Consider the following 57671-nt stretch of genomic DNA (forward strand, 5'->3'; position numbering starts at 1 on the left):
TAGGGGAGCGTTGTATGTAGGTTGAAGGTGTACCGTAAGGAGCGCTGGACAGCATACAAGTGAGAATGCCGGTATGAGTAACGAAAAGATCAGTGAGAATCTGATCCGCCGAAAGCCCAAGGTTTCCTGAGGAAGGTTCGTCCGCTCAGGGTAAGTCGGGACCTAAGGTGAGGCCGAAAGGCGTAATCGAAGGACAACAGGTTGAAATTCCTGTACCACCGTAAACCGTTATGAACGATGGGGTGACGCAGGAGGGTAGTGACGCGGACTGATGGATGTCCGTCCAAGCAGTGAGGCTGATGTGTAGGCAAATCCGCACATCGTTAAGGCTGGGCTGTGATGGGGAGTGAAAATTATAGTAGCGAAGGTCATGATCTCACACTGCCAAGAAAAGCCTCTAGTCAGGTGAAGGTGCCCGTACCGCAAACCGACACAGGTAGGCGAGAAGAGAATTCTAAGGCGCGCGGAAGAACTCTCGTTAAGGAACTCGGCAAAATGACCCCGTAACTTCGGGAGAAGGGGTGCCCCGGTAGTGTGAATAGCACGAGGGGGCCGCAGTGAAAAGGCCCAAGCGACTGTTTAACAAAAACACAGGTCTGTGCGAAGCCGTAAGGCGAAGTATACGGGCTGACGCCTGCCCGGTGCTGGAAGGTTAAGGGGAGTGGTTAGGAGCAATCCGAAGCTATGAACCGAAGCCCCAGTAAACGGCGGCCGTAACTATAACGGTCCTAAGGTAGCGAAATTCCTTGTCAGGTAAATTCTGACCCGCACGAATGGCGTAACGATTTGGGCGCTGTCTCAACGAGAGATCCGGTGAAATTTTAATACCTGTGAAGATGCAGGTTACCCGCGACAAGACGGAAAGACCCCATGGAGCTTTACTGCAGCTTGATATTGGATTTGGGTACGATCTGTACAGGATAGGTGGGAGCCTAAGAAACAGGAGCGCAAGCTTCTGTGGAGGCGCCGTTGGGATACCACCCTGATCGTATCTAGGTTCTAACCTAGTACCGTGAACCGGTGCGGGGACAGTGTCTGGTGGGCAGTTTGACTGGGGCGGTCGCCTCCTAAAGAGTAACGGAGGCGCCCCAAGGTTCCCTCAGAATGGTTGGAAATCATTCGAAGAGTGCAAAGGCATAAGGGAGCTTGACTGCGAGACCTACAAGTCGAGCAGGGACGAAAGTCGGGCTTAGTGATCCGGTGGTACCGCATGGAAGGGCCATCGCTCAACGGATAAAAGCTACCCTGGGGATAACAGGCTTATCTCCCCCAAGAGTCCACATCGACGGGGAGGTTTGGCACCTCGATGTCGGCTCATCGCATCCTGGGGCTGAAGTAGGTCCCAAGGGTTGGGCTGTTCGCCCATTAAAGCGGTACGCGAGCTGGGTTCAGAACGTCGTGAGACAGTTCGGTCCCTATCTGTCGTGGGCGTAGGAAATTTGAGAGGAGCTGTCCTTAGTACGAGAGGACCGGGATGGACATACCGCTGGTGCACCAGTTGTTCCGCCAGGAGCATGGCTGGGTAGCTACGTATGGACGGGATAAGCGCTGAAAGCATCTAAGCGTGAAGCCCCCCTCAAGATGAGATTTCCCAGTATGTAAGACCCCTTGAAGACGACGAGGTAGATAGGTTGGAGGTGGAAGTGCAGCAATGCATGGAGCTGACCAATACTAATCGGTCGAGGGCTTATCCTACAAGCTTCACGCTGTGAAGCTCGCATCGAAAGCATCTGCTTTGGTCCGGTGTGAGTTACGGTGAAGCACTAATCGCAAATTCAAGTTTCGTATCTAGTTTTCAGGGAGTCAATCTCTGTAACTTGCATAAGGTTATGATGGAGAGATACCCAAGTGGCTATAAGGGGACCCTCTGCTAAGGGGTTAGACTGCGTAAGCGGTGCGAGGGTTCGAATCCCTCTCTCTCCGCCATTTATATAACCTGAATGTAATCCTGTATTGATATGGCGGTGTAGCTCAGCTGGCTAGAGCGTACGGTTCATACCCGTGAGGTCGGGGGTTCGATCCCCTCCGCCGCTACCATACATACCTGGAGGCTTAGCTCAGCTGGGAGAGCATCTGCCTTACAAGCAGAGGGTCGGGGGTTCGAACCCCTCAGCCTCCACCATTGAATTTTTAATTGAATACGCCGGTGTAGCTCAACTGGTAGAGCAACTGACTTGTAATCAGTAGGTTGGGGGTTCAAGTCCTCTCGCCGGCACCAGTTATTTTAAATGCGGAACTGTGGTGTAGAGGCCTAACATGCCTGCCTGTCACGCAGGAGATCGCGGGTTCGAATCCCGTCAGTTCCGCCATTTATTATATTAAATGGCTGGGTAAATGTGCGAAGTTAAATCGCTTCACACTATTTTTTTATTAAACTAAATATGGCTCGGTAGCTCAGTCGGTAGAGCAGAGGACTGAAAATCCTCGTGTCGGCGGTTCGATTCCGTCCCGAGCCACCTTTTAATCCTGGAGGATTAGCGAAGTGGCCAAACGCATCAGACTGTAAATCTGCTCCCTTACGGGTTCGGTGGTTCGAATCCATCATCCTCCACCAGTTTTATGAGCCATTAGCTCAGTTGGTAGAGCACCTGACTTTTAATCAGGGTGTCGAAGGTTCGAGTCCTTCATGGCTCATCACAGAAGTCGTCAACTATGTTGACGGCTTTTTTGTATATATTTCAGTTGACTGCTATAGATATGCTAAAATAATAAGAAAAAGACAAAGTGGTGGAGTCATCAATGACGGAGATAGAGCAAATACTGCAGAGTTTGAAGAGCACGCTGGGTATTCCTATGACACTTAAATCGTTGAATGAGCAAGAGTCTGAATTGCTGCTCGAATCTATAACAATCCCCAGTCTTCATAGTCAGACAACAAGTGATATTGGACCTTTTAATGAAATGAACATAAAGATACCAATGATAGAACAGTCGGAAGCAGGAATCTCTTATCATCTAGAGCAGGGTGAAGTGTGGTTTTCAATTCCTGTGAAGAATAATGTACCTATTATAATTTCAGTCCCGTCTGATAAGGTGACCGAGACTGAGGTGAAGCTAATTGGACTTTTATTATCTAATCTTGTTTATAACGATCCATCTACTAAGCTCCAACGGTATAGTAGTAAGGCAGAAGAAGAACATTACGCGCTTAAACTGGGAGAATGGCTAAACGAGCGCATAAAAGCTGATGAGTTATACGCTACTCTACCAGATGAGCTAGCTAATAGAATATCTCTATCGGAAGAAGTAATTCCTTTTTTACTTGTGAATGAAAGTGAGCATCCCACCGATACAACCTTCAAATCGCTTCAGAGGTTGCTTCGTAGTTATTTTGATGGGGAAGTTGTATTAGTACCTCTTCAGGAGAAGGCATGGCTTGTTCTTGCTGATCCGCAGCTTTTGGATGGTTTGGTAGATGAGAAGGAAGAGATTCCAGGCGAAGGAGATCAGGACTTACTGACACTCTTTTGTATGGGTCTATATGAGCTGGTATCGAATGAGTGGGTGGGTGACTTCCATATTGCCGCAATCCCAGCCATTAAGGTAGCCGAAGGTTTACCTTGCATGCTTAGACAACTTCGCGAAACGATGGTTATCGGACGAACTTTTCAAGTGAAAGAACATATTCATTTATCGACCGGGCTTCATCTGGAACGTTTGTTATTTAGTATTCCTGAAGTGCAGCGAAACCGCTTCCTAGAGGAGTACGGGAGCCACCATACAGATGTGTTTGAAGATGCCGAAACACTGTCTACGCTCGAAAGTTTTTTTGAATTAGATTGTAATGTTAGTGAAACGGCAAAGCGTTTGTATATTCACCGTAATACTCTTTTATACCGTTTAGATAAGATAAAACAAGAGACTGGACTTGATGTTCGGAGCTTCGGAGATGCTGTTTTGGTTAAAATTACTCTTCTATTGTATAAAGTGACGAAAAGAAAATAAGATTTTTGTGCAGATTGTGTATAGTCAGTCAGAAGTCTATAGGTTAATATTAAGACTATAAAATGTATTCGATTTCATAACACTTAATATGAGGGGGCAACAAGCATGGCAGGCGTACGTTTAGAGCACATTTATAAGAAATATGCAGGATCCGATAAGGCAACAGTAATCGATGTTAACCTCGATATTAAAGATAAAGAGTTTCTGGTATTGGTAGGACCTTCCGGTTGCGGTAAATCCACAACTTTGCGGATGATCGCTGGACTTGAAGAAATTTCTGAAGGTAAACTCTACATTGGTGACCGCGTTGTTAACGATGTAGCTCCTAAAGACCGTGATATCGCGATGGTATTCCAATCCTATGCCTTGTATCCGCATATGAATGTGTACCAGAACATGGCCTTCGGCTTGAAACTTCGTAAAGTGAAGAAGGACGAAATCGACAAACGTGTACGTGAAGCAGCAAGAATCTTGGATATCGAACATTTGCTAGAGCGTAAACCGAAAGCTCTTTCCGGTGGTCAGCGTCAGCGTGTTGCCTTGGGCCGTGCGATTGTCCGTGATCCACAAGTCTTCTTGATGGATGAGCCTCTTTCCAACTTGGATGCAAAACTTCGTGGTCAGATGCGTGCCGAAATTACAAAGCTGGTTAAGCGTCTTGAAACCACTTGTATCTATGTAACGCATGACCAAACAGAAGCTATGACGATGGGTGACCGTATCGTTGTTATGCAGGATGGTATCATCCAGCAGGCTGATTCTCCAGAACAGCTTTACAACAGCCCAAGCAACTTGTTCGTTGCAGGCTTTATTGGTTCCCCTACTATGAACTTTATCAACGGTAAATTGTCCGAGCAAAACGGAGGCGTATTCTTTACAGCTGAAGGTTTGAACGTTCAAGTACCAGGTGGTAAAGCACAACTTTTGAAGAACAAATCCCTGATTGGTAAAGAAGTTATCATGGGACTTCGTCCAGAAGATATTCATGAAGAGCCAGTGTTCTTGGAAGCATCTCCAAACACGATCTTCACTGCAAAAGTTGACGTTACTGAGAACCTCGGTCACGAAATGCTCTTGTATCTGAGTGGTTTGGGTGCAGAGACTGTTATTGGCCGTGTAGACGGACGTTCTACAACTCGTGAAGGTGATAACGTTAAATTGGCAATTGACATGAACAAAGTTCATATCTTCGATAAAGAGACCGAACTGAACGTTTTGTTGGGAGACTAATTCTCCGACAGTCGGGTTCCGAGAAAAACCGCCCTGTGAGGCGGTTTTTTTTGTTATTTCTATAGATGGACCTCAAAGTAGATTAGAAGATTTGTAGACGATAACAACAAGTATCTGATGATCACGAATTAAGTTTGAAGTTATGTCGAAGAAGGTTTTTAAATCGTAGCTGAGTACAATCTACAGAGAATATAAAAGTTACGATGATATGTGTTTGGATATATCAAACCTTACTAGAAAAACCTGGCAACATTGCATTTAGTGCTATTTTCCTTTAAGATATCAGGAAGTAAGGCTTACATAATTGATCTAAGGATAAGCATTTACATGAGGATGAAATGAAGTGTGTTATGCGGATTATGGCGGGTACATTAACTCCATCGGATTAAATATTTAGGTGGGGAGCTAGTCTGTATACTCCATTACTAACGATACATGTGTGAGCGGATCAACAGTTGGTTCGCGATATGATTTCTAACAACATACGGACGAAAAGGGGTATAACCATGGCCAAAAAAGTGAAAGTGTCTGAACTGGTACAGCAGTTCCAAATGGAGGTCATCTCCGGAGATGAAGGCTTGAAACGCCAAATAACAACAGACGATCTTAACCGACCCGGTCTGGAAATGGCGGGGTATTTTGAGTATCATCCACGTGAGCGTGTTCAGCTATTGGGACGGACGGAATTAGCTTTTTTTGCAATGTTAAAGCCAGAGGAGCGCAGAGATCGTATGCGGAGTCTCTGTACAGATGAGACGCCTTGTATTATTATTACTCGCTCGTTGGATGTTCCTGAAGAGCTAGTTGAGGTTAGTAATGAAACGGGTCTACCGGTATTGAGAAGCAGTATGGCGACAACGATTTTGACAAGCCGGATTACTGGATTTTTAGAGCGGAAACTTGCACCGACTACTACGATTCATGGGGTTCTATGTGATGTCTATGGTGTAGGCATGCTGATTACAGGTACAAGCGGTATTGGTAAAAGTGAAACAGCGCTCGAGCTTGTGAAAAGGGGTCACCGTCTTATTGCGGACGATGCGGTTGAAATCCGTCAGACGTCTGACTTCCAGTTACACGGTACAGCTCCGGAGTTAATCCGTCATTTGTTAGAGATCCGTGGTGTAGGTATCATTAACGTAATGACACTGTTTGGTGCGGGTGCCGTGCGAAACAATAAAAGGATTACTTTGGTTGTTCGTCTCGAAGCTTGGCAGCAGGATAAACAGTATGATCGTTTGGGTTTGGATGAAGAAAAGACACGTATTATTGATACCGATGTTCCTCTCGTTACCATCCCAGTTCGTCCGGGGCGGAACTTGGCTGTTATTATTGAGGTTGCGGCCATGAACTACCGTTTGAAACAAATGGGCTTGAATGCAGCATTGCAGTTTACGAACAAACTAACAGCTACAATTGCTGATGATATGGATGATCTGGACTAGGGGGGAATTGAATGTCTACATTGCTGATCGATCCGATCGCTTTCTCGATCGGATCGCTGCGCGTCCATTGGTATGGAATTATTCTAGGGTTGGGAGCTTTGGCAGGTCTTCTGCTTGTAATCCGTGAAGGAAAACGTTTTGGCATTCCACAAGAGTTCTTCATGGACCTCTTGCTCTTGGGTGTTCCTTCGGCCATTATAGGCGCGAGAATATATTATGTGGCTTTTAAATGGGAAGATTATAAAGATAACTTCCTTGATGTATTCAAGATTTGGAATGGTGGTATTGCCATTTATGGAGCACTAATCGGTGCTATCATATGTGCAATCATCTATGTGCGCTATAAGGGATATAATTTTTGGAGGATTGCAGATTTATGTGCACCTTCGCTATTGTTAGGTCAACTTATTGGCCGCTGGGGTAACTTTGTCAATCAAGAAGCATATGGTGGGCCTGTAGAAGAATCATTCTTACGCAATAGTCTGCACCTTCCTGACTTCATTGTAAACCAGATGAATGTTGATGGTGTGTTCCATCATCCAACCTTTTTATATGAATCCGTGTGGAACCTTGTTGGACTAGTATTATTGCTTGTACTTCGAAGACAAAAGTTTCTGCGTGTAGGTGAGCTATTCATTGGATATTTCATTTGGTATTCGATCGGTCGTTTCTATATCGAGGCTGTACGTACGGATAGCTTGGCATTCCAAGGTTCTTCGTTCCTTGAATCCATTATTAATAGTTTGTGGGCTCCAATGACCTGGATGGGATTTGAGCAAGGCTACTTAGATCCTGCATATGGAAACATTCGGATTTCTCAGCTATTGCCGATACTTATCGTAATTGTGGGAGTTATATGGATTGTTGTAAGACGGGTAACGGGAAGAGCGAATGAACGTTACTTAGACCCGATTGTATGTACTAAACCAGGATCGGGTCCAACACCAGAGGCAACACTTGATCGGAAACCACAGCAAGGAAACAAACCGCAGGCAAATCAGTCAACACCTTCTAACCCTGGTCCTGTGCATGATAAGAGTGCATCAGACTTGGTGGAAACTGCGGAATCTGAAAGATCCTCTAAGCATGACACTTCGATCAATAAAGATGCGGAAGACAAAAAGGAGTAGGGCAACGTGATTGAAACCGTACTATTTGATCTGGATGGCACCATTATTGATACGAATGATCTGATTATTGCCTCATTTATGCATGTCTTTGAAAAGGGACCTAATGGTCCCCTGACGAGGGAAGGTATTATTCCTCATATGGGAACGACACTGGAGTACCAGCTCCAGAAGTTCTCTGGTATGGAGGACGTTACATCTCTGGTTCCCCTTTATCGGGCTTATAGTCAGGAACATCACGATAACATGGTTAAGCCATTTCCTTATGTAAATGAAGTTGTGGAGTGGCTACATGCTCAAGGGATTTCTATGGGTATTGTAACCACTAAGATACGTCCGGGTACACTGATGACCTTAGAGAAGTTCAATCTGGATAAGTATATGTCTGCGGTTGTAACGGTTAATGATGTGGAGAATCCGAAACCGCATCCTGAGCCGGTGCTGAAGGCGATAGAAGCCATTGGATGTAATCCGGAAACGACCTTAATGGTGGGTGACAGTGCTGTAGATATCCAGTCAGCAAAGGCTGCTGGCGTTCAAGCTGCTGGCGTCGCTTGGTCGCTGAAAGGTGAGCAGGTGCTACGGGATTACGGAGCTGATTATATTTTGAAGGATATGCGGGACATTTATTCAATCGTAGGACAGAAACAGATACAGGAATAGGAGCCAAGGTGCAATGGCCAGAAAGGTAACTCGCCACCCTGTGGAAGGGCATAACGCGCTGTGGCATATATACAGCACAGTGAGTCCGTTCAAGGGTGTTAAGAACTTTATATTTGTGCAATTGGCCCGTTACTGTCCTGTCCTCCCGATGAAGAACTGGATCTACCGGAATATGCTCGGGATGAAGGTTGGCAAGCATACCGCTTTTGGATTAATGGTTATGGTGGACGTCTTCTACCCTGAGAAGATAACCGTGGGGGAGAACTCGGTCATAGGCTATAACACAACAATTCTGGCGCATGAATACCTTATACGGGAATATCGGCTTGGGGAAGTTATCATCGGTGAGAATGTATTGATCGGTGCGAACACGACTATTTTGCCGGGTGTGACGATAGGTGATGGTGCAGTAGTTGCGGCCGGCGCTGTCGTACATAAGGATGTGGCACCGGGTGCATTTGTGGGTGGCAATCCGCTTCGGGAGCTCAAACGGGTGACACCGGAAGATGAGTCAATTTGAGACAATGTGTCGTCACAGGTTCCAAAATAGCTTGTTTTATTGTAAAATGAGTAGGGCAAATAACGTAAAAAATAATTAATGGTCCCCTAGGTAACTGCCTTGTGGGGCCTTTTCGTTGGTAGGAACGTGTGAAATCACACACTGCCCGTATTGTTATGATAAAAAAACATGCTATTGTCTTCACGCTCTGTTGTCACTATCGTCAAGCTGAGCGTTTTTTTATATTATTACTTGCTGGGTCTGTTTCTACTCAATTTCACTAAAGGGGAAATTTAAAATATGGGAGCTACTCAAATTAGAAAGGAACGGCTACCGCAGCTTGATATTTATCGGGCACTGGCCATTCTGGGCGTACTGCATGTGCATGCGACCTCATTTGCAACGGTGGATGCGATTGATTCTCGCTTCTATTATATTATTAATTTTTTGAACATATTTTTTAAGTACGGGACACCTTCATTTATTTTTCTGAGCAGCTTTGTTCTGTTCTACAATTATTATGATCGTCCTTTGACGAGAAGCTTGATTACTAACTTCTACAAGAGACGGCTTTTGTATATTTTGCTACCTTATCTACTCATTTCGATCGTATACTTTTTCGTAAGACTTGATCAAAATGGATTGCTTAACAGTTCGATCGATTGGAGTGCACAAATACCTACATTCTTTGAGCGTCTGTCCAAGGGTCAGAACTATACGCATCTATACTTTGTGTTCATTAGCTTACAGTTCTATATTCTATTCCCGTTATTCCTGAAGCTATTGAAGTCTTCTAAATTCCTTGTGCGCTGGGCAGTCCCGATCGGGTTCTTGCTGCAATGGGGCTTTATCGTCTGGAATAAATACGAGCTGCATTATGCTACCAAAGGAAGCTTGGCGATTTCTTATCTAGCTTACTACTTGCTGGGTGCTTACCTAGCCATTAATTATGATAAATATAAAGTATGGTTAACCTCAGGCTGGAAGAAACAAACACGCCGTCAAAAGTCTGCTACGATTGCGCTGTGGGCTGGCTGGCTGATACTGGCTCTGACACATGTACAGATCTGGTATAACACACGTCTGCATGGAGCGAAGTATGACTCATTAGTATATGAATTCCTGTGGAATATACACACCGTCTTCTCCGCTATCGTATTAATGCAGGCTGCGAACTGGCTGTATAACAGTGGATGGAAAAAGATCGTTGCCCTTTTAACGCGGATTGGTGAGCTTTCCTTTGCGATTTACTTGATGCATCCGTTGTGGCTTAACTTTTATCGTGAGCATAAATTCGGTCTGAATCCAGTGACAGATGATTACTTGATTTGGGTTTACGGTGGTATGGTGACGGCTCTCATTGTGACTGCATTATTTGTACAATTAATAATGAAATATATTCCGGGTTCATGGGTGCTGCTCGGCAGTGTACCACGTTCCTTGAAGCCAAAAGATCCAGCCAAACAGGATTCGGGAAAGAAATCGGTTGGTATGTAGTTTTAAATAAATCATTGCACTTATATAATTCATAAAATGCTGGCATTGAGCCAGCATGAAGCCGTCCGGTTATTGGACGGCTTTTTTATTTATACTCTACTTGTTAGATAGGAGTAGGTTATAATAACAGGAGCAACCTGGTTTATTTTACCTTGGGGATAAGAGGCTAATTATTTGAAATAAGGACAAGTCATAAACGGATTGACGATGCAACTAAATGTATGGTAACATATGCAATATTCTTTACTTTGGTAGCATATTAGCACTTTAATGTGATAAAGAACAATATAGATTCGAGGTGTAACGTCATGTCTAAACCTAAAGGCTTTGAAAAACCGGCTGGCGTCCGTGATTATTTACCTCACGCGGTAGTGAGACTGCGTCAGATTGAGCACCAAGTCCTTGCCTGTATGGACCGGTGGGGATATCAACAGATTATGACGCCAACGATGGAGTATTACGATACGGTTGGAGTCGCAAGTTCAACGTCTGATCAGAAACTGTTCAAACTGCTCAACAATCGGGGAACGACGATGGTTCTACGTTCGGATATTACAGCTCCGATTGCCAGAGTTGTATCGTCTTTGCTGAAAGAGGAGCCACTTCCTATCCGTCTCTCTTACCATGCCAATGTGTTTCGTGCGATTGAAGAAGAAGCTGGGCGGGAAGCTGAGTTTTTCCAGACGGGTGTGGAACTTGTAGGTGACGACTCACCTGAGGCAGATGCTGAGGTTGTAGCTCTGGCAATTGAATCACTACAGGCCGCTGGGGTGGAGAAATTCCGAATCGCTCTAGGTCATGTAGGCTTCCTAAATGGGTTACTGGAAGAGGTATTGCCTGACAGGATTGAAGATCAGGAGAATCTAAAGCATGACTTGTTAGATCGAGATTATGTGGGGTACCGGAATACGATATCTGGGCTGGATCTGACGGATGTCCAAACCGATAAGCTAGAGGGCATCCTTAGACTTCGAGGCGGTCGGGAGATATGTGAGCAAGCGCTGGAGCTAAGCAGTGATCCATTGGCCCGTGCATCCATAGAACATTTATGCAAGGTGTGGGAAGTGATTGAAGCTTACAATGTCTCGGAACATGTGCTAATCGATCTGACGATGATCGGAGACTTCTCTTATTATACGGGAATGACTTTTGAAGGTTATGCTGCTGAGATTGGCTCACCTGTTGCAAGTGGTGGACGTTACGATAAGCTGTTACAGCAATTTGGACGGAATGTGCCGGCAACTGGGTTTGCCTTAAAGACAAATCGAATCCTGGATGGTGTTCAGGTCAAGGAAGCTTCGGAACAGCTTCCGGTATTAGTTCAGTATACAGCAGAGCAGCGTAAGGAAGGATTGACGCAGGCAGCTTTATTACGCAGCGAAGGAAGAGTGGTTGTTACTGCACTGATAAGCGGAGAAGATGAGGGATACTTGGCTAGGCAGGAAGATGCTTCTGAGCATGGATTACTTCATAAAGGCTATGCAGAGATTCTCACATTCTCATAAATGTAGACCTAAAGAAAGGAGGTGCGGTTCATGGCAGAAATTTTAAAAGTAGCTATGCCTAAAGGACGAATCTATAAAAAAGCATCTGAGTTATTTCGATCCGCAGGACTTCCTATTCCGATGGATGTGGATGATACGCGTAAGCTAGTTATTTCTTTGCCGGAGGCAGGAATGGAATTTATTCTGGCCAAGCCGGTCGACGTGCCAACCTATGTGGAATACGGGGTAGCAGATATCGGTATCGTAGGTAAGGATGTCTTGCTGGAAGAGAACAAGGATGTATATGAGCTGTTAGACCTCGGTATTGCGAGATGCCGGATGTCAGTTATCGGATTGCCAGACTGGACACCAGGGATTCAGCAGCGTGTTGCAACTAAATATCCGAATGTAGCATCACAGTATTTCCGTGAACAGGGTCAGCAGGTTGAGGTTGTGAAGCTGAATGGATCAATCGAGCTTGCACCACTGATTGGGCTTGCTGATCGGATTGTAGATATGGTAGAGACAGGACAGACGCTTAAGGAGAATGGACTTGTGGAGATGAACAGTCTGTTCGAAATTACAAGCCGGTTGATCGCAAACCGCGTGAGCTATCGGATGAAGAATGGCGAGATTCAAGCGCTGTGTGATCGTCTGCAAAAAGTGATTCTCACTGAAAAAAGCGTATAGAGACATGTAGGGCTGTATGAGCAGGAAGAGGAGAGGTAAGGGGGAATCTACGATGAAAGTTGTATCGGCACGTGATTTCAAGCTGCAACGGGAGAGCGATTACGGAACCCCAGCGCAGAATGAAACGGTGAAAAAGGTGGTTCAAGCGGTACGTGCAGAAGGAGATGCCGCGCTGCTGCGTTATACTGAAGAATTCGACAAAATGAAGCTTAAAGCGCATGAACTTCGTGTGCCAGAAGCTGAACTGAAGGCAGCTTATGATCATGTTGAGCCATCTTTTGTGACTGCTATACAGGCTGCGGCAGACAATATCCGAGCTTTCCACATGAAGCAGAAGCGTAATTCCTGGATGGATCTTCAGCCCGATGGCAGCATTCTTGGGCAGATCATCCGGCCTTTGAAGCGAGTCGGTGTCTACGTTCCTGGTGGAAAAGCTGCTTATCCCTCCTCTGTGCTCATGAATGTAATTCCGGCACAAGTAGCGGGAGTACCCGAGATTGTGATGGTTACACCACCAGCAACTCGGGGGATCGAGGGGATTGATCCTTACATTCTCGTTGCTGCAGCTGAAGCGGGTGTAACAGAGATTTACCGTGTGGGGGGAGCTCAGGCCATTGCCGCACTGGCTTATGGTACGGATTCGATTGCGCCAGTAGATAAAATCTGCGGTCCAGGAAATATTTATGTCGCTTTGGCTAAACGGGAAGTATACGGTGTGGTCAACATAGACAGTATGGCAGGACCTAGCGAAATTATAGTGCTGGCTGATGATACAGCTCAGCCGTCATTTGTTGCTGCAGATCTTCTGTCTCAAGCGGAGCATGATGAGATGGCATCGGCCGTACTTGTAACGCCGTCACAGGCACTTGCTGAAGCCGTATCCGCTGAGGTCGAGCGTCAACTTGAGTTGTTGCCACGTAGGGACATCGCTCGTGCCTCTGTGGACAGCTATGGGGCAATTATCGTAACAGATTCCCTGAAGGAAGGGATTGAACTGGTTAATCGGTTGGCACCGGAGCATTTGGAGATTATGACCGAAGAGCCGATGGCGATTGTGGGTCAGATTGAAAATGCGGGCGCTATCTTCCTTGGAGCATACAGCTCGGAGCCTGTTGGCGATTATTTTGCAGGCCCGAACCACATTATTCCGACGAATGGAACAGCTAGATTCTCCTCACCCGTCGATCTGGATGATTTTATTAAGAAATCGAGCATGATTTATTACAGCAAAGAGGCACTGCTTCGTGATGGTGAGACCATTATGGAGCTAGCTCGGCGCGAGGGACTAGAAGGCCACGCACGGGCAATCGCTGTTCGGCTGGAGCAAGAGTCAAATACAGGGGGGCAATCATCGTGAGCAGTTTTGAAGCAAAAGGGCGGACATCGAGTGTCAGCCGTAAAACAAACGAAACAGACATTTCCTTGAAGTTTAACGTAGATGGAACCGGTGTATCTGAGCTGGAGACGGACGTTCCTTTTCTAAACCATATGCTCGATCTATTCACGAAGCACGGTCAATTCGATCTTAATGTAAAAGCGAACGGGGATATCGAGATTGATGATCATCATACGGTAGAAGATATCGGCATTTGTCTGGGTCAAGTATTTCGTGAAGCGCTTGGTGACAAAAAAGGGATTAAGCGCTATGCAAGCGTATTTGTACCCATGGATGAGGCATTGGCTCAAGTCGTGATCGATATTAGCAACCGTCCGCATTTTGAATACCGAGCTGAGTACCCATCCCAGCAGGTTGGATCATTCCACACGGAACTGGTGCATGAGTTTTTGTGGAAGTTCGCACTGGAGGCGAGAGTCACACTACATGTTATCGTGCACTATGGTCACAACACTCACCACATGATTGAGGCGATATTTAAAGCGCTTGGTCGTGCGCTTGATGAAGCAACAAGCATTGATCCTCGTGTAACAGGTGTGCCATCCACGAAGGGAGTACTGTAACCCATGGCAATCGCAATTGTGGATTATGGTATGGGCAACCTGCACAGTGTAAGTAAAGCAGTGGAGCGGCTCGGATATGAGCCGCTTGTTACCGGAGATCGCGAAGAAATTTTGGCGGCGGATGGTATTATTTTGCCTGGTGTTGGAGCATTTGGAGATGCTATGGAACACTTACGTGAGACAGGGCTTGATGAGGTGATGAAGGAGGCTGCAGCTGGTACGAAACCACTGCTTGGTATATGTCTCGGCATGCAGTTGTTATTCACACAAAGTGAGGAGCATGGACGTCATGAAGGGCTCAACATTTTGCCTGGATCCGTTGTCCGGTTTACGGGTGGTGAGTACAAGGTGCCTCATATGGGTTGGAACCGTCTGCAGTTCAAGAACCCTGATCATCCGCTGTTTGCGGGGCTTGAGGAAGGGCATGTGTATTTCGTGCATTCATATCATGTCCTTCCTGAGGCAAAGGCCCATTTGCTTGCAGTAACGGATTATGGGAAGGATGTAACGGCAATCGTGGGAGATGGCAGTGTCTACGGTATGCAATTTCACCCGGAGAAGAGCGGAGAGCTTGGCATGAGTCTGCTGCGTAATTTTTTGGCGCTAACAGAATCGAAGGGGTTATAAAAAAAGAGGAAGCGGGGATGAACATGTCATCATTTATCATATATCCAGCAATTGATATTCTTGGAGGCAAGTGTGTCAGACTTGTGCAAGGTGACTATAACCAAGAGACCATTTACAACGATAGTCCACTGAAAGTTGCGCGTTCATGGGAAGAACAGGGTGGCAAGTTTATTCACTTGGTAGATCTGGATGGTGCAAAAGCAGGACATCCCGTTAATGATGCGATTATCGGTGAAATTGCTGCAAAAATGAATGTGCCGGTACAAGTTGGCGGCGGACTCCGCACCCTTGCTGATGTTGAGCGTCTGCTCTCTCTTGGCGTAAGCCGGGTGATTATCGGAACCGCAGCGATTGAAGATCGCGCTTTTACAGAGGAAGTACTGGGGAAATACGGGGACAAGGTCGCAATCGGGATTGATGCACGAAACGGCTTTGTTGCTACACGCGGCTGGCTGGAGACTTCTGAAGTTCAGGCTGAAGTGCTTGCCAAGGAGCTGGCTTCAAAAGGCGCAGAGACGTTTATTTTTACGGATATTTCTCGCGATGGCATGATGCAGGGACCAAATGTGGAAGCTATTGTATCTCTGGCAAAAGCAAGTGGTCGTACGGTAATCGCTTCTGGCGGCGTAACGAAGCTGGATGATCTTAAAGCGCTTAGTCAGCACCGTTCAGATGGTGTTGGTGGTGCGATTGTAGGTAAGGCACTTTATACAGGCAGCATTGATCTGAACGAAGCTGTAAACGTGATTGGATAGAGATCCATCGCTTTTTAGCTTTTTGAGTGATGTTATTTAAGATATTAGTCAATGGAGTGAAGATCTAGGGAAGAGGGCGAGAGAATGCTGGCTAAGCGGATTATTCCATGTCTGGACGTAAAGGACGGACGGGTTGTAAAAGGAGTTAACTTTGTCAATCTCCGTGATGCGGGAGATCCTGTGGAACTTGCTGCACTGTATGATCGGGAAGGCGCTGATGAGCTAGTCTTTCTGGACATCTCGGCATCTGTTGAAGGTCGTGCCACCATGGAAGAGGTTGTTCGAAGAACAGCAGGAGAAATCGCGATTCCGTTCACAGTCGGAGGCGGCATATCCTCAGTAGAAGATATGAAGCGGATCCTGCGTGCAGGTGCGGATAAAATAGGCATCAATACAGCGGCTGTGCGTCAGCCTGAGCTGATCTCGGCGGGTGCACGTCGCTTTGGCTCCCAGTGTATTGTTGTGGCTGTAGACGCGAAATACAATGAGGCATGGGGCGAGTGGGAAGTGTACACGCACGGCGGACGGACTCCATCCGGTATGAAGGCGCTGGAGTGGGTGAAGCAGGCAGAGTCACTTGGTGCGGGAGAGATATTATTAACGAGTATGGATGCCGATGGTACAAAAGACGGCTTTGACATTGCACTGACGTCTGCTGTATCCAGCTCCGTTGGAATCCCTGTTATTGCTTCGGGCGGAGCCGGAACTGAAGATCATTTCTATGATGTATTTACATCAGGCAAAGCCGATGCGGGTCTGGCGGCGACGATTTTTCACTATAAAGAAATTGCTATACCGGATCTCAAACACCAGTTAAAGCTAAAAGGAGTGGACATACGATGAGTGACGATATGAAACAGGATCTATCGTTGGAACAGATGATTGAGCATATTCGCTGGGACGAAGCAGGACTTGTGCCTGCAATTATTCAAGACGCTAAGAATAAACAGGTTCTGATGATGGCATATATGAATCGGGAGTCCATGAAGCTCACGCTGGAAAGTGGAGAAACGTGGTTCTGGAGCCGTTCGCGTCAAGAATTATGGCACAAAGGAGCAACATCCGGCAATATTCAATCCGTAGTGTCGATGGCATATGACTGTGATGGAGACACCCTTCTTATACAAGTAACGCCAAAAGGTCCTGCTTGTCATACGGGAGAGGTGAGCTGCTTCTTTAATGAGATTACGGTAGCTGGGGAACCGAGTCTTTCGGGTGTTGTAGATACACCAGCATTAAGTGATCGCTTTGAGGTGCTTGCGGAACTTGAGGAGATCATTGCGAAGCGTGAGATCGAGCGCCCAGAGGGAGCTTATACAACGTACTTATTCGATAAAGGCGTTGATAAAATCCTGAAAAAAGTCGGTGAAGAAGCGTCCGAGACGATTATTGCGGCTAAAAACCGTGATAACGATGAGCTGCGTCTGGAAGTTAGTGATCTCATTTACCATCTGTTAGTTCTATTGCAGGAGCGTAAGCTACCGCTTGATGATATATTGGATGAGCTGAGCCGCCGCCATGAACGGCCTCGCCGGGACTAGGGAGGCTTAGATTGGATGTATATTGACTACCATACGCATCATGCGCGCTGTGGCCATGCTGTTGGTGAGCTGGAAGAGTACGTAAAGCGGGGCATTGAGATGGGCCTACATCAGATTGGATTATCCGATCATATGCCTCTCATCCATGTAAAACCGGAAGATTATTATCCTGAGATGGCTATGCCTATGGAGGAGCTTCCTCGTTATGTGGAAGAGTGCATGACGCTGAAGGAGCGCTATAAAGGCCAGATTGAAGTTCGGGTTGGTCTCGAAGGAGATTATATCGAAGGCTATGAGCGGCACATCGAGAAGATCATTCAGGATTATCCTTGGGATTATGTCATCGGCTCTGTCCACTTTCTAGGGGAATGGGATATTACAGATTTTCGTCAAACCCATGGCTGGGAAGGAAAAGACCCTTTAGATGTATATCGCAAGTATTATGATGCGGTCCAAAAAGCAGCTGCGACTGGTCTTTATGATATCATGGGCCATCTGGATGTCATTAAGCGATTCGGCTTTAGTCCTGGCGTGGAACATACCGATGAAGTGATCGCTTTGGAACAAGCTGCGCTTGCTGCCGTCAGTCGAAGTGGAAAAGCTATGGAACTGAATGCATCGGGCTTATCGAAAGCCTGTGAGGAGATGTTCCCGAGTCGTAGAATGCTTGAAGAAGCAATCAGACTTGGCATTCCGTTAACGCTTGGTTCAGATGCACATCAACCGCAGAAGCTGGGAGAGCATTTGGACACAGCACGCGAACTTCTCGAAGAGCTTGGGGTTGAGAAGATCGCAACCTTTCAAAATCGGGTCAGGAAAATGGTTCTTTTGAAAGAATAGGACAAACCAATGTATAATAGGAATAAGTGTACAAGCAAATGTGGCTGTTTTCGTTACTATCGCATCCTCTGTATAGAGTTTGGTGCAGGTGCGGAGACGGCCTGCTTTGGTGATAGCCCCCTTTAGGAATAGACATCAAGCATGCATTAAGAATCGTACCTAACCACTTTCGGTATCCAGGAGGACCCAATGTATCATAAACTTCGATTATTCGCTGGCTCATCTAATCCACAGCTTGCAGCGAGCATTTGTGAAAAACTAGGTGCCCCATTGGGCAAAATGAAAATTTCTCGCTTTCAGAGCGGTGAAATTTATGTTCACTACGAGGAAAGCATTCGGAACTGTGATGTATTTCTGGTTCAGTCATTCTCGCATCCCATTAATGAAATGTTCGTAGAACTGCTTGTTATGATTGATGCAGCGAAGCGGGCCTCGGCTCGGACTGTGAATATTATTGTTCCCTACTACGGATATGCTCGTCAGGAGCGCAAATCGGCACCACGTGAACCGATCTCGGCCAAAATGGTAGCAGATGTTCTAACAACAGCCGGTGCGAATCGTGTGATTACAATTGATCTGCATGCACCAGCGATCCAAGGCTTTTTCAATATTCCTGTCGATCATCTTACAGCGCTTGATCTTATCACGAATTATTTGAAAAGCAAGCAGATCGAGAATCCGGTCATCGTCTCCCCAGATGCTGGACGTGCCACGACTGCTGAAAAGCTTGCTAGTCGCCTAGGGTCACCCTTCGCTATTATGATCAAGCAGCGTCCAGCGCATAATGAGTCTATCATTACGCATGTTATTGGGGATGTGAAAGACCGGACACCTATTATTATCGAAGATTTGATTGATACAGGTTCGACGATTGTTCATGTAGTTGAAGGCTTGAAGGAGCGCGGTGCAAGAGATGCTATTGTGTGTGCAACGCACGGGGTATTTTCAGGCCAAGCGCTTGATCGTCTTGACCATGCTCATATCGAAGAGCTTGTCGTTACGGACTCCATTGCACTACCTGATCAACATAAGGAATTTGTAAAAGTGTTATCCGTCGCTCCGATGTTGGCACAGGCTACAAATATCATTACTGAAGGTGGATCTATAGCAACATTATTTAAAGATGCCGGGGTGTAAAAACCGGCGTCTTTTTATCTGCAAATAGACGGTGTAACGTGTTATACTGTTGTGGATAGAGGAGCAAGTTAAAGGAGGTGTCTTGCTTCCGTGAATAGATATCAAGCCGGGTCAGATGACCCTCACAATATTATACCTATCGAAATGAATGCTAACTTTTTCTTTGATCGTGCGGTGAAGTCGCTTGATCGTTTCCAATATGACAAGGCACTGAAATATTTTCGCAAAGCTGTTGAATATGAACCGGAAAATCCGGTGAATCATTGCAATATGGCGGGTATATTATCAGAGACGGGCGATTATGAAGGCTCGAATAAGGTGCTACAGCATATTTTGGATAAAGTCGATTCTTCCATGACGGAATGTTATTTCTATATGGCGAACAATTACGCCAATATGGAGCTTTTCGAAGAGGCGGAAAAGGCATTGGTTACGTATCTGGAGGAAGACTCCAGCGGACAGTTTATGGACGAGTCAGAAGAGCTGATGGAGCTTCTTCATTACGAGCTCAACCGTCCTGCGAAGCTCAGCCGTATCAAGAGCCGCGAAGGCATGGTGGAGCATGAGCGTGCCCGTGAGCTGCTTGAAGAAGGGAAGTTCGCACAGGCTGTGAAAATGCTCGAAGAGATCGTGGCCGATTGTCCTGATTTCCTAGCAGCACGAAACAACCTGGCGCTTGCCTATTATTATATGGGGCGGTTCGCCAAGGCGAAGCAAACCATTGAAGAAGTGCTGGATCAAGAGCCTGGGAATCTGCATGGATTGTGTAACCTGGCGATTTTCTTTCAGCATGAGGGAAATACAGAGCAGCGTAACCGCTTAGTGGAAATGCTGGCCGCGACGATTCCTTTTCATCAGGAGCATGTATTCAAGCTGGCAACAACGATGGGCATCTTGGGTAAACACGAAGAGGCATACAATCATTTCAAGCGGTTATTAAAGGATGAGGAGTTCAGTAGCGATCCGAGTCTTTATCATTATACGGCGGTTGCAGCGTGCAACAGCGGACATTATGAGGTGGCAGCGAAATATTGGCGTCATGCTAAGAAGCTGGATCCGGAGTCCGTCATTCCGGATTTTTATCTCGCTCAATTGCAACAGCGGAAAGCGACTGGAACAGAAGTGATGAAGGTAAGTTATCATTACCACCTTCCGTTTGAGGAACAATTTAAACAGTGGGAGCATGATGGAGAAGTGATGACAGAGGAGGCGAAGCATAATCCGCTTATCCGCTCTTCATTCTTCTGGGCACTTCGCCATGGTGATCCCCACATTAAATTGCAGGTCATCCGTACGTTAGAGCTGATTGCAGATGATGAAGTGCAGCATGCACTTCGATCTTTCCTGCAAGAGCCGGGTGAGGATGCAGATCTGAAGGATGCAGCGCGCCTAGTACTTCAGCAGCTGGAGAGCAAACGGAGCCGGAATCAGGACCGTGAGACAGCAGCGAAGGGAATGGAAGTATTACCTGACTGGCATCCGACCTGGCAGGAAGTATTAGATAAAGCTTATCAGATGATGGACAAACGGGCAGATCATTTCTGGAAACGGGAAATGGAGACGCTATGGTCCGAATTCCTCAGCAAGCTCTATCCTGATATTCCGAATATCCGTAATATTTCGGGATGGGCAGCAGCGCTTGTGTATATGACGGCCAAGAAACGCGGACGTGCCTTGACGTATGAAGAAGTTGCAGCACGTTATGAAATATCCTCTTCTACTGTACGAAGATATGCACGGCAGATCGACCAAGCGTGCGAAAGTGATGAGCAGCACGATGAGAAGTTTCGTCCGTTTACAGAAAACATCTAGAATTAGGGTAAGATATTAAATAACTACATTGACGATATCCAAGGAGGCCTTCAAAATGTACAAATCAATCGTAATTGGAACAGGGCCAGCCGGCCTGACGGCAGCCATCTATTTGGCTCGAGCTAACATGAAACCACTCGTAATCGAGGGTATGCAGCCGGGAGGTCAGTTGACTACAACGACTGAAGTGGAGAACTTCCCAGGATTTCCTCAAGGTATTATGGGACCAGAGCTGATGGATAACATGCGTCAGCAAGCTGAGCGTTTCGGAGCGGAGTTCAAGAGTGCTTGGGTTGAGTCTGTTGACTTCTCAGAGCGTCCATTCAAAGTAAAAGTAGAAGGCATGGGAGAATTACTCGCTGAGACGGTTATTATCTCCACAGGTGCTTCTGCTAAATATCTCGGTATTCCTGGTGAACAGGAAAACGTCGGTCGCGGTGTAAGCACATGTGCTACATGTGACGGATTCTTCTTCCGTAATAAAAAAATTATTGTTGTGGGTGGCGGCGACTCCGCAATGGAAGAGGCTAGTTTCTTAACTCGTTTCGCTTCCAGCGTAACACTGGTTCACCGTCGTGATGAGCTTCGTGCTTCGAAGATCATGCAGGACCGTGCTCGTGAGAATGAGAAGGTGGAGTGGGCTCTGAACCGCTCGCCAATCGAAGTAGTAACTAGTGAAACAGGTGTAAAAGGACTTAAGGTCCTAAATAACGAGACAGGCGAGGAAGAGCTGATCGAAGCGGAAGGTGTATTTGTGGCTATTGGTCATACACCAAACACCGCTTTCCTTGGAGGTCAGATTACGACAGATCCAACAGGTTATATTCTCGTTAAGCCAGGAACAACGGAAACAAACATCCCAGGTGTATTTGCATGTGGTGATGTCCAAGATACGCGTTATCGCCAAGCCATTACTGCTGCAGGTTCCGGTTGTATGGCTGCAATGGACTGTGAGAAGTTTATTGAGGGTCATATGATTCATGACTGGAGCGAGACGCTCGACAAGTAATAGCTTTCACTTGAGACCAAGAAGCCGGGTAGCCGGCTTCTTTTTTTGTATGGACTTACGTGGTGAAATTTATAGTTCGGTAAGGCCTTATGGTACAATTTAAACAGCTTGTGTAACGGGTGATTTTAGAAGAATCGGAGGCTTTGTTAGATGGATAAAGCGATCAGGTTTAGAGCAGCTATTACCGTATTGTTTGGATTTATTGGCGTGGCGTTAGCTAGTACTACCGTGTATTTATTCAGAGTGGATCAGAATCATAGCAGCATTAGTGCACTTATGTTTCTAACGCTGTTATCAATACTCTTCACCGTAGGACACATGGCATCTCTATTTATAATGATTCGCAAGAAAGCAGAGGAAAGGGCATAATCTATGATCGTATACGAGCATAACAAGCTGAGCGTTCGTCATCTGAAAGAGGCCGATGCAGGTCTGCTGGTGAAATGGCTGAGTGATCCTCAGGTGTTAACCTATTATGAAGGTCGGGATCGTCCACACGATCTGGCGTTGGTGAAAGAACATTTCTATAATGGGGATGAATCCAATGTCCGTTGTATCATACAGTACGAGGGTCAAGATATTGGATATATTCAGTATTATCCTATTACTGATGAGGAACGGACAGAGTACGGATATGATGATTTTCCAGGAACGATCTTTGGTATGGATCAATTTATTGGGGAGACGGATTTCTGGAATCGGGGAATTGGAACTGAACTCATTACATCTATGGTCCGTTATTTGATCAATCATGCAGGGGCGGAGAAGGTTGTGATGGACCCACAGGCATGGAATGAACGGGCACTGAGGGTGTATGAGAAAGCTGGTTTTGTCCAAAAGAAATATCTCCAGCGTCATGAATGGCATGAAGGTGAGTATCGTGATTGTTGGGTTATTGAATACGCAAGCACGAAATGAGGAGAGACAATATTGAATAAATTTATTGAGAAAAATAAACATGCATTAATTGTTCTAGCACCTTTAGTATTAGGTTGGTTGTTTAATATACTGATTTATTACGTACCATTCTCAGGTATGCTGATCTGGACACTGAATCTCGGATTTGTGTTGTTCTGGTTCTGGGGAGGAAGGCAGTTTGCAAAGCTATCCATGAACAAGGTATATAGCTTCTTATTAGGCAACTCGATATGGTTTATATCCTTGTTACTCTATATATGGCAATTTCTTATATTGGATGATGCTGCTCGTAGCTTGGCTATTGCGGGCTTGTCACAATATTATATGTTGTTCATGCTCATCATCGGAACGCAGATTCAATTGATGTATTCTGGGGATATTAATTCGGTTGATATTGTACTCATCTCGTATGTTGTGATGCTGGTTGTGTTTACATTAGGGTTTATCTATCAGGTGGTTAGAGGTAAGGATGTTAAATCTTAAAAAAACGGCGATGGTCTCTCGGATTGAAATCGGGAGAGGTCGCCGTTTCTTGTTATAAATCTTGAGACAGTCGTACCATATCATATAGACGTATGCCATTCTCGTAAATTTCCTCATCATAATGACGGATGAAAAAATCTCTATCGATCCCCGTCATCCGGAATCCACATTTTTGATACAGTGCCAGTTGACTGACTCCTGTGCTACCCGTTCCAACTTCAATCGTGCTGAATCCGAGCTGCCGAGCGGACTGTAACGCATGGTTGACTAGTTGTTTACCAATTCCTTGTCCATGCAAAGATTCATCAACGGCAATATTAACGAGTTCTATTGTACCTGGCCGGGTGGGTAGTAGCACATATACTCCAACGATCCCATTCTCCAGTTCAGCAACAAAGCATTGTCCGCGCTGTATGTATTCTTCTACAAGCTTTTTCGAAGGATCCGCTAATAGTAGTAAATTCATCGGAGGCTGCTCGCTTGTCCCGAGTCTACGAATGTTTAAGTTCAGCAAACACTTTACAACTCCTATTCTATCCATAATGAAAAGAGAAACGAATGTTCAATCACATGAAGTGGGCTTTCGCATATATTATTATAAACTGTTCCGTCAAGGAGCATTAAGGAATAGACCTGCTAATGCCCCTGACAAAAACAGTACCTAAAATATGATTTATTAACAATCACACGATCTGCGTTTTCGCGGACGCATGCACTTATTCGTTGAGCGGTGGCGTCTAAGGCGGCTTCTTCTGTGGCAGTGTTTGCGATGGTGGTGACGTCTCATGCGGTTGCGACAAGGTTTGCAGCCATGTGAGTGATGCTCGTGGTGTTCATTAGCGCAGGATTGACTGCCCTGAGAGTGGTTACCGTGGGAGTGGTTTCCATCTGATGGATGACCGCTGCTATGGTGATGTCCGTGAGACTGGTTTTCATGAGAGTGATGATCCATTACGTGGTGAATATGAATATCTCTCACATAATGAATGGAGCCATCTCCGGATTGGATTACCAGATGGTCAGGAAATACTTGAAGCAGATTACCTTCCACATCACCGGGGCCTCCGCAGTCGACTTTTACCTGTCTACCTACTAAATTTGCGACTTCATACATGTTAACAGGCATACTCATTCTCCTTTCCGATTTCGTTACTTTAGCATATGCACCCCTCCCGAGAAGGGGACTGGTTTAATATAAGCGACTGTAATAAAGCGGGCCAAAGTCTATCGGCTATAAGGAGGGACAATTGTGACTTTGCCGATATACCAGATATTTATTAATCATAGAGAGCATGCCCTTTTGAAAAGTGACATTTGGTCTGAGCGGTTCGTTCATGCATCCATGTTGTTAGGAGGGAAACGGATTCCGATACGGATTCGCTACCGTGGCGGGCATACCCGTGAATATCCTAAAAAATCGTATGAAATTCGTACATCGCAGGCTACCTACCATTTTAATGCGGAATATGATGATCCTTCGATGATTAGGAATGCGTTATCCTTTAAATTTTTTAATTCTATACAAGTATCAAGTCCGGCTACGCAGCATTGTGTGCTTCATATTAATGAACGAAGTGCTGGGGTGTATCTGAGGATTGAGGGAGTGAATGCTTCCTTTTTCAAACGGAGAGGCATTCCGGTAAAAAGCATTATTTATGCAGTTAATGATGATGCTGACTTTACGGATAAAACCTCGTCGAAGAAGTCTATGTTTTCTGGGTACAGTCTAATCAAGGGTGACAATCAGGATCGCGTCCAGCTGTCTCGGTTCATTCGTTATATTCATCTATATAAGAGAGACGAGTTACAGAAATATTTAATACGTCATCTCGATATCGGCAATTATTTGCGCTGGTTAAGCGGGGCTGTACTTACGGGCAATTATGATGGTTTTAATCAAAACTATACATTATTTGAGCATCGTACGAGAAAGCTGTACGGTATTATACCTTGGGATTATGAGGGAACATGGGGCAGAAACTGTTATGGTAAACTTGTAGGCTCTAATCTTGTAAAAATCCATGGCTATAATAAGCTTACCGAAAAGGTATTATCATACCCAGAATATCGCCAGCAATATAAAACACTGCTTGCCCATTTAATCGACACCGTATTTACGGTACGCCGCCAGCTCCCCATTGTGTACCGGCTGTATAACCAAATTTCCGATGATATGTATAAGGATGCAAGCCAAAAGTGGAGTACTCAATTATTCGATGGGGAGCCAGATACAATTCGATATTATATTGAGAACCGACGTGAGGATATTTCAGATCAGCTTCGGAGTCTAGATTAAACAGGAATATCCATTATAGTCATATAGTTGTTAATACAAGCTAAGAGACGATAAAATGTGATGACAGCAATCAGAAGTAATGTTCCTAGAACAGCATGTAGAAGGGAGCACGCGAACATGGCTATATTCGGTATGGTAGTTGGAATTATCCTTACCTTGGCTTTATCACTCTTCATGGGACCTTTTGGCGGGCTTTTCATGTTTGCAGTCATGTTTGGTCTAGTTTTTAGTATGCATCAAAAGAACAAACTGATCTATGAGGATCTGCAGATGATTAAAGAGAAGTTAGGGATCGAGGATACGGATGACGTGTTGATCAGCAATGAAGAAATCGAGAAAGAGTTAGAAGAGGAATTCGAGAAAACAACCGAAACGGAAGATAAGGACAAATCATTCTGATGATACGCATCAAAAAAACCGTACTTTCCATATCCATGGGAGTACGGTTTTTTTGATATAGGTTCCGATCCCGTGTTTAATGTATTCTAAATATAATTAGAATTCCTCTAAAAGTATAGACTTGTAATTTTTGGTATTCATAATACACTACATACAAAACGATTGGAGGAATGTATATGTCATATTCGATATTTAAGGATACCATGTCAGATATGAGCTGGACAGAGATTCAGTGCAGCATCGATAAGGGGGCCATTGTATTATTACCTACCGGCGTGATCGAGCAGCAAGGTCCCCATTTGCCTACAGGGTCAGACATTTATGTGAGTCACTTGATCTGTAGAAAGATCAAGGATCAGCTGCAGAAAGACAATATCGAATGTCTAATTGCACCACCTTTTTATTGGGGGATCAATGCCATCACAGGTGCATTCCCCGGCTCGTTTACTTCGAGAAAAGAAACTGTGAAAAATGTGTTGTTCGATATATTTGAATGTTTAACCAGATGGGGAGTGAAGCATGTCTTTATTGTAGATATCCATGGTGACCCGATGCATGGGGAAGCGTTGTACGAGGGTATTATGGCTGGCCGTGAAAGTCTAGGCATAGACATCCGCTCGGTCATTTCTCACTGGATTGCGGAGGATTTGGGCATTCATCCGGAGAATGAGAATTTCTTGATCTATACGGTGGAAATGTCGCTAGAAGATTTCCCTGCACCGAAGGAATATCTAGATATCCATGCGGGCGAAGGTTCAACTGCGCAAATGGTTAAGTTTTTCCCGGAGTTAGTGAATGTGGACCTCGCTAGACAATTGGAGCCGGCAAATCTGAATCACGACGATTTGAAAAAGTGGCATCAAGGTGGCGAAATCGCTAGAAATATTACACCTCTTGGATATTTTGGTGCTCCTGCAGATTTTGAGAAAGAGGATGTAGATCATCTGAATTTAGTAGATGCTATCAGTAAGTTTGCAACGATTCGGTTAAAGGAGTATTTGAAGCGATGAGAAAGAAGCCCCAGTAGATTACCGGGGCTTCTTCACTTACACTACATTTTTTAAATATGCTACCCACTGTTCATATAACTCTGTCTCCGAGCAATGGAAAATCATCTGGAATCCTATTATTTAAGCGAATATTTAATGAAAAATAAAAATCATCAATGTTCTTATACCTTGAGTTCGCTTATACTAGAGACGGTCCGGGAATGACTTATCCTGAAGGATATATTAATGAAGCTGGAGGGAAGTGTACATATGAAGGTTGTTATAGATTTAAAGAAAGAGGACTTCTGGAATTTTAATAAGTTTGTCATGTTCAATATGCCGAAGTATAGAATAGCGATGTTCTTCAGTCTGCTCAGTATCCCTGTCTCATGTATTATTATCTCGAAGTTGCTCGGTTCTGGCTGGGCATTCTCTATTGTTGCCGGTGCGATCATTGGTGGTCTAGCTGATGTTTTGTTCGTGTACAGAATTAAGAGTAGAACGATGAAGATGGTGGTGAAGACGGGTGACGGCGTAGTCGGGGAGCATTTAATTGAAGTCAATGATAAGGGGCTTTATGATGCTACCGTGAAAAGTAAGTCTCACTGCGCTTGGAGTGATATCCACGATCTTAAGCAGGATAAGGACAATCTTTATCTTTTTGTTAATAGCATGCAGGCAACCATCGTTCCGAAGAGATCCTTCGCTAATCAAGCTGAGGAGCAAACATTTATCCAGCAGGTGGAGCAGTATACCAAGAAGCAATTTAATAAGTGAAGTTGAATCGAAAAGTCCCTCTGAGTTGAGAAAAGAACTTAGGGGGGCTTTTTATAATGTTTTTATAATGATGAGATAGTGAGATTTGAGGACATATTTATAGATTGTTATTTTTTTCACAAATTAGACTCATTCCACAAGGCACATTAGTTAAAATTTAGGTAAAATGAAATTGAGGAAAATATTAGATGGATTGATGTTTCCTCTAATAACCTGTATTGGGGATGGACTTCGTGAAGAAAGTATTCGTATTAGGTGGAACTGGATTTTTAGGGTATTTTACAATTAAAGAACTATTGAAACGCGGATATAAAGTATCGACAGTATCGCTGCCTCCCATGCCAACTGAAGATCTCTTACCTAGTGAAGTGGAGTGCAGGTTAGGAAACATCAATGATATGACAGATGATGAAGTTCTGGACCTGCTGAAAGGCGTTGATGGATTCGTATACGCGGCTGGAGCAGATGAAAGGGTTGTACCAGAAGCACCAGCTATGAAGTTCTTCTATGAAGCGAATGTACTGCCAACGCAGCGTCTTGCTCGGTTAGCAAAGCAAGCGGGTGTAAAGAAATTCGTATTGTACGGTTCGTACTTTGCTCACTTTGCTGAAGTGTGGACCGATCTCCCTCTGAAAGATAACGCGTATCCACGTACGCGACTGTTACAAGAAGAGGTGGCGTGCATGGAAGGTGAAGGAGCCATGGATGTAACAACCCTTCGATTACCGTATATTTTCGGCGTGATGCCAGGGCGTATGCCACTCTGGACCATGTTCGTAGACAGGGTCAAAGGCCAACAGATTGTTCCGGTTCTTGGTGGCGGTACGGCGATGGTAACTGCACAGCAGGTGGCGGAAGCGACCATCGGAGCAATGGAGTATGGTGCGCATCGAGGTAAATATGCGATATGCGGCTTGAATATGAAACACAGCGAGTTCCATCAGATGGTAGTGGATGCCCTGGGACAGACGGATAGTACCGTAACCGTAGTGCCGCTAGAGCAGATCAAGCCTGCAATGGAGCAAGTGGACGCTCAAACAGCTGCGGCAGGCAAAGAGCATGGCATTCATATGAGCGTAGCAGTTGCTGCTCAGGACAGAGATGCCTACCTTGATCCAGCGGACACGATGCAAGTACTGAAATTTAACGAAGATGATGTCCGTGCATCGATTGTGGAGACACTTCGCAAATGTGTGCAGGGCTAGATTATAGACGTAATACGAGAACCCATGGATTTCCACGGGTTCTTTTTTATTTGTATCTTTGTAAAAATGGGTAAAGGACAGGAGGGGGATATTGAAATTCGCTAAGCTCATTCCCCAACTTAGCTGATAGGAGATGGACTTCATGAAGAATGTATTCGTATTAGGTGGGACCGGATTTTTAGGTTATTTCACCGTAAAGGAATTATTAAATCGGGGTTACCATGTATCCACGATATCTCGGCATTCCATGCCGGTAGATGGTCTTTTGCCTCCTGAGGTGAAGCATAATGTTGGGAATATCAATGACATGTCAGATGGAGATATACTGGAAATGCTAAAAGATATCGATGGATTCGTATATGCTGCTGGAGCAGATGAACGGACACTACCTGAGGCGCCGGCGGTGAAATTTTTCTATGAGGCCAACGTGTTGCCAACACAGCGTATCGCCAGATTAGCCAAACAAGCTGGTGTGAAAAAGTTTGTATTGCTGAATTCGTATTTTGCACATTTTGCGGAAGAGTGGTCTGACATTCCTTTAAAATCTAATGCTTATCCTCGCTCAAGAATACTGCAGGAGGAAATAGCATGTATGGAAGGTGAGGGAGGAATGGATGTGATGAGCATTCGTCTGCCTTACATTTTCGGTGTGATGCCAGGACGGATGCCACTCTGGACGATGTTCGTAGATCGGGTGAGAGGCCAAAAGGTCATTCCAGTTCTGGGCGGCGGAACAGCTATGGTTACAGCACAGCAGGTAGCCGAAGCAACGATTGGAGCGTTGGAGCATGGTGTGCACGGTGGCAAGTATTCGATTTGCGGTATGAACATGAAGCATAGCGAATTTCACCAGATGGTAGTCGATGCTTTGGGACAGGAAGAGAGCAAGGTTACAGTGGTTCCACTAGAACAGATGAAGCCTGCAATGGAGCAGATTGATGCAAAAAATGCGGACTCAGGAAAAGAACAGGGTGTTCATATGAGCATGATGGCTGAAATACAAGACCGGGATGCCTATCTCGATCCCGCAGATACCATGCCTATTCTTAAATATAAGGAGTACGATATTCGTGCATCCATTGAAGAAACGCTTCGTAAATGCATTCAAGGATAGTTTCTAACGAAATGAAGAATAGTATATAGACCTCTTAAAGAGCTCACACTGTTTCTTGGTGTGGGTTCTTTTTCAGAGAGTAAACTTCTTATTAACTAAATCGTTAAAGATATATAAATTCAATTCAAAATGAGAATAGGTGATACATGTGCTTGATTATTATTTGTTTCCAATTTCGTATGCATTTCTAACTTTTCCTATAGCTGCATTACTCTGTGCTTTACCAATCCTAATACTGCAGTATAGGAAGCATGGTTATTTTAATAAAATTCGGGGATTGCTTCTGTATTTATTTCTGCTGTATTTAATGAATGCTTTTTATCTTGTGATCTTGCCCTTACCATCTTCAAGACATAACGAGCCAATGGATGTTGCCTCTTACATGCAGTGGATACCTTTGAATTTTATAAATGATATTGTGGCTGAAACCAAGGTCGTATGGTCCCAACCCTCCACCTATGTTCGGCTCTTGAAGGAAAGAGCGCTCTTGCAGGTTGTGTTTAACATTTTACTTGTTGTACCGTTCGGGATGTTCGTACGTTACTATTTGCGGAAAGGCTGGGCGATCTGTCTGGCTGCTTCATTTGGATTATCGTTATTTTTCGAAGTGACACAGCTGACAGGTATTTATGGCATTTATGATTATCCCTATCGATTGTTTGATGTAGATGATTTATTGCTCAATACCCTCGGTGGGATGCTAGGCTATGCCATTGCTAGTTGGATGTCCACACATATACCTCGTTTGAATCGTCTACATGCAGAGGTTGATTTGTCGCAGAAACGCGTCAGCTACACCCGTAGACTGATTGCTTTTGGAATAGACTGGCTGCTTCTTATGCCCGTTGTATTGCTGTTGTACGTTCTCCGAGTACCTCTGGCGTATTTCATGGTGACCACAGTGTATTTCATTATCATTCCGTATCTCAAAGAAGGAAAGACGCTTGGGAAATCATTTGTACGCATTCGTATTGTAGGTGAAGGCGAGAAGCTGAAGCTGCGTGAAATTGTTATTCGTAATGGACTATTGTATCTGGTATTTGGTGGGGCTCATGTGTTGTTTATGAGTGTATACAACTCTGGTATCCTCGGTGTGGTATACCTTCTTGGATTATTTCTGATGGATATGTATGTCTTCATAAATATCACCCTGAGCCTGTTAGACCGTAAACGCCCACTGCTTCATGAACAGAAGAGTGGAACGTACCATGTTATTGTTCGATAAATAAAAAGTCACTTCACCCTTCTTAAAAATTCATCATGGAGGACATTTCCACTGGGATATTTGTTACAATATGGAATTAGAGAGGGGTGGAGGAAATTGAAGAGAAAAATGATCTTTATATCGGCTGCCATTATTGGTCTGGTTCTGTTACCTATTAATCATCTGGGAAATTCGGTCGGTGATGATCTATTTCGATGGATTGGGATTTCTCCTTGGGCACAAGGTGACAGGTATGGGTTTCATTTACCGGTTATATTAGGCTCTCTCTTGCTAATCTTTGGAACAATTGGGGTGGTGAACATATATAGACCTCAATACCCCAAAATCATGAGCCGACTTATTCTTGGATATATAGCTATTATGCTTATCTTTCCCTTCGTAACAGAGCAGCTCTTCTTTCTAACGAAGTTCAACTCCACGAGTATTTCTTCTGTAGCCTATTCCAAAAAAGAAAGTCAGTGTAACTATTCTTCCGAAGGTAAGCAGGTAAAGGCCGTTTGTAAGCTTAATATATATAATTACGGGAAGCTCGAGCAGGCAACTATACGGCCAATCATGAATGGCTGGTTGGTTCCGACTGAATTCAAACCAAAAGTTGTTACACTTCACCCTCAATCCCAAACATTTTTGAACGAGGTGTTCTATGGAGAGCAGATTGAAGATACCGAACGTCAAGGTTCAGGGAGTGGTATCGGTCTAGAGATTGAAGTAAACGGTTACAAGAAAAAGTTCGAGTAGGGGGTCTGGATGATGATGAATTTGAACAGTAACAAACGGCTAATCTGGCAACTAAGCTTAAATGCTGTGATGTTATTTCTTTCAATTGTTGTATTTGCGCTGCATCACGCTCGATTCACACCTTCAAGTTTCGGCTTTCTATATTTTCTTGTTGTTTTGTGTTACGCAGGATTGGTTGTTGCTCTTCTTACCGACTTAATCACATCGGCTACGAGGCAAGTTTACGGGGAAATTGTTCATAAGGAGGGCCGAACCATTCATATAAGTAGAACGGATGGGAAGTTGAAGAAGTATAGAGTGATGGTGCCTGAAGTGCTCCAGAAGCTAGAGAAAGGCCAGTTCGTTACGATGTCACTAAGCAAACTTGCTCAAATCCCTCGATCCATCCGTATTGTTGAATCGCCAAGTGAATATGAGAATCTGCTTGAGGCCCGGTAAAGAGCCGTAAACCTGAATGATTTTACATAAGAGGAGGGAAATCTCATTCACCGGCTTATAAAAATACCTCTGCTCACACTATGGATGTTCTTGCTATACATCTCTACTGTATGTGCAAGCTGGGCTTATGAGTTTGTAGTTAACGATGGCAGATCATATATCGTCACTAAAGAACGGGTAGAAGAGAAACTCTTAGAGGAGTACGTAGGGAAAGTCACTTACTACTCCACGCAAGAGGGATACTATAACGGTAACTTCTCTAACTCATATCCTAAAGGCACGCAGTATTACGCCATACAAGGGATATCTCCTAATGAAGTCATCGCCATACAATCACAGACAGGGGATTACTACAAAGCTTACTTTGATCGAGAATATGGCGGCAGTGATGATTCGATTCAGCCTAAGCAGCATAGTGAAATAGCGGCAGAATATGAGAAAAAGGATTATAGTATTGTGATACTATCTGTGCTTTTGGCAGCATTTGTTGCGATGATTATTACAATATCTGCATCAGTGATTAAGAATCATAGAATATAGCATCTTAACAGAGGGGTACATACATGAAACCTATTCGGAATTCGGCTAAAGCAGTCATTATACAGAATGAGCGGGTATTGTTGACGAAGAATGTAGATGAAGAGGGCTTCTTCTATCTGTTTCCCGGTGGTGGACAGGAGAAATTTGAAGAGTTGAAGGATGCTGTTGTCAGGGAATGCATAGAGGAAATCGGATGCCAAGTTGAGGTAAAGGATATTATATTTATTCGCGAATATATCGGAAAAAATCATCAATTTGCAGATTCGGATGCTGATATTCATCAGGTGGAGTTTTATTTTGAATGTGTAATGGATAATCAGGAGGAAGTCTCTAACGGTCATAATCCAGACGAAACTCAGGTGGGCGTGGAATGGATCGAACTCTCACGTCTGCACGAGATGAGGGTCTATCCTTATGATCTGGTTAAACCTTTAACAGAAGCGATAACAACACCGCGATATATTGGTGACTCGATGTGATGGTATCGCATATCTGTTGTTATCAGAATTAACATGCATGAGTAAGGAAGCTCTCTACCACGCACCATCATCATGGTGCGTATCTTCATGCACAAAAAGTGCACTACAATAGGAAAATTAGTTGCCTACTCGCTAGTAAGCTATTAAGATAGGTACAGGAACATCGCTTTAATAAGCTGGATGTTTACGTATTCTCCCGCACTTTTCACTCCCGTGAAAGGGTCTACCCCCCATGTAGACGCAAGTTGTAATATCTCCTATAACAACTCCTTCAGTTAGATTTTAAACGTTAAGGATATCTTTGTTATATGTAGCTTGATTGAATGGAATTTAATAATTCCAATTTTTCCCTTACTTCAGATGAGTAAGGTTTTTTGAGTGGTTTTTATTACGATGAGGTGAGACTAGATGAGAAAGAAATTAGTTGGAATAATCGCATTGGTTACTTTGATGTCGATGTTTATGTTAGCAGGTTGTAATTCTTCCAAATCAGGTTTATCTGATTCTGGGAATAGTGCGGGCAGCGTAGATAAAAAGGACGAGTTGGTGTTAGCTTTTGGATCTGAGCCAGAGGCAGGCTTTGACCCTACAACCGGATGGGGGCGTTACGGATCGCCTCTGTTCCAAAGTACGCTTCTAAAGAGAGATAATCAACTGAACATTGTCAATGATCTTGCAACAAGCTATGAAGTAAGCGATGACGGCATGGAATGGACGGTGAACATTCGTAAAGATGTTAAGTTCTCTGATGGGGAGCCTTTAACAACGGATGATATCGTCTTTACATTTGAAACAGCAACTAACAATGGGTCGGTGGTAGATCTTAACCGTATGCGTAAGGTAGAGGCTGTGGATAAATATACGGTTAGGTTTACGTTGAAAGAGCCTCAATCCACTTTTGTTAATACCCTTATAGCAACTGGAATTGTCCCAAAACATGCGTATGGTAAAGACTACGCCGAGAATCCAATAGGTTCCGGACCCTATAAACTTGTGCAGTGGGACAAAGGGCAACAGCTTATTGTCCAAGCGAATCCGGAATATTATGATAAACAATCTTACTTCAAGAAGATAACCTTCCTATTCCTGAATGAGGACGCTTCATTTGCGGCGGCACAAGCGGGTACTGTAGATCTGGCCTATATACCGGCTGCATTTAGTAAGCAGAACGTTCCTGGTATGAAGTTAGAATCCATCCAGACCGTGGACAATAGAGGGATCGCATTTCCATTTGTAAAATCAGGTAACGTTACAAAAGATGGTCTGCCCATTGGTAACGATGTAACCGCAGATCCAGCGATACGCCATGCCATAAATATGGCTGTAGACCGACAAGCGCTTGTTGATGGGGTACTAGAAGGACAGGGCACGCCAGCCTATACTTCTGTAGACGGTCTTCCGTGGTGGAATCCGGAAACCGTGATTAAAGACGGTGATATGGCTGGTGCTAAGAAGCTGCTACAAGAAGCAGGATGGAAGGATACCGATGGGGATGGAATCTTGGAGAAGGATTCCCTGAAAGCGGAGTTCACCCTGTATTACTTGGCTAATGATGCTATCAGACAATCGCTTGCCATTTCTGTCGCTGATATGATGAAACCCTTAGGGATCCATATTAAATTAGAGGGCGGAAGCTGGGATATGATCGCTAAGAACATGCATTCAAGCCCTGTTCTTATGGGCTGGGGAAGTCATGATCCTCACGAAATGTATAACATTTATAGTAGTGAAGCGGCAGGAATTGATTACTATAACACGGGCTATTATTCGAATAAGACGGTTGATAATTATTTCGAGAAAGCTCTTCACGCTACGACCGAAGAAGATGCTCTAGAGTTCTGGAAAAAAGCTCAATGGGATGGAACAACGGGTCTTAGTGCTAAAGGGGATGCTGCGTGGGCTTGGTTAGTTAATATCAATCATTTGTACCTCGTGAAAGATGGACTTGATATCGGAGATCAAAGAATCCATGTTCATGGACATGGATGGCCTGCAACTGACAATATTGTGGAATGGAAATGGGCGAAGTAAGGTGCACAAATTAATAGATCGAAAGCTTGGCATATTCATTTTGTGGAAAGGATTGCGGATGGTGACTCTGTTAGTTGCTATTTGTTTCATATCCTTTCTGTTAGTGAAGAACTCCCCGATTGATCCCATTCAGGCCTATATTGGTGCAGATATGTTAAAAGTCAGCCCTGAACAGCGGGCAAAGATTGCTGAATATTGGGGAGTGGATCAGCCTGTCATGGTGCAGTTTTTTCACTGGGGTTCAGCTGTTCTGTCTGGTGATTTGGGAACATCGATGATTTATCGCCGTCCGGTTATAGAGGTTATTGGGGAACGATTCTCGAATTCCCTGGTGCTTATGCTATCTGCTTGGATATTATCAGGCATTATTGGATTTGTGATGGGTGTTGTAGCAGCCATGAAAAAAGGAACTTGGATCGATCGTTTGATCAAATGGTACTGCTTCACCCTAGCTTCTACCCCGACCTTTTGGATGGGGCTTCTTATTCTTATTGTTTTTGCTGTATGGCTCGGATGGTTTCCGGTTGGAATGGGGGTTCCAGCTGGGGTACTCGCAGAGAATGTTACACTGATGGATCGAATTCAGCATCTTGTTCTGCCTGTTCTGACGCTAAGTATGGTTGGTATTGCGAATGTGGCTCTTCATACCCGGCAAAAGCTGATTGATGTTCTTGCGAGTGACTATGTCTTATTCGCTAGAGCAAGGGGGGAACAAGGCTTTGTGTTATTTTGGCGACATGGATTACGAAGTGTGGCATTGCCAGCCATCACGTTGCAGTTTGCAGCCTTTAGTGAGCTGTTCGGTGGTGCGGTGCTCGCTGAGCAAGTGTTCTCCTATCCTGGTCTAGGACAGGCTACCGTAGAAGCGGGACTACGAGGGGATGTTCCTCTGTTATTAGGAATTGTTATCTTTACTACGATGTTTGTTTTTGTAGGGAATCTACTCGCTGATATAAGTTATCGCGTATTAGATCCGAGAACGAGGGAGGGGAGAGAGGTATGATTCCCATCCTGAAGAAATTTCATTTGAATCATAAGCAAGGGGCCCTTCTGAAGCTATTTATATCCGTCATTGCCATTGCCGTTGTAATTATAGGCGGTCTACTACTTGATGAGGGCAGGATGGTAACCAGTCTTGCGGATCGCAATGCCCCACCGTCTCTAGAGCATCTCTTCGGTACCGATTGGTTAGGAAGAGATATGTTCACACGTACGGTAATGGGGCTCACCTTAAGTATTGGAGTCGGGTTAATTGGAGCTATTGGCAGTGCGTCCATTGCTTTGTTCCTAGGGATGGCTGCGGCAACGATGGGGAGAAAGGCAGACCGTTTTATTTCGTGGCTCATTGATCTCTTTTTGAGTGTCCCCCATCTCGTAACCTTAATTCTTATCTCTTTTACACTTGGAGGAGGATTTAAAGGGATCGTCATGGGATTAGCTCTAACCCACTGGCCAAGCCTAGCAAGGGTTATTCGAGCAGAGGTGATGCAAATTCGGTCTGCTGAATTCGTTCAGGTGTCGCGGAGGATGGGCAAGCCCGGCTGGTGGATAGCCGTGAACCACATCATTCCACATATTATCCCGCAGTTTGTAATCGGTTTTATGTTACTGTTTCCTCATGTTATTTTGCACGAGGCGGCAGTGACGTTTATAGGCTTAGGTCTGTCTCCACATGAGCCCGCGATTGGAATCATTCTCTCCGAATCAATGCGGTATTTATCTTCAGGAATGTGGTGGCTGGCCTTCTTCCCGGGACTTTGTCTATTAATCATCGTGAGAATGTTCGATCAGATCGGAGAGACCTTAAGGTTGCTCACAGATCCTAATGGGAATCGTGATTAAACGGGTATACTGCGTTCAGTAGGAAGAGGAGTTAATTGAATGTCTATACTTGAAGTTGAAAATTTATCTATCTCGTTTAAACAGTATACAGCGGGTCTTAAGCAGACTAATCATAACGTTATATCTAGTCTGAACGTGAAGCTAGAAGCAGGTGAGATCCTAGCCGTTGTGGGTGCAAGTGGCTCGGGAAAAAGCTTACTCGCGCATGCGATACTAGGCATACTGCCAAGTAATGCTACGGTCAGTGGAGTGATGAGATTTGAAGGGGAAGAGCTCACTCCTGCTCGGCAAAAGGCGCTGAGAGGGAAGGATATTGCGCTTGTTCCTCAATCCGTAAACTATCTAGATCCGCTGATGAAGGTTGGCAGTCAAGTCCGTACGTCCGTACGAACTGGAGATGCTGTGGAAGCGCAGCGAGCGGTATTCGAACGCCTCCGCCTTGGACGAGAGGTTGAAGGGATGTATCCGTTTCAGCTTTCAGGAGGGATGGCAAGGCGAGTACTACTATCAACGGCTATGGTGAGTGGAGCGAAGGTCATTATTGCGGACGAACCTACACCGGGAATGGACCCGGTTGTCATCAAGGAAGCACTGAGTCACTTTAGAGAGTTTGCAAACTTTGGCTCTGCTGTCATGATGATTACGCATGATATTGAATCAGCGCTTCAAATTGCAGATAAAATAGCGGTATTCTATGCAGGAACGACGGTTGAGGTCGCGAGAGTGGAGGATTTTTCAGGTCAAGGCGAAGCCATCAGACACCCGTATAGTAAGGCTCTCTGGCGTGCATTACCCCAGAATGATTTCATCCCTATTTCAGGGTCTCAGCCTCATCCAAGTGCATTGCCAACGGGTTGTTTATTCGCGCCACGTTGTACTATGGCCACACCGGAGTGTCATCAGGCACAACCAGCAATGAGGAATCTCAGGGACGGAATGGTGAGGTGCATTCATGCAACTTAAAGCGAACAATATCGGATTTCGATATGATCGTGGTCCATGGTTGTTTCGAGGTGTAAATCTATCAATAGGACCAGGAGAGGTCGTTGGGGTTACGGGTCCAAGTGGACGTGGAAAAACAACCTTGTGCCGCATATTAGCTAGTTATGAGTCCCCCTTGGAGGGGGAGGTTACGTTTAACGGTGCTCCTTTAACAAAGAAAGGGTATCATCCTGTTCAAATGGTATTGCAGCATCCGGAAAAAGCGGTTAACTCAAGATGGAAGATGCATAGAATTCTGAATGAAGGATATCAGCCTGATGAAGCGTTGTTAGAATTGTTAGGAATTCAGCAGGAGTGGTTAACACGCTGGCCCCATGAATTATCTGGTGGAGAGCTACAGCGGTTCTGTGTTGCCCGGGCCCTGGGGCCGAATACTAGATTTCTAATTGCAGATGAGATGACGACGATGCTTGATGCGATAACGCAAGCGCAAATCTGGCAGGCTGTCACGGAAATTGCAAAAAAGCGAGAGATGGGAATTGTAGTTGTGAGCCATGAAGCGAAGCTCATGCAAAGGCTTTGTCATCGTGTGATCGAGTTTTAATGGTTCTATGTACAAAAAAAATCGCCCTTTGGGTAGAGTGGAAGCAACTAGCTTCCACTCACAAAGGGCGATTTTTTTATTTTCTAATCCTTTTGTTGCTCTTTCTTTTCCTGTACATGCTGGGCTACTTTTTCTTGGATTTCGGACTCTAATACCTGTACTAGATCGTCTTCAAGCTTTTGCTGGGGTTGAGGATGGAACCACTGAATGTCCCCATTATGAACAAACCCCTTGTATTCTTCTCCTTGCACTTGCAAAGAGAACTGTTGGCGCTCATGTACAGTATCTTCAAAGACGGGTTTTAGTGTAATATCTTGAATTCCTTTCGAGATTCCATAATGCCGCATTAATGAGTAGATGGTAGATTCAATCTTGTCCACCTTGTCCTCACCAATCATCTGCTGCGGATGAGGATTCAGCCAGAGAATCTCGTCATTATGATAGTGTCCTTTGAATTCTTCACCTTCAATCTTAAAAGTGAATGCAAGCCGCTCATGTACACGGTTCTCAAATAGGGTCTCTACCTCAAAATCTTCAAGTTCAGGATGCTTATTCTTGTCATCAGTCATATTGCATCTCCTCTCATGAAAGTATCTACTTAACCATTACTCCGGTTTTTGTATCATCCTGATTCATCGGACAATATGATTTGAGGCTGTCGTCATCGTATCATATTAATATTTACGTAAAGAGTGCGGAGAGCGGTCATTCCACTTCTCGCTGATGATGGTATGACAATGATCTAAGATTCGCTCAATCGTTTGGGTAGAGTTAGCAAGGATTCGTATGCAAAATCCTGGTATCGCTAATTTTGAAATTCCAAATGTGAAATCAGATTCGTTCGCCTGGATGGCTTCATATAGCTCATCGAGGAGTGTATTATCCATCTGTTCACTAACGGCGATCATGGAACCTAGGTGGGTATAGCCTTCCAGAAATCCGAGATCAGAAATGCTCTGTTGCTGCGGCATTAGTTTAATGTGATCAAACACGCCAAGCATACCGTCCCAATATATTTCCGTCACTAACTGGATCGTATCGTAGCTAAATTTCTCTCCGCTAGGAGACCAGCCAGGCGTGAGAATATCGGTATATAGGAACGTTGCACCGTGCTCCATATGAACAACTGTTTTCTGCTTATAGTGAGCATCCTGATACGCTATTAGTGGATCTGGAAGGTACTCTAAATAACTGCCCCGCTTCAAACGGATTTCCGTTTCTTGATAAGCCAAGCTTTTCGGCGTCTTATATACCTTGGTTGCTGATTGTGTAGTTAATGTAACCTTAGATCCTTCATCCGCAGAGATTTCCATTCTGTACCGATCGCCGTCCAAGTAACCTCCACCAGGATTTAGTAGATAATAACATACCTGTCCCGAATCGTCAGCATAAATGGGGCGCATTACCTTGAATGCACCTTGGAAGTATACTCGCTTGGCAACGGTTCTCCCTTTGCGGTCTTCCAGATCCATAGATAAAAAGCCCGTCCAATCTGTCATATTAAGCTAAACCTTTTAAAAAAGCATGCTGTCTAATCCATTCCATGACTTCAGGCAAGCCCTCATCATTTTTTAGGTTGGTAAAGAAGAAGGGTTTGTCACCTCGGAATACCTTAGTGTCCTTGGCCATAACCTCAAGGCTGGCACCGACAAACGGAGCAAGATCGGTTTTATTAATGATAAACAGATCAGATTTAATCATACCTTGTCCACCCTTACGAGGTATCTTCTCTCCTTGTGCAACATCGATAATATATATGGAGAAGTCAACGAGTTCAGGGCTGAATGTCGCCGCAAGATTGTCGCCACCACTTTCAACGAATATAAGTTCTACATCAGGGTGCCGCTCTATTAATTGGTCGATCGCCGCGAAGTTCATAGAAGCATCTTCACGAATAGCGGTGTGAGGACAGCCGCCCGTTTCTACCCCGATAATACGGTCCTCTGGAAGAACCCCATTTTGAATCAAAAATTTAGCATCTTCTTTGGTGTAAATATCATTTGTGACTACAGCCATTTTGATTTCATTCGCAAGATGGCGAGTCAATTTCTCTACAAGCATAGTTTTACCTGCTCCAACAGGTCCTCCGACACCGATTCTGATAGGATTCATGATAGCACTTCCCTTTTCAATTTTTATATATTAAGACATAAATATCCGTATATTCACACGTTCGTGTTTCATTTGAGACAGTTCAATACCTGGTGACACAATGCCGAAATCATCTTGCGTAAGCTCCAAGATGGTATCTACAGCCTTAGTTAATTCAGATATAAAGAGATGAGTAATGGTTTGACCTGCGGTTTGTCCAAGAGGAATGGCGCGGACTGCGTTTTGGACTTGACTGGAAATCGCAGAGTACAAATAGTAGAGGATGGTATCTTGCTTGGTTACGTGAAGTCCATGAGCTACCATCGAGAAAACAATCGCTGAGTGACCGAAAGCATTCTTATGCTTCACTTCTTCTCTATATTGTGAGAGTATGGGCATCCCATAAAGTGATTGTGTCAGCTTCAGCATTCGGTCCCCAATCATTTGGGTTCCTTCCCGAGTTTCCCTGGGTAAGTTTTGAACCGTTAATAGGCGATCTAGATGCCATATCTGCTGTATATCTTCGTTCACAAGAGCCTCATAAACGAGCCGTGAGGCAAGCCCGTCTGAATAAACGAGCTGCTCATGCAAATACACCTTCAACCATTTCGAGAATGTTTCCTGATTATGAACTTTGCCCTCCTGAATGTAGCTTTCAAGCCCAAAAGAATGGCTGAAGGCTCCAGTAGGAAAGTTCGAATCGCATAGCTGAAACAAAGAGAGAAGCTGGTTATTCATGACTGTGGCCTATATGGCGGAATGCCTGTTTGACCTTTCGATCCTCTCGTTTATAAGGAATAGCAAGCTGTTCCAGTAATTCCTCAACTAAATAGTCGTATTGAACGAGCATATCATTATCTTCAAATTGAGCAGGAAGATGGCGATTTCCTAGCTGGTGAGCGATGGATCCCATCTCATGAATACTCCTAGGTTGGATAACAAGCAGGTCATCTGATAGCACATCAATAACGATCATGTTCTTATCATCGATGTATAAGACATCACCAGCTACAAGATCCCGAGGTTCGCTCAGGCGAATACCCAGCTCGTTGCCATGATCTGTTTTTACTCGTTGGATACGCTTCATTAAATGTGCGCTTTCCAGATATACCTTTTCCATATGACGCTTCTCAATATCACGTTTATCCATTTGTTCTAGATTGGCTATAATTTTCTCAATAATCAATGTCTTTCACCTCAGAATAAGAAATATCGCTGGCCCATGGGTACACTATCGACCGGATCGCAGGTCAGCAATTCACCGTTTACTTTTACTTCATAGGTTTGTGGATCTACCGTAATATCAGGTGTTTCGGAATTCAACTTCATATTTTTTTTCGTGAGTGTACGAATGCCACCCACAGGCAGGATTATTTTTTCAAGTCCAAGTTTTTCGTGGACCCCATCGTCATAAGCTGCTTGCGAAATGAAGGTTGCTGAGCTTTTGGCTAATGCTTTTCCGAACTGAGCATACATAGGACGATAAATATATGGCTGTGGTGTTGGAATCGAGGCATTGGCATCGCCCATTAACCCTACAACGGCAAATCCGTTCTTCAGCACCATTTCTGGCTTTACTCCAAAAAACTTTGGATTCCACAGCACTAAATCGGCCATTTTTCCAACTTCAATAGAACCTACATGTTCGGAAATCCCATGTGTAATGGCTGGGTTAATTGTGTATTTGGCAATATAGCGCTTCGCCCGGTTATTATCTGCATATTGGCTGTCGCCTTGCAGAAGTCCGCGTTGTTTTTTCATTTTGTCAGCAACTTGCCAAGTACGTAGAACAACTTCGCCCACACGGCCCATGGCTTGGGAATCTGAGCTTACCATGCTGAATACGCCCATATCGTGAAGGATATCTTCAGCGGCGATCGTTTCTCTTCTTATTCTAGAATCTGCAAAAGCGATGTCTTCTGGTACAGAAGGGTTTAAATGGTGACAAACCATGACCATGTCAAGGTGTTCGTCAATTGTATTAACGGTGTAGGGGAGGGTTGGATTCGTTGAGGAAGGCAGGATGTTAAGGTAACCTGCTGATTTGATTAAATCAGGTGCGTGGCCACCGCCTGCGCCTTCCGTGTGGTACATGTGAAGAACTCGATCTTTTACTGCTGCCATCGTTGTTTCCATAAAGCCACTTTCATTTAATGTATCTGCGTGAAGGGCAACTTGAATGTCATACTCATCGGCTACTCGAAGTGCGTAGTCAAGGGATGAGCCAGTAGCGCCCCAATCTTCATGAACCTTTAATCCGATTACGCCAGCTCTCACTTGCTCGGCTAATGGTTCTGTCGAAGCGGCATGTCCCTTACCAGTAAATCCGATATTGATCGGGAGGCCTTCAGCCGCTGCTAGCATTCGGTGAATATTCCATTCACCTGGGGTAACCGTCGTAGCTTTAGATCCTGCAGCAGGTCCTGTACCACCGCCAATTAAGGTTGTTGTACCCGACGTTAACGCTACGTCTACTTGCTTAGGATTAATAAAATGGACGTGAGTATCGATGGCTCCAGCGGTTACAATTAAACCTTCACCAGCAATGATTTCTGTGGAAGTACCTATAATAATATCGATGTTATCCGTAATCAGGGGGTTACCGCTTTTACCAATCCCGAATATTCTTCCATCTCGAAGGGCTAAATCCGCTTTATAGATTCCGGTGTAATCCAAAATAATAACATTGGTGATGACCGTATCAGGCACACCATCGTTACGAGTTGCAAGAGGATGCTGGCCCATGCCGTCCCGTATAACCTTGCCTCCACCAAAGACAACTTCTTCTCCGTATGATGTGTAGTCCTTCTCGATTTGGATAAATAAATCTGTATCTGCCAGGCGAACCGAATCACCTGTCGTTGGTCCGTACATCTCAGCATATTGCTTTCGAGACATTCTAAAACTCATACTGAATCCTCGCTTTCTAATTTTCCATCGACTTTATTGTTGAACCCATACACACGGCGTTCTCCTGAAAAATTAATAAGCTGAATTTCTTTCCCGTCTCCGGGTTCAAAACGAACAGCCGCTCCAGCAGGGACATTAAGTCGTTTACCGTAAGCCTCTTCGCGATTGAATTGAAGTGCTTCATTAACTTCGTAGAAATGAAAGTGCGACCCGACTTGAATCGGGCGATCTCCTGTGTTCGTCACCGAAATCGTAAATATCTCACTTCCTTCGTTACAGATGATGTCTTCGTCTTTTAGGATGTATTCTCCCGGTATCATCGTTTGAGCTCCTTTCTAGTTAGCGTATCGGGCTGTGTACGGTCACTAATTTCGTTCCATCTGGAAAGGTTGCTTCAACCTGTATATCGTCTATCATTTCGGGGATTCCTTCCATAACGTCGTCTCTGGTCAAAATAGAGGCTCCGTACTCCATCAGCTCAGCAACGGTCTTACCATCTCTGGCACCTTCGATGACCTCATAAGTAATCAGGGCGACAGCTTCGGGGTGGTTTAATTTTAAACCTCTGTCTTTCCTACGCTTGGCCAGATCGGCTGCGACTACGATCATAAGCTTGTCAATCTCTCGTGGCAGTAAATGCATAGCTACAACCTCCTAAATTATTTCACAACGACAAGAACCCTCCAATCAGAGGAAAGGAGGGTTCTTGATATGAAAAATATAAAATTTCTTTATATAATTTCCCCTAAAGCCCGGTAAGTAAACGTTTCCTCTGAAGTTTAAATTTTTAGCCCATTTAAACTAGTCTATCATAAATGAAGCCCGAGATGAAGCAAAAAATATTGTTGTCCAATTTGCTACACATTTCGACGTTTGAGCCAAATCCACTAGGAGAAACTCGATGGGCTGTTGAATAAATAGGGTATGAATGTTGGGAGCTGAAGCTTGAAAATTAAGGAGGGAGTCCACTGATTATTCGGGAGACTGAGGAAGTTTTTGTGATGACAACACAAGATGACCATGCACATTTTTCAGAGGAAGTAGCCCGGGGGTTTCGAAAGGAATGGTTTCTGGGTGAGCAGTATACAGAAGACTGCCTGCTTGCCATCCGGGAGCATGATCGGAGCTGGATTCGCCTGGATGACATGCCGATATGGAATGATTACGCAGCAGTACCTTTCACATTTATTGATTATCCTGTATTACCGAAGCTAGTGATGTATGAGCTTGGTTTGGACGAAGTAGAGAAGATGAGTTCTTACGCAGCACTTCTGTGTAGTATGCATTTTGCGTCATTTTTCAAGTCTGTGCAGGGTGCCGGGCACGAAGCGGAGGTTGATTTTTATCAGCGAGAGCTTGCAAGGCAAGCACGATTAAAGACGATGCTGAATGATCCGGATGAAGCGATGATTACAAGACATTTTCAACTTTTACAACTCTGTGATGATATATCTCTATATATCTGTATGAACAAGGAAGGGGTCTCAAAAGAGCACGAGCACCCTTGGTTTAAGCAGGGCTTTAATAGCTTGGTAGATGGACAGAAATTCATTGCGGAATGGATCAGTCCCTACGAGGTTCGCATAGATCCTCCAAATTTGTTCCAGCAAGCGTGTAAAGTTCACCTGCGGCATAAACGTGTATCGAAACAACGGATTAATGAAATCGGAATTCATAAGGCTTATCTGGAAAGTGAGTGGACGGACCAGATAGTTAATTTTGTATGAGGCGCTTCTAGGCAAGGAAAAGTCATGTAAAAAGAGCATTGAAAAAAATTAGAAGAAGGAGAACTCCATGACATCATACCGGGGATCGGAGCATTATGATCAGGAAGCTTTCCTGGATCGATATTTGCAGCGGAGAAGCTGGAACGAGAATGCAAATGATACGCTTGAGAAGCCGATTATTTACGAAATAATGGGTGATGTGCGGCAGAAGTCGATTCTGGATTTAGGTTGTGGTACGGCTGCTTATGGTAATGAACTGCTGGATATGGGCGCGGTGCAATATACGGGGCTCGAAGGATCGGTTCAGATGGTCCAGCATGCTCGTCATAACCTAAAAGATCGTCTGAACAGTCATGTGATTCATATGGTCTTGGAAGATTGGGATGCGCCAGAGTCTGAATATGACAAGATTGTCTCAAGGCTTGTCCTACATTATATAGAAGATATTGATAAACTGTTCAAAAGTGTCTATCAGTCCTTAAAGTCAGGAGGGAGTTTTGTATTCTCCGTAGAGCATCCAGTCATGACATCCTCGTATGGCCTGACGAAACCCGAAGGGCAGAAACAGGACTGGACGGTAGATAATTACTTCATTACTGGTGAGCGTGAACAAGAGTGGCTGGGAAGCACAGTCAAGAAGTTCCACAGGACAGTTGAGGACTATTTTGGCGCGCTGATCAGGGCAGGATTTCTGGTGGAAGAGGTCCGGGAATCTCGGCCGAATGAACGGTTATTCAGCAATCGGGAAACGTATGAGCGTAGATGTAGAATTCCTTTATTCTTAATGATGAAAGGATATAAGAAGTAGAGAGAGGATTCGAAAGTAAGAGTGGGCGAGGGAAACGACACGTTGTAACACATTCTCTAAAGAAAAATTGAAGGCCGGCAATCCTAAGTATATGTAGGAGGGTCGGCCTTTTTCGTATGCATTTATAACGTGGCAGTTGCCTGTTGCAACCAAGATGATAGTTGACTAAAATCGACGGATTGACCTTTTTTTAACTTGATCGTCTTTCGTTCAGGAGGACCGTCGAATAATTCTTCCGGAAGGGTAAGCCCGCCTGTATTAAAGATGGTAAAGCTTACGGCATCTTTTGATGTGCTGATGACAGCAGCGTATTTACCACCCTTCAGGAAATGGGGTTTCTTGTACTGAACGCGCTCCTGGATGTCTGGAATCGTCTGATGAACAACCTCTCGCAGGCTGGAGCATAGCTCCCCCTGCCAAGGTTCTTTTACCGTTTCAATAAAATCCGTTACATCTTGGTTCATTGTTCATTCTCCTTTATACCTTCATGTGTTTTGTGAATGCATATTCTATTGTTACTGCTTGTTAATCATCCACGTCACACCGAATTTATCTACAACTTCTCCATAATAGGCACCCCATGGTTGAAGAGAGAGAGGATACTTACTTTCGCCACCTTGGCTAAGATTCGCATATGCCGTTTGAGCTTCTGACACATCGTCATAGGTTAAGGAAAGGCTGACACTGCGGTTATATGCCACGGGTTCGAACGAGTCGGATATCATTAATGTATTCGCCCCCGCCACGGTCAGCGCCAAATGCATAACTTTGTCCTTTATCGCCTCCGGTGTCCCTGGTGTCTCGCCAAATGTGGTGAGAAACTGAATTTCACCGCCGAGTGATTCAATATAAAAATGGGCCTGTGCTCTTGCATCCTCTGACATCATATAAGGGTTTAATTGTGCTCCCATGTTAACAACCTCTTTCTTTTTTTGAAATGTAATAGACCTATGGCTTCGTGAAATGAAAAGCTCTAACTTTGGTCTCTATGAATACAACGAATGGGAAATGGGGAGATCGACAGGTATACAAAAAATATTTTAAATTTTTAACGATTATCCGGTTTTGCTAGCAAACATTCGTCAGCACGCTTTTGGAGAAGATCACGCTCACGCACGTTACGTGTCAATATTGAAGCACGTAAGAACTCTTCATGAGCTTCATCATGGCGTCCAAGTTTCACAAGAAGGTCGCCGCGAACGCTTGGGAGAAGATGATAATTTTTCAGTGAAGGCTCGGATTGTAGCTCGTCGATTAATTGAAGTCCGAATGCAGGACCAAAGGCCATCGCAATTGAAACCGCACGATTCAATTCAATAACGGGAGAGGGCACGATACGTGCTAATGCTTCGTAAAGGGCAGCAATACGAGCCCAGTCGGTTTCAGTTGCGGTGCGTGCCTGTGCGTGACAAGCAGATATGGCGGCTTGCAAGGCATAAGGGCCAAGTGGATGCCCGAGTTTTCGGGCTTTTTCGAGAGAGGCCAAACCGCGCCGAATCAGCAGTTGATCCCAAAGCGCACGGTTTTGGTCCGTGAGAAGGATAGGTTCGCCTGTAGGATCAATCCGAGTTTTGAAGCGGGAAGATTGGATCTCCATTAGGGAGACCAAACCGTGGACCTCCGGTTCACTAGAAGCAATTTCAGCAAGGATACGTCCGAGCCGAAGTGCTTCCTGACATAGCTGAGGACGTATCCAGTTTCCACCGGAAGTTGCTGTATATCCTTCGTTGAACATGAGATATATGACCTCAAGAACGGTTGATAAGCGCTCCTTAAGTTCATTCCCTTCAGGCATTTCAAAGGGCACCTTCGCCTTGCTCAGTGTCCGCTTTGCCCGAACAATTCGTTGTGCAATGGTCGATTCAGGCACGAGGAAGGCCTGTGCGATTTCAACAGTCGTGAGCCCCCCAAGTAGACGAAGGGTCAGGGCTACACGAGCTTCATGGGATAGAATCGGATGGCATGTAGTAAAAATTAATCGCAGAAGGTCATCTCCTATTTCGCCATCCACCGTAATTTCTAGATCGTGTTCAGTAAATAATTCGTTATCCCGACTGAACTCTTCATATTTACGGTCACGTAGCTTGTTCCGTCGTATTAGATCGATTGCACGGCGCTTCGCTGTAGTCATTAGCCAAGCACCTGGATTATCTGGAATGCCACGATCCGGCCACTGTTCGAGTGCGATAACAAGAGCATCTTGGGCAAGATCCTCTGCTACACCAATATCACGAACCATACGTGCCAATCGAGCGATAAGCTTGGATGATTCAATTCGCCAAATCGCATCGATTGTTCGGTGTGTTGGAGATGAAGTCATAATTTCTTGGTCCTCGTCAATTGTTCACGGAAAGAAGCTTCCATCGCGAGCGTCTCCGGATTTTGGGTTAGATCGGTTGCCTCAAATACTTGTCGAAGCTCGATGACTCCTTCTCCGTATCCATGAGGATCAGGCATTCGCATGGCCCATTCGATGGCTTCTTCTCTCGATGTTACTTCAATAAGTGTATAGCCGGCGATCAGCTCTTTGGTCTCTGTGAAGGGACCATCGATGACCGTTGGCTTGCCGCCGGGCTCTGGATAGGAAATTCGAATTCCAGTTGAGCTTGATTGCAAACCATCAGCAGCGAGGAGAACACCCGCCTTTGCCAGTTCCTCGTTATAACGAAGCATAGCTTCAAGTAGCTTCTGATCAGGTACAATACCTGCCTCGGAGTCTTGGGTAGCCTTGACAATCATCATAAATCGCATATTATAACCTCCTATGTTAGTTACGTAGTTTACAATCCTCACTCTAAGAAACCGGTAGCTTGTCTTTATATTGACGATGAATAGAAGCCAATTAAATCGAAGTCAGTCAATATCAAAATAAACCAATCACCATAATTTGTAAATGAAGTTTTGAATAGAGAAGTGGGCATAGAAATAAAAAAGAAGGAGCTCTCCCTCAAGGAATAGAATTTCTTAATGATTGAATGAAGTAGATGGACGGGAGGTTGCATATATCCGTGAATGTGAAAATGTTATCGGAGAAAGCCTACGAGGTCTCCGGATTAAATATACAGAATATACAACATCAAAAATTCTGCGTATTTGATCTGGAGACGACCGGTATTCAGGTAGAGACAGAGCGGATTATTCAGATGGGGGCGATCCGTATGGACAGATCTGGGGTTCATCCAGAAGATAATTTCTGTACGTACGTCAAACCTGCTAAGCCGATCCCACAAGAGATCGAAACTTTAACGGGGATTTATAATGGTGATGTTGAGAACGCTCCAAGGCTGAAAGAGGTATACGATTCATTTTTAGATTTCGCGGATGGTTGTATCCTCGTTACTCAAGCTGGATATGAGTTTGATCTGCCACTCCTTGAGCGGGAGTGCGACCGTCAGGGACTTAAGATGCCTGCCAACCCATGTATAGATACCAAGGCATTATTTACGTATCTTCATCCTGAAGTGGAGGATATCATCTCAACAGACTTTTTGCTTTATTATTATGGCTTGGATAGTAAAGGCATACAGAGACATGATGCACTAGGAGACAGCATGCTAATCGGACAGATTTTCAGAGAAATGCTTAGAGAGCTAGAACTGCGTAACATCGAGCATCTTGAATTCACGAGACCGATTATTGTCAAACGATTTCAGCTTCCTCCGTTAATTAAAAGTCTTCAATCCAATCCACATCCTGGCCGGTTCCCAGCACTTACAAGGCAGCAGTATAATTTGTTTCTGAGCATTATCATTCTACTCCTCATTACATCTGCGCTTACCGGATTTGTAGATCTGATGACTTTCCGCCTAGTATGGAGTGGTCATATATCGGGTAACGGGAATCCGGGCTTACTTGTGGTGTTTATCTTGGTTCCCTTATATGTAGCGCTACTGGTATTAACGGGCATTGCCTCACGTTATTTCTTTATTGAGAAGATGAAGGACGGCGTGTACTCAGTAGCAATACTTCTCTTTTTGACCATAATGACGGGGGTTATAGCATTGCTTGCATATGGATACTATTATCGAATTTTCAGTGGGCTAGGTGGGGGGCCTGATCATACGGATTCGATGTTCGTTCGCTTCGGACACATTGATCAGTACACGAATACAGCTTTCATTAACATTCTGACATACAGTCTGGGATTGGTATGTTCTATGATCGCAGGGTATGTGGCGGCTTTGATTACTAGAAGAAAACATAATTGATCCTCGTTCTTGCTAGTGAACAACGTAAAAATAAACTCAAATTCATGATCTGGTGAAGCCCGCTTAAGGCGGGCTTTTATGATTGCACATCCCCTTTTCCAACAGCAAATTTATAGCTGCATTAATGAAAGAAAAAATTGTGTAGCGCTTCAAAATATGTTGCTTGCTCAGGCCAGGGGCGCCCCTATATGATGAATCCAAGCGGAAGAACGGGCCCGTAAAAACCGCGAACGCTTTTTATAGAAAGGGGGAAGGTTGTGAAAGCGGCCAGTCAACTGAGTAAGCGTAAATCTTACCATCACTTGCATGACCATTTTCAGCTGTATTTGATTATGCTTCCCGTCCTGGTTCACATTTTTATATTCAGTTATATCCCGATGTATGGGATAGTCATTGCATTTCAGAATTATTACCCAGGAAAACCTTTCCTTTCTTTTAGCGGAGGGGTGGACTGGGTTGGCTTCCAGCATTTCATTGATTTCTTCAATGGACCGTACTTCGGAAGACTGATGAAGAATACATTTTTACTCAGCTTTTATTTTCTGGTATTCGGCTTTTGGGTGCCGATCTTGTTCGCGCTTCTGTTGAACGAGCTCAGAAGCGGGATATTCAAGAAGTATGTACAGACCGCAAGCTATTTGCCGCATTTCATTTCCAATGTTGTAGTGGCTGGCATGGTATTATCCTTCATTAATATCGATGGAATCGTGAATGCCTTAGTAACGATGTTTGGAGGGGCGCCGGTAGCCTTGAATACTGAGCCCGGGTATTTCCCCGCCATTTATACCATCACGAGTATATGGAAAGCGTTTGGTTGGAGCAGTATATTGTACCTCGCGGCTATGTCGTCGGTTGATCCGCATATGTATGAAGCTGCTAAAATCGATGGTGCCAACCGATTTAAGCAAATGATTAAAATTACACTGCCCTCGATTCGCCCGACGATTTTTATCCTATTGATCTTCGCAATAGGCAATTTACTATCAGCAAACAGCGAATTTATCCTGCTCATTTATAATCCTATGGTTTATGAGACTGCGGATGTTATTGGTACCTATTTGTACCGTGAAGGGCTACTAGGCGGTAATTTTAGTTCTGGAACGGCGGTCGGGTTGTTCGTATCACTCATTAATTTCACGCTGTTATACACGGCAAACGCGCTTAGCCGCAAATACTCTGATTACGCCATATGGTAGGGGGAGTTCCATGATCAGCTCGTTCAAGAGAAATCCGAACAAGATCCGGCAGGGCTCCATTATGGTCGATATAATTCTATATGCGATTGCGTTAATGATCTGCCTGATTACACTGTATCCGTTCTATTACGTGATTATCATGTCCATCAGCTCTCCTCAGGAAGTTGCGGCCATGAATGTATTCTGGTTTCCCAAAGGGTTCTTCTTAGACTCTTATGAACTGATCGTAAGAGACACGAAAATGTGGTGGGCCTACTCTAACACGCTGATTTACGTCACGGCGGGGACCTTGCTGAACTGCCTTATGGCTGTTTTGGGTGCTTATCCGCTTACGGTGAAAAATCTAAAAGGGCGCAAATGGATTGTTGCCTTTCTCCTCATTCCGATGTACTTCGGTGGTGGCCTAATCCCAACGTACCTACTTGTGAACAAACTTGGGATGTACAACACAATGTTCGCGGTGATCATTCCAGGCATGGTAAGCATCTGGAACATCATTCTGGTCCGGACCTTTTTTACAACCATCCCTGAAGGATTGAAGGAATCCGCATTTATTGACGGTGCTTCCCACTGGCAGTTGCTATTCAAGGTCATTCTACCGATATCAAAGCCCATTATTGCGGTTATTGCCATTTATTCAATTGTTGGCATTTGGAACAGCTGGTTTGAGGCGCTGGTTTACTTGCCTAACGAGAAGCTCCACCCGTTACAGATGTATTTGTATCGTGTGGTTGTACAGCAGTCCGTAGATTTGAAGACGCTTTCATTAGAGGACACGAGAAATGCTGTAGCGAATATGCTCTCCAGCATCCAATTGAAGTACGCCATCATTGTATTCACAACGCTACCTGTTATTTTTACGTATCCTTTTTTTCAGAAGTATTTCATTAAAGGCGCTCTTCTCGGTTCGTTAAAGGAATAGCATTTCAAGAACATTTTGCACAATGCGAAAGAACATGATCAAGGGGGAATTCGTCCATGAATACTTGGAGAAAAACGTTGGTAGCTGCAATGGCCACAGTTGTACTGGTTGGATCGATCACAGCCTGCAGTGGTGACAAACAAAATGGGGACTCAGGTACGGCGGAATCAACTGGTAAGCTCCGGCTGCTCGGTCCGGCCTCGGCCAATAAGTATATCAAATTTGATGATAGAGAAAAGTATCCGGTGTGGAAAGAGATTGACAAGATGCTAGATGAAGCCGGTCTGGATCTCGATTATGAGCTGGTCCCGAACGAGCAATATGATGTGGTCATCAAAACAAGGATGGCTTCCGGGCAAGATCTTCCCGATATCGTAAATATATCAAGGCTTGATAACACAACGGTGCTGAATCTGGCAAAGCAGGGAGTCATACAAGACTTGAACCCTCTTATCGAGAAATACAGCAATGGCAACATCAAGAAAATGTATGATACAGAATTCCCGTATGCAAGAAAATCGACGACTTCACCTGATGGCAAAATGTATTGGTTCAGCAACCTTCACAAAAAGACATATCAAGAAAAGGACCCAGCTCCGGTCTCTTTAACCATGCTGATCCGCAATGACTGGCTCACAAAGCTTAATCTTCCGGTTCCGTCAACAGCGCAAGAGTATGTAGACACCTTGAAGCAGTTTAGGGAAAACGATGCTAACGGTAACGGACTGAAGGATGAAATCCTGTCCTATGATCCAGGGCTATTCTCAGGCTCGATTGCTCAGTGGTTTGGTCTCGGTTCGGATATTACAGCAGTAGACGTGGAGAACAAAAAGGTCGTATCTCCGTGGTATCAAGAAGGAATCAAGGATTATTTCCGCTATATGCAAGAGCTGGTGAAGGAGGGTGTACTAGATACGAGCCTCATCGGGGCTAGCGGTGAACAACGAACACAGAAAATGACAGAAAATAAAGTCGCTTCGCTTAGTGATTATAATCTGGCGACATATAATGAGCCCTTAATTAAGGGAGGCGGAGAGTATCTCCCACTCATGCCACTTAAAGCTGCGGATGGAATCGATCCTGCTGCGCAGCTAGAGCCTGAGTTTCTTGTGTGGCAGAAGTATGCAATTACTAAGGATTGCAAGGATGTAGAGGCTGCTATTAAATTTTTTGACATGATCTACTCGGAGCAATATGCAGATTTGCTGTACTGGGGAATTGAGGGTTTGACTTATAAAACCGATGATAGCGGCGCCAAGGTATTTATTAATAAAGGTCCGGATGAAGAACTAGCAAAGTCTGGGCAGGTCACGGGGCAAAAACTTTTCGGAGATACCGTATTCCCGCGTGTTCAATTCGCGAACCTCGAGTTTGAGCTTGCCAGTGTACCGAAGTACAAAGCAGATAATGAGCTAGAGATTTTGAACTATAAGCCGTATTTTGTAAATATGAATCATATCTACTTAGCGATTCCAGATGATAAGCAGCTAGAGAGAAAAACCAAGATTCTGACGAATTTGTCCACCTATTCAACGGAGCTTGCAACCAAGATTGCACTGGGTCAAAAATCGCTAGACGATTGGGATCAGTATATGGCGGAGCTCAAAAAGCTCGGGCTTGACGAGCTTCTCGAAATCGATCAGCAGTTGCTTGACAGATACAACAGCATCAAGTAGCCTAATTCACAATAAAATGGTAGAAATGGCAGACTCCTTACCGCGTGGATGATCTGCCATTTTTCGTATTTTGCCAAAGGAGGGGCGTCACTTGCATAAGAGGAGTTTCGGAAACAGTGCATATCGAAAAATATTGATTTCGTACACTGCCATACTTATTATTCCCATTATTGTCTTCAGCGTCCTGAGCGTGTACCAAAACATCAGGGAGGAGCAAGGGGAACAATTTAATAAGCACTCGGCGGATGCTAAGCGTATTGCTGCTATTGTGGATAATAAGCTGAATGAACTCAAAACTCTCGGTAAAACCATGAGCAGTGAAACTTGGGTGATTAAGCTAATGCAGAATACAAACGTATATGAGCCGGAGTTTGATCTGCTCAAAATGCTAGAAATCCAAAAAAATCTGAATCAGGATATCAATTCATTAGGCGTTCTTTCCTTTGGCATGGTTGTATTTCCCGAGAATGAGCGGATTTTGACCTCGTGGGGTACGTACGGAATAGATCATTTTTTTGAAAGTGTAGCTGTCTTTGATCCAGAGACCGAACAGGCGATCCAAAACTCACTTTTATCTCCAGACTATTTCAAAATCATGCAGCCCACAAAGATGAAGCTATGGGGGATGGGGAAATCGGTTATTCCGGTTGTTCAAAGCTTGGAGGTCGTGAACCATCCGAGGGCTGTACTGGTTTTGTTTATTGATAGCGCTTACTTTTCGGATTATTTGCACCGTTTTGGCGGCGCCGAATTTATGAAGCTCGTTATTTCGGATGAAAATTCGGTTGTTTACCAAACCCTAGGTGGGACGGACACGAAAGATTTGGAGGATACAACTTACACGATCTCGCTTTTATCCCAGGCGAGCAAGTGGAAGTACGATGTATATTATGAGAACTCCAGCTGGCGGTGGATTCACAACTTACTAGGTCCACTGCTATTGCTTATTTTGTTGCTGGCCGTGGGTATCTGCTGTACGTTCCTGTTAGCTAAGCTAACCTATCATCCACTTCGGGCTTTGCTGAATAAACTTTCGGGAATGCTCCAAGATGAAGATGCTAAGGGGGGACCTGTATACGGCTCAGAATACAGTTATATTGAGAAGTCGTTCGACCGCTTGCTTCATGAAAATCAGAAGCTGCAGCAATCGATGCAGGATTTTGAAAGTGCTGCGAGATCGAATATGCTTCTGCGACTGTTAAAGGGGTATTTTCCAGACGATCAGCATATGAACAGACTCCGTAAATTCGATATTCCTTACACGGACAACAAATATTACTGCACAATGCTGATAAGCTTTCATGCGATTCAAGATATTGCCGATTATGATAATCTGCGGAAGATAGAAATGATCACCATGATTGTCGCTCAGCAAACCATGCAGCGCTATCAGTTGGAGTATGAGCTGTTTGAGGTGACGAGCGCGGACAATGCGCTCATTCTCTCCTCCAGCGATTGGTTCGGTGAGGACGGGATGATCGAGCGGATTGCGGCAGAGGTAGCGTCAGTCATCGGACAGACGTGTGGATTTCAACCTGACGTTCTACACGGAACGGTGGAACAAGGTGTCGTTGGTATCAGTAAGTCGTATTATATGGCTCAGGAACGACTGCACTATGTTATTTTTTCAAGAGGACACATCGTCCCTACAGCGGTAGAAACCATTCCACATGCTGTGAATTATTATTATCCTACCGATTGGGAGGTACAGTTGATTCATAATCTGAAGGTCGGTAATCTGGATACGTCGATTCAAATTTTACAAGAGATCCATATGGAGAATGAGAAGCGGCAACTATCTGAGGAGTGTACGGTTAAGCTGATCTCCTTATTGATGGAGACGATGCTTAGAGTGCTGCAGGAGCTTAATCTCGATATCGGCATTTACGCTAAACAGTTTGACAATAGACTAGACGCTGCCGATCAAGGTGCCATGTGGAGTTACGTGTTCGAGGTCGGTACTTTAATCTGTGAAAGGAAACAGTATTCGAACTCCTCCTCCACGATGGAGGTCGGAAGTAAGATACTTCAATATGTAAATGAGAATTATACTAGCGTGGATATTTCGCTGAAACAGCTGGCAGAAATGTTTCAAATCTCGGTTTCGAGTGTGTCCAAGATCTTCAAGGAGTTTACGGGCATTAACTTCTATGATTATCTCTGCCGCTTGCGTATGGAAATGGCAAAGGGATTACTCCGAGAGAATAGCTGCAAAATCGATGATATTGCGCACCAAGTCGGGTACGAAAATGTATATTCATTTAAGCGTGCCTTCGCTAGGTATGAAGGCATTAAACCGGATGAATACATGAAACTGGCCAATTGAAAGATGTCAATCGGTCAAGAGGGAACCATAGAATAATTACAGGTGTACACAGAACTTAAGGGGCAGTCTCAGGTCATTCGACCTTTGTAGACTGTCCCTGTTCACTTTAAATCCAGCCTTTTTCCTCAGCGAGAGCAATGGCTTCAATCCGGTTCTTGGCTCCTAGCTTGCTCAGCAGCTCGGACATATAGTTGCGCACGGTTCCGTAGGACAGATGTAGAGTCGAAGCGATTTCGCTAGAACTGTTTCCTGCAGCTGCTAGCTTGAGAATTTCTCGTTCTCGCTCGGTCAGAGGGTTGGTTTCACGCATGGTGCCAAAGACAAGCTCTGGTGACACCTCCCGCCGTCCTTCCATGACGCGCCGGATCGCCTCGGCCAGTCGATCGCTTGGCTCGTCTTTGAGTAAGTACCCTTGTACACCCGCCTGAACTGCTCGCTCGAAATAACCAGGCCGGGCAAAGGTCGTAAGAATCATAATTCGGCAAGGAAGCTTCATCTTCTTCAGCTCCTCCGCAACCTCAAGTCCA

The 57671-nt window shown here is 44.7% G+C and carries 60 protein-coding genes, 8 tRNA genes and 1 rRNA gene (2 of these 69 only partly in view); 54 read left to right on the forward strand and 15 right to left on the reverse strand.

The window, feature by feature from the left end; translation table 11 throughout:
• From ACK8P5_RS01045 to ACK8P5_RS01195, 31 genes are all read left to right on the forward strand, one after another.
• Window positions 1–1695: ribosomal RNA gene (locus ACK8P5_RS01045) — 23S ribosomal RNA — on the forward strand; it begins 1233 nt to the left of the window's first position.
• 139 nt (window positions 1696–1834) lie between these two features.
• A tRNA-Ser gene (locus ACK8P5_RS01050) sits at window positions 1835–1926 on the forward strand.
• 34 nt (window positions 1927–1960) lie between these two features.
• Window positions 1961–2037: transfer RNA gene (locus ACK8P5_RS01055), tRNA-Met, on the forward strand.
• A gap of 9 nt (window positions 2038–2046) precedes the next feature.
• Window positions 2047–2122: transfer RNA gene (locus tag ACK8P5_RS01060), tRNA-Val, on the forward strand.
• A gap of 20 nt (window positions 2123–2142) precedes the next feature.
• Window positions 2143–2218 (forward strand) — tRNA-Thr (locus ACK8P5_RS01065).
• A 14-nt stretch (window positions 2219–2232) separates the two neighbouring features.
• Window positions 2233–2309 (forward strand) — tRNA-Asp (locus ACK8P5_RS01070).
• A gap of 74 nt (window positions 2310–2383) precedes the next feature.
• Window positions 2384–2456: transfer RNA gene (locus tag ACK8P5_RS01075), tRNA-Phe, on the forward strand.
• Between the two features lie 12 nt (window positions 2457–2468).
• Window positions 2469–2554 (forward strand) — tRNA-Tyr (locus ACK8P5_RS01080).
• A 7-nt stretch (window positions 2555–2561) separates the two neighbouring features.
• Window positions 2562–2634, forward strand: a tRNA-Lys gene (locus ACK8P5_RS01085).
• A gap of 105 nt (window positions 2635–2739) precedes the next feature.
• Entirely contained in the window at window positions 2740–3945 is a 1206-nt protein-coding gene (locus tag ACK8P5_RS01090; protein ID WP_422659165.1) for a PucR family transcriptional regulator, read from the forward strand.
• Window positions 3946–4050: 105 nt separating this feature from the next.
• Window positions 4051–5175, forward strand: a complete 1125-nt coding sequence (locus ACK8P5_RS01095) for an ABC transporter ATP-binding protein (RefSeq protein ID WP_422659166.1) — start codon at window positions 4051–4053, stop codon at window positions 5173–5175.
• A gap of 506 nt (window positions 5176–5681) precedes the next feature.
• Window positions 5682–6620 (forward strand): HPr(Ser) kinase/phosphatase, encoded by a 939-nt coding sequence (hprK, locus tag ACK8P5_RS01100; protein WP_422659167.1) that lies wholly within the window; start codon window positions 5682–5684, stop codon window positions 6618–6620.
• 11 nt (window positions 6621–6631) lie between these two features.
• Entirely contained in the window at window positions 6632–7750 is a 1119-nt protein-coding gene (gene lgt / locus ACK8P5_RS01105; protein WP_422659168.1) for a prolipoprotein diacylglyceryl transferase, read from the forward strand.
• A 6-nt stretch (window positions 7751–7756) separates the two neighbouring features.
• Window positions 7757–8410, forward strand: a complete 654-nt coding sequence (gene ppaX, locus ACK8P5_RS01110) for a pyrophosphatase PpaX (RefSeq protein ID WP_422659169.1) — start codon at window positions 7757–7759, stop codon at window positions 8408–8410.
• Between the two features lie 13 nt (window positions 8411–8423).
• Window positions 8424–8930, forward strand: coding sequence for an acyltransferase (locus ACK8P5_RS01115; protein WP_422659170.1), 507 nt, complete (start codon window positions 8424–8426; stop codon window positions 8928–8930).
• A gap of 279 nt (window positions 8931–9209) precedes the next feature.
• Window positions 9210–10406 carry an acyltransferase gene (locus ACK8P5_RS01120; RefSeq protein ID WP_422659171.1) on the forward strand — a complete coding sequence of 399 codons (1197 nt, stop codon included), beginning with the start codon at window positions 9210–9212 and terminating at the stop codon, window positions 10404–10406.
• Between the two features lie 308 nt (window positions 10407–10714).
• The gene (locus tag ACK8P5_RS01125; RefSeq protein ID WP_422659172.1) at window positions 10715–11911 is read left to right on the forward strand and encodes an ATP phosphoribosyltransferase regulatory subunit; all 1197 of its coding nucleotides are present in this window, start codon (window positions 10715–10717) and stop codon (window positions 11909–11911) included.
• A 30-nt stretch (window positions 11912–11941) separates the two neighbouring features.
• Entirely contained in the window at window positions 11942–12580 is a 639-nt protein-coding gene (gene hisG, locus ACK8P5_RS01130) for an ATP phosphoribosyltransferase (protein WP_422659173.1), read from the forward strand.
• Window positions 12581–12632: 52 nt separating this feature from the next.
• Window positions 12633–13937, forward strand: coding sequence for a histidinol dehydrogenase (hisD, locus tag ACK8P5_RS01135; RefSeq protein ID WP_422659174.1), 1305 nt, complete (start codon window positions 12633–12635; stop codon window positions 13935–13937).
• A complete protein-coding gene (gene hisB / locus ACK8P5_RS01140; protein WP_422659175.1) occupies window positions 13934–14539 on the forward strand; it encodes an imidazoleglycerol-phosphate dehydratase HisB in 606 nt (201 codons plus the stop codon). Before hisD ends, hisB begins: the two co-directional genes overlap by 4 nt.
• A 3-nt stretch (window positions 14540–14542) precedes the next feature.
• Entirely contained in the window at window positions 14543–15166 is a 624-nt protein-coding gene (gene hisH, locus ACK8P5_RS01145) for an imidazole glycerol phosphate synthase subunit HisH (RefSeq protein WP_422659176.1), read from the forward strand.
• 23 nt (window positions 15167–15189) lie between these two features.
• Window positions 15190–15921 carry a 1-(5-phosphoribosyl)-5-[(5-phosphoribosylamino)methylideneamino]imidazole-4-carboxamide isomerase gene (gene hisA / locus ACK8P5_RS01150; RefSeq protein WP_422661334.1) on the forward strand — a complete coding sequence of 244 codons (732 nt, stop codon included), beginning with the start codon at window positions 15190–15192 and terminating at the stop codon, window positions 15919–15921.
• An 84-nt stretch (window positions 15922–16005) separates the two neighbouring features.
• On the forward strand, window positions 16006–16764 hold the full coding sequence (gene hisF / locus ACK8P5_RS01155) for an imidazole glycerol phosphate synthase subunit HisF (protein WP_422659177.1): 759 nt from the start codon (window positions 16006–16008) through the stop codon (window positions 16762–16764).
• Window positions 16761–17462 carry a bifunctional phosphoribosyl-AMP cyclohydrolase/phosphoribosyl-ATP diphosphatase HisIE gene (hisIE, locus tag ACK8P5_RS01160; protein ID WP_422659178.1) on the forward strand — a complete coding sequence of 234 codons (702 nt, stop codon included), beginning with the start codon at window positions 16761–16763 and terminating at the stop codon, window positions 17460–17462. The genes hisF and hisIE overlap by 4 nt, the downstream gene beginning before the upstream one ends.
• A gap of 15 nt (window positions 17463–17477) precedes the next feature.
• Complete coding sequence (hisJ, locus tag ACK8P5_RS01165) at window positions 17478–18302, forward strand: histidinol-phosphatase HisJ (protein WP_422659179.1); 825 nt, start codon at window positions 17478–17480, stop codon at window positions 18300–18302.
• 189 nt (window positions 18303–18491) lie between these two features.
• Window positions 18492–19439 carry a ribose-phosphate diphosphokinase gene (locus ACK8P5_RS01170; protein ID WP_422659180.1) on the forward strand — a complete coding sequence of 316 codons (948 nt, stop codon included), beginning with the start codon at window positions 18492–18494 and terminating at the stop codon, window positions 19437–19439.
• Window positions 19440–19583: 144 nt separating this feature from the next.
• On the forward strand, window positions 19584–21251 hold the full coding sequence (locus ACK8P5_RS01175; RefSeq protein WP_422661335.1) for a tetratricopeptide repeat protein: 1668 nt from the start codon (window positions 19584–19586) through the stop codon (window positions 21249–21251).
• Window positions 21252–21306: 55 nt separating this feature from the next.
• Window positions 21307–22260: a thioredoxin-disulfide reductase gene (gene trxB / locus ACK8P5_RS01180; RefSeq protein WP_422659181.1), complete on the forward strand. Its 954-nt coding sequence runs from the start codon at window positions 21307–21309 to the stop codon at window positions 22258–22260.
• Between the two features lie 150 nt (window positions 22261–22410).
• A complete protein-coding gene (locus tag ACK8P5_RS01185; protein ID WP_422659182.1) occupies window positions 22411–22629 on the forward strand; it encodes a hypothetical protein in 219 nt (72 codons plus the stop codon).
• Window positions 22630–22632: 3 nt separating this feature from the next.
• Complete coding sequence (locus ACK8P5_RS01190; RefSeq protein WP_422659183.1) at window positions 22633–23178, forward strand: GNAT family N-acetyltransferase; 546 nt, start codon at window positions 22633–22635, stop codon at window positions 23176–23178.
• Between the two features lie 12 nt (window positions 23179–23190).
• Window positions 23191–23661, forward strand: a complete 471-nt coding sequence (locus ACK8P5_RS01195) for a hypothetical protein (RefSeq protein WP_422659184.1) — start codon at window positions 23191–23193, stop codon at window positions 23659–23661.
• 52 nt (window positions 23662–23713) lie between these two features.
• Here the strand turns inward: ACK8P5_RS01195 and ACK8P5_RS01200 are convergent, their stop codons facing one another.
• Window positions 23714–24202, reverse strand: coding sequence for a GNAT family N-acetyltransferase (locus ACK8P5_RS01200; protein ID WP_422659185.1), 489 nt, complete (start codon window positions 24200–24202; stop codon window positions 23714–23716).
• A 135-nt stretch (window positions 24203–24337) separates the two neighbouring features.
• Window positions 24338–24793, reverse strand: coding sequence for a DUF2642 domain-containing protein (locus ACK8P5_RS01205; RefSeq protein WP_422659186.1), 456 nt, complete (start codon window positions 24791–24793; stop codon window positions 24338–24340).
• Window positions 24794–24910: 117 nt separating this feature from the next.
• Here ACK8P5_RS01205 and ACK8P5_RS01210 point away from each other — a divergent pair, with 117 nt between their 5' ends.
• The 16 genes from ACK8P5_RS01210 (at window position 24911) to ACK8P5_RS01285 (ending at window position 39280) form a co-directional block, all read left to right on the forward strand.
• Window positions 24911–25957 carry a CotH kinase family protein gene (locus ACK8P5_RS01210; protein ID WP_422659187.1) on the forward strand — a complete coding sequence of 349 codons (1047 nt, stop codon included), beginning with the start codon at window positions 24911–24913 and terminating at the stop codon, window positions 25955–25957.
• A 117-nt stretch (window positions 25958–26074) separates the two neighbouring features.
• Window positions 26075–26356: a hypothetical protein gene (locus ACK8P5_RS01215; RefSeq protein ID WP_422659188.1), complete on the forward strand. Its 282-nt coding sequence runs from the start codon at window positions 26075–26077 to the stop codon at window positions 26354–26356.
• Between the two features lie 176 nt (window positions 26357–26532).
• On the forward strand, window positions 26533–27366 hold the full coding sequence (locus ACK8P5_RS01220) for a creatininase family protein (protein ID WP_422659189.1): 834 nt from the start codon (window positions 26533–26535) through the stop codon (window positions 27364–27366).
• A 249-nt stretch (window positions 27367–27615) separates the two neighbouring features.
• The gene (locus ACK8P5_RS01225) at window positions 27616–28122 is read left to right on the forward strand and encodes a YcxB family protein (RefSeq protein WP_422659190.1); all 507 of its coding nucleotides are present in this window, start codon (window positions 27616–27618) and stop codon (window positions 28120–28122) included.
• A gap of 224 nt (window positions 28123–28346) precedes the next feature.
• Entirely contained in the window at window positions 28347–29327 is a 981-nt protein-coding gene (locus ACK8P5_RS01230) for an NAD-dependent epimerase/dehydratase family protein (protein ID WP_422659191.1), read from the forward strand.
• Window positions 29328–29469: 142 nt separating this feature from the next.
• On the forward strand, window positions 29470–30441 hold the full coding sequence (locus tag ACK8P5_RS01235) for an NAD-dependent epimerase/dehydratase family protein (protein WP_422659192.1): 972 nt from the start codon (window positions 29470–29472) through the stop codon (window positions 30439–30441).
• 148 nt (window positions 30442–30589) lie between these two features.
• Entirely contained in the window at window positions 30590–31666 is a 1077-nt protein-coding gene (locus ACK8P5_RS01240; RefSeq protein ID WP_422659193.1) for a VanZ family protein, read from the forward strand.
• 108 nt (window positions 31667–31774) lie between these two features.
• On the forward strand, window positions 31775–32404 hold the full coding sequence (locus tag ACK8P5_RS01245; protein ID WP_422659194.1) for a hypothetical protein: 630 nt from the start codon (window positions 31775–31777) through the stop codon (window positions 32402–32404).
• A 12-nt stretch (window positions 32405–32416) separates the two neighbouring features.
• A complete protein-coding gene (locus ACK8P5_RS01250; protein ID WP_422659195.1) occupies window positions 32417–32842 on the forward strand; it encodes a hypothetical protein in 426 nt (141 codons plus the stop codon).
• 84 nt (window positions 32843–32926) lie between these two features.
• Window positions 32927–33382, forward strand: coding sequence for a hypothetical protein (locus ACK8P5_RS01255; RefSeq protein ID WP_422659196.1), 456 nt, complete (start codon window positions 32927–32929; stop codon window positions 33380–33382).
• 23 nt (window positions 33383–33405) lie between these two features.
• Entirely contained in the window at window positions 33406–33861 is a 456-nt protein-coding gene (locus tag ACK8P5_RS01260) for an NUDIX domain-containing protein (RefSeq protein WP_422659197.1), read from the forward strand.
• Between the two features lie 408 nt (window positions 33862–34269).
• A complete protein-coding gene (locus tag ACK8P5_RS01265; protein ID WP_422659198.1) occupies window positions 34270–35892 on the forward strand; it encodes an ABC transporter substrate-binding protein in 1623 nt (540 codons plus the stop codon).
• On the forward strand, window positions 35837–36895 hold the full coding sequence (locus tag ACK8P5_RS01270; RefSeq protein ID WP_422659199.1) for an ABC transporter permease: 1059 nt from the start codon (window positions 35837–35839) through the stop codon (window positions 36893–36895). The genes ACK8P5_RS01265 and ACK8P5_RS01270 overlap by 56 nt, the downstream gene beginning before the upstream one ends.
• Window positions 36892–37734, forward strand: a complete 843-nt coding sequence (locus tag ACK8P5_RS01275; protein WP_422659200.1) for an ABC transporter permease — start codon at window positions 36892–36894, stop codon at window positions 37732–37734. Before ACK8P5_RS01270 ends, ACK8P5_RS01275 begins: the two co-directional genes overlap by 4 nt.
• 39 nt (window positions 37735–37773) lie before the next feature.
• Complete coding sequence (locus ACK8P5_RS01280; protein ID WP_422659201.1) at window positions 37774–38697, forward strand: ABC transporter ATP-binding protein; 924 nt, start codon at window positions 37774–37776, stop codon at window positions 38695–38697.
• Entirely contained in the window at window positions 38687–39280 is a 594-nt protein-coding gene (locus ACK8P5_RS01285; RefSeq protein WP_422659202.1) for an ABC transporter ATP-binding protein, read from the forward strand. Before ACK8P5_RS01280 ends, ACK8P5_RS01285 begins: the two co-directional genes overlap by 11 nt.
• Before the next feature lie 83 nt (window positions 39281–39363).
• On the opposite strand, the gene ACK8P5_RS01290 is transcribed toward ACK8P5_RS01285, so the two are convergent.
• From ACK8P5_RS01290 to ACK8P5_RS01325, 8 genes are all read right to left on the reverse strand, one after another.
• Window positions 39364–39849 (reverse strand): hypothetical protein, encoded by a 486-nt coding sequence (locus tag ACK8P5_RS01290; protein WP_422659203.1) that lies wholly within the window; start codon window positions 39847–39849, stop codon window positions 39364–39366.
• Between the two features lie 105 nt (window positions 39850–39954).
• On the reverse strand, window positions 39955–40779 hold the full coding sequence (locus tag ACK8P5_RS01295; protein WP_422659204.1) for an urease accessory protein UreD: 825 nt from the start codon (window positions 40777–40779) through the stop codon (window positions 39955–39957).
• Between the two features lies 1 nt (window position 40780).
• Window positions 40781–41392 carry an urease accessory protein UreG gene (gene ureG, locus ACK8P5_RS01300; protein WP_422659205.1) on the reverse strand — a complete coding sequence of 204 codons (612 nt, stop codon included), beginning with the start codon at window positions 41390–41392 and terminating at the stop codon, window positions 40781–40783.
• 30 nt (window positions 41393–41422) lie between these two features.
• Window positions 41423–42109: an urease accessory protein UreF gene (locus tag ACK8P5_RS01305; RefSeq protein ID WP_422659206.1), complete on the reverse strand. Its 687-nt coding sequence runs from the start codon at window positions 42107–42109 to the stop codon at window positions 41423–41425.
• Window positions 42102–42557, reverse strand: a complete 456-nt coding sequence (gene ureE, locus ACK8P5_RS01310) for an urease accessory protein UreE (protein WP_422659207.1) — start codon at window positions 42555–42557, stop codon at window positions 42102–42104. The genes ACK8P5_RS01305 and ureE overlap by 8 nt, the downstream gene beginning before the upstream one ends.
• An 11-nt stretch (window positions 42558–42568) precedes the next feature.
• Window positions 42569–44281, reverse strand: coding sequence for an urease subunit alpha (gene ureC / locus ACK8P5_RS01315; RefSeq protein ID WP_422659208.1), 1713 nt, complete (start codon window positions 44279–44281; stop codon window positions 42569–42571).
• Complete coding sequence (locus ACK8P5_RS01320) at window positions 44278–44601, reverse strand: urease subunit beta (protein WP_422659209.1); 324 nt, start codon at window positions 44599–44601, stop codon at window positions 44278–44280. Before ACK8P5_RS01320 ends, ureC begins: the two co-directional genes overlap by 4 nt.
• A gap of 19 nt (window positions 44602–44620) precedes the next feature.
• On the reverse strand, window positions 44621–44923 hold the full coding sequence (locus ACK8P5_RS01325; protein WP_422659210.1) for an urease subunit gamma: 303 nt from the start codon (window positions 44921–44923) through the stop codon (window positions 44621–44623).
• Window positions 44924–45255: 332 nt separating this feature from the next.
• Between ACK8P5_RS01325 and ACK8P5_RS01330 the strand changes: the two genes are divergently transcribed.
• Together ACK8P5_RS01330 and ACK8P5_RS01335 are read left to right on the forward strand one after the other, a co-directional pair.
• Window positions 45256–46008, forward strand: coding sequence for a DUF3891 family protein (locus ACK8P5_RS01330; protein WP_422661336.1), 753 nt, complete (start codon window positions 45256–45258; stop codon window positions 46006–46008).
• Between the two features lie 67 nt (window positions 46009–46075).
• Window positions 46076–46816, forward strand: coding sequence for a class I SAM-dependent DNA methyltransferase (locus ACK8P5_RS01335; protein ID WP_422659211.1), 741 nt, complete (start codon window positions 46076–46078; stop codon window positions 46814–46816).
• 122 nt (window positions 46817–46938) lie between these two features.
• On the opposite strand, the gene ACK8P5_RS01340 is transcribed toward ACK8P5_RS01335, so the two are convergent.
• The 4 genes from ACK8P5_RS01340 to ACK8P5_RS01355 all read right to left on the reverse strand — a co-directional run bounded on the left by ACK8P5_RS01340 (window position 46939) and on the right by ACK8P5_RS01355 (window position 49567).
• Window positions 46939–47280 (reverse strand): DUF1801 domain-containing protein, encoded by a 342-nt coding sequence (locus tag ACK8P5_RS01340; RefSeq protein ID WP_422659212.1) that lies wholly within the window; start codon window positions 47278–47280, stop codon window positions 46939–46941.
• Between the two features lie 51 nt (window positions 47281–47331).
• Window positions 47332–47727 (reverse strand): VOC family protein, encoded by a 396-nt coding sequence (locus ACK8P5_RS01345; RefSeq protein ID WP_422659213.1) that lies wholly within the window; start codon window positions 47725–47727, stop codon window positions 47332–47334.
• A 137-nt stretch (window positions 47728–47864) separates the two neighbouring features.
• Window positions 47865–49136: an RNA polymerase sigma factor gene (locus tag ACK8P5_RS01350; protein WP_422659214.1), complete on the reverse strand. Its 1272-nt coding sequence runs from the start codon at window positions 49134–49136 to the stop codon at window positions 47865–47867.
• Window positions 49133–49567 carry a YciI family protein gene (locus tag ACK8P5_RS01355; RefSeq protein WP_422659215.1) on the reverse strand — a complete coding sequence of 145 codons (435 nt, stop codon included), beginning with the start codon at window positions 49565–49567 and terminating at the stop codon, window positions 49133–49135. Before ACK8P5_RS01355 ends, ACK8P5_RS01350 begins: the two co-directional genes overlap by 4 nt.
• A 257-nt stretch (window positions 49568–49824) precedes the next feature.
• Between ACK8P5_RS01355 and ACK8P5_RS01360 the strand changes: the two genes are divergently transcribed.
• The 5 genes from ACK8P5_RS01360 to ACK8P5_RS01380 all read left to right on the forward strand — a co-directional run bounded on the left by ACK8P5_RS01360 (window position 49825) and on the right by ACK8P5_RS01380 (window position 57144).
• Window positions 49825–51024: a PolC-type DNA polymerase III gene (locus ACK8P5_RS01360; protein WP_422659216.1), complete on the forward strand. Its 1200-nt coding sequence runs from the start codon at window positions 49825–49827 to the stop codon at window positions 51022–51024.
• A 257-nt stretch (window positions 51025–51281) separates the two neighbouring features.
• Window positions 51282–52220 (forward strand): ABC transporter permease, encoded by a 939-nt coding sequence (locus ACK8P5_RS01365; RefSeq protein ID WP_422659217.1) that lies wholly within the window; start codon window positions 51282–51284, stop codon window positions 52218–52220.
• Window positions 52221–52230: 10 nt separating this feature from the next.
• Window positions 52231–53142, forward strand: coding sequence for a carbohydrate ABC transporter permease (locus ACK8P5_RS01370; RefSeq protein ID WP_422659218.1), 912 nt, complete (start codon window positions 52231–52233; stop codon window positions 53140–53142).
• Between the two features lie 56 nt (window positions 53143–53198).
• Complete coding sequence (locus ACK8P5_RS01375; RefSeq protein WP_422659219.1) at window positions 53199–54818, forward strand: extracellular solute-binding protein; 1620 nt, start codon at window positions 53199–53201, stop codon at window positions 54816–54818.
• A gap of 91 nt (window positions 54819–54909) precedes the next feature.
• A complete protein-coding gene (locus ACK8P5_RS01380; RefSeq protein WP_422659220.1) occupies window positions 54910–57144 on the forward strand; it encodes a helix-turn-helix transcriptional regulator in 2235 nt (744 codons plus the stop codon).
• Window positions 57145–57250: 106 nt separating this feature from the next.
• Here the strand turns inward: ACK8P5_RS01380 and ACK8P5_RS01385 are convergent, their stop codons facing one another.
• Window positions 57251–57671, reverse strand: the 3' portion of a protein-coding gene (locus ACK8P5_RS01385) for a response regulator transcription factor (RefSeq protein WP_422659221.1). The gene runs 185 nt beyond the window's last position; the window shows 421 of its 606 coding nt (coding positions 186–606); the start codon falls outside the window, past its right edge; its stop codon occupies window positions 57251–57253.

Source organism: Paenibacillus sp. EC2-1, assembly GCF_049311625.1.
In the GTDB taxonomy this organism is placed as follows: domain Bacteria; phylum Bacillota; class Bacilli; order Paenibacillales; family Paenibacillaceae; genus Paenibacillus_AQ.

What these genes read in the sequence shown, in the direction of transcription:
- ACK8P5_RS01090 (WP_422659165.1), top strand. Translation starts at nt 2,740, where the DNA reads ATGACGGAGATAGAGCAAATACTGCAGAGTTTGAAGAGCACGCTGGGT.
- ACK8P5_RS01095 (WP_422659166.1), top strand. Translation starts at nt 4,051, where the DNA reads ATGGCAGGCGTACGTTTAGAGCACATTTATAAGAAATATGCAGGATCC.
- hprK (WP_422659167.1), top strand. Translation starts at nt 5,682, where the DNA reads ATGGCCAAAAAAGTGAAAGTGTCTGAACTGGTACAGCAGTTCCAAATG.
- lgt (WP_422659168.1), top strand. Translation starts at nt 6,632, where the DNA reads ATGTCTACATTGCTGATCGATCCGATCGCTTTCTCGATCGGATCGCTG.
- ACK8P5_RS01115 (WP_422659170.1), top strand. Translation starts at nt 8,424, where the DNA reads ATGGCCAGAAAGGTAACTCGCCACCCTGTGGAAGGGCATAACGCGCTG.
- ACK8P5_RS01120 (WP_422659171.1), top strand. Translation starts at nt 9,210, where the DNA reads ATGGGAGCTACTCAAATTAGAAAGGAACGGCTACCGCAGCTTGATATT.
- ACK8P5_RS01125 (WP_422659172.1), top strand. Translation starts at nt 10,715, where the DNA reads ATGTCTAAACCTAAAGGCTTTGAAAAACCGGCTGGCGTCCGTGATTAT.
- hisG (WP_422659173.1), top strand. Translation starts at nt 11,942, where the DNA reads ATGGCAGAAATTTTAAAAGTAGCTATGCCTAAAGGACGAATCTATAAA.
- hisD (WP_422659174.1), top strand. Translation starts at nt 12,633, where the DNA reads ATGAAAGTTGTATCGGCACGTGATTTCAAGCTGCAACGGGAGAGCGAT.
- hisH (WP_422659176.1), top strand. Translation starts at nt 14,543, where the DNA reads ATGGCAATCGCAATTGTGGATTATGGTATGGGCAACCTGCACAGTGTA.
- hisA (WP_422661334.1), top strand. Translation starts at nt 15,190, where the DNA reads ATGTCATCATTTATCATATATCCAGCAATTGATATTCTTGGAGGCAAG.
- hisF (WP_422659177.1), top strand. Translation starts at nt 16,006, where the DNA reads ATGCTGGCTAAGCGGATTATTCCATGTCTGGACGTAAAGGACGGACGG.
- hisIE (WP_422659178.1), top strand. Translation starts at nt 16,761, where the DNA reads ATGAGTGACGATATGAAACAGGATCTATCGTTGGAACAGATGATTGAG.
- hisJ (WP_422659179.1), top strand. Translation starts at nt 17,478, where the DNA reads ATGTATATTGACTACCATACGCATCATGCGCGCTGTGGCCATGCTGTT.
- ACK8P5_RS01170 (WP_422659180.1), top strand. Translation starts at nt 18,492, where the DNA reads ATGTATCATAAACTTCGATTATTCGCTGGCTCATCTAATCCACAGCTT.
- ACK8P5_RS01175 (WP_422661335.1), top strand. Translation starts at nt 19,584, where the DNA reads ATGAATGCTAACTTTTTCTTTGATCGTGCGGTGAAGTCGCTTGATCGT.
- trxB (WP_422659181.1), top strand. Translation starts at nt 21,307, where the DNA reads ATGTACAAATCAATCGTAATTGGAACAGGGCCAGCCGGCCTGACGGCA.
- ACK8P5_RS01185 (WP_422659182.1), top strand. Translation starts at nt 22,411, where the DNA reads ATGGATAAAGCGATCAGGTTTAGAGCAGCTATTACCGTATTGTTTGGA.
- ACK8P5_RS01190 (WP_422659183.1), top strand. Translation starts at nt 22,633, where the DNA reads ATGATCGTATACGAGCATAACAAGCTGAGCGTTCGTCATCTGAAAGAG.
- ACK8P5_RS01200 (WP_422659185.1), bottom strand. Translation starts at nt 24,202, where the DNA reads ATGGATAGAATAGGAGTTGTAAAGTGTTTGCTGAACTTAAACATTCGT.
- ACK8P5_RS01205 (WP_422659186.1), bottom strand. Translation starts at nt 24,793, where the DNA reads ATGAGTATGCCTGTTAACATGTATGAAGTCGCAAATTTAGTAGGTAGA.
- ACK8P5_RS01215 (WP_422659188.1), top strand. Translation starts at nt 26,075, where the DNA reads ATGGCTATATTCGGTATGGTAGTTGGAATTATCCTTACCTTGGCTTTA.
- ACK8P5_RS01220 (WP_422659189.1), top strand. Translation starts at nt 26,533, where the DNA reads ATGTCATATTCGATATTTAAGGATACCATGTCAGATATGAGCTGGACA.
- ACK8P5_RS01225 (WP_422659190.1), top strand. Translation starts at nt 27,616, where the DNA reads ATGAAGGTTGTTATAGATTTAAAGAAAGAGGACTTCTGGAATTTTAAT.
- ACK8P5_RS01230 (WP_422659191.1), top strand. Translation starts at nt 28,347, where the DNA reads ATGGACTTCGTGAAGAAAGTATTCGTATTAGGTGGAACTGGATTTTTA.
- ACK8P5_RS01235 (WP_422659192.1), top strand. Translation starts at nt 29,470, where the DNA reads ATGAAGAATGTATTCGTATTAGGTGGGACCGGATTTTTAGGTTATTTC.
- ACK8P5_RS01245 (WP_422659194.1), top strand. Translation starts at nt 31,775, where the DNA reads ATGATCTTTATATCGGCTGCCATTATTGGTCTGGTTCTGTTACCTATT.
- ACK8P5_RS01250 (WP_422659195.1), top strand. Translation starts at nt 32,417, where the DNA reads ATGATGAATTTGAACAGTAACAAACGGCTAATCTGGCAACTAAGCTTA.
- ACK8P5_RS01255 (WP_422659196.1), top strand. Translation starts at nt 32,927, where the DNA reads ATGTTCTTGCTATACATCTCTACTGTATGTGCAAGCTGGGCTTATGAG.
- ACK8P5_RS01260 (WP_422659197.1), top strand. Translation starts at nt 33,406, where the DNA reads ATGAAACCTATTCGGAATTCGGCTAAAGCAGTCATTATACAGAATGAG.
- ACK8P5_RS01265 (WP_422659198.1), top strand. Translation starts at nt 34,270, where the DNA reads ATGAGAAAGAAATTAGTTGGAATAATCGCATTGGTTACTTTGATGTCG.
- ACK8P5_RS01270 (WP_422659199.1), top strand. Translation starts at nt 35,837, where the DNA reads ATGGACATGGATGGCCTGCAACTGACAATATTGTGGAATGGAAATGGG.
- ACK8P5_RS01275 (WP_422659200.1), top strand. Translation starts at nt 36,892, where the DNA reads ATGATTCCCATCCTGAAGAAATTTCATTTGAATCATAAGCAAGGGGCC.
- ACK8P5_RS01280 (WP_422659201.1), top strand. Translation starts at nt 37,774, where the DNA reads ATGTCTATACTTGAAGTTGAAAATTTATCTATCTCGTTTAAACAGTAT.
- ACK8P5_RS01285 (WP_422659202.1), top strand. Translation starts at nt 38,687, where the DNA reads ATGCAACTTAAAGCGAACAATATCGGATTTCGATATGATCGTGGTCCA.
- ACK8P5_RS01290 (WP_422659203.1), bottom strand. Translation starts at nt 39,849, where the DNA reads ATGACTGATGACAAGAATAAGCATCCTGAACTTGAAGATTTTGAGGTA.
- ACK8P5_RS01295 (WP_422659204.1), bottom strand. Translation starts at nt 40,779, where the DNA reads ATGACAGATTGGACGGGCTTTTTATCTATGGATCTGGAAGACCGCAAA.
- ureG (WP_422659205.1), bottom strand. Translation starts at nt 41,392, where the DNA reads ATGAATCCTATCAGAATCGGTGTCGGAGGACCTGTTGGAGCAGGTAAA.
- ACK8P5_RS01305 (WP_422659206.1), bottom strand. Translation starts at nt 42,109, where the DNA reads ATGAATAACCAGCTTCTCTCTTTGTTTCAGCTATGCGATTCGAACTTT.
- ureC (WP_422659208.1), bottom strand. Translation starts at nt 44,281, where the DNA reads ATGAGTTTTAGAATGTCTCGAAAGCAATATGCTGAGATGTACGGACCA.
- ACK8P5_RS01320 (WP_422659209.1), bottom strand. Translation starts at nt 44,601, where the DNA reads ATGATACCGGGAGAATACATCCTAAAAGACGAAGACATCATCTGTAAC.
- ACK8P5_RS01325 (WP_422659210.1), bottom strand. Translation starts at nt 44,923, where the DNA reads ATGCATTTACTGCCACGAGAGATTGACAAGCTTATGATCGTAGTCGCA.
- ACK8P5_RS01335 (WP_422659211.1), top strand. Translation starts at nt 46,076, where the DNA reads ATGACATCATACCGGGGATCGGAGCATTATGATCAGGAAGCTTTCCTG.
- ACK8P5_RS01340 (WP_422659212.1), bottom strand. Translation starts at nt 47,280, where the DNA reads ATGAACCAAGATGTAACGGATTTTATTGAAACGGTAAAAGAACCTTGG.
- ACK8P5_RS01345 (WP_422659213.1), bottom strand. Translation starts at nt 47,727, where the DNA reads ATGGGAGCACAATTAAACCCTTATATGATGTCAGAGGATGCAAGAGCA.
- ACK8P5_RS01350 (WP_422659214.1), bottom strand. Translation starts at nt 49,136, where the DNA reads ATGACTTCATCTCCAACACACCGAACAATCGATGCGATTTGGCGAATT.
- ACK8P5_RS01355 (WP_422659215.1), bottom strand. Translation starts at nt 49,567, where the DNA reads ATGCGATTTATGATGATTGTCAAGGCTACCCAAGACTCCGAGGCAGGT.
- ACK8P5_RS01370 (WP_422659218.1), top strand. Translation starts at nt 52,231, where the DNA reads ATGATCAGCTCGTTCAAGAGAAATCCGAACAAGATCCGGCAGGGCTCC.
- ACK8P5_RS01375 (WP_422659219.1), top strand. Translation starts at nt 53,199, where the DNA reads ATGAATACTTGGAGAAAAACGTTGGTAGCTGCAATGGCCACAGTTGTA.